Here is a 55,257-nt window from a genome sequence, read left to right on the forward strand (position 1 = left end):
TTGTTAGGACGATCCTGGCGCTGGCCAAGAGCCTGGACCTGGAGGTGGTGGCGGAGGGGGTGGAGACGACGGGGCAGCTGTCGTTCCTGAGGCTGCACGGGTGCGAGGGGTTCCAGGGGTATCTGTTTGGAAGGCCTGGGTCCGTCGAGTTGTTCGAGCGTGAGCATCTGCCGGGCCATTCAGCCCCCTCGCTGCCGACCGCTCTGCCCGCATCGCAGGAGCCGCAGCCATGAACGGTGTGGGCATCCTGTGGGTGGACATTGACACCCAGCACGCAGCGGCCGCGCGGCGGCTCATGGCAACGCGTTACCCCGACTGGAGGGTGGTCAACAGCCCCACGCCAGAAACTGCCAAGGCTCCCCTCGCAAGCCAGGCCTGGGATGCCGTGGTGCTGTGCCTCAAGCCCACCGATCAGGAACTGCCCGGCCTGCTGGAGCTGTGCGCTGGTCGCCCGGTGCTGATGTGCATCGATGCAGCGCAAGAGGCCCTGGCTGCACGCGCCTTTCGCTGCGGGCTGGGCGACTATGTGCTGCGCGAGGCCGATGGCGTAGCGCACCTGAGCGAGCTGCTCAACCGCCTGGTCGCGCTGGTGCAAGGCGCCAAGGGGCAGGGCCAGCCCGTGCGCATGGTGGATGCCCGCATCTGGCAAGAGGCTCTGACCATGCTGCAGGAGCAGCGCTCGGCCCTGCAGGCCACGCTGGCCAGCATGAGCCAGGGCATCTTCAAGACCGGGCCCGATGGCCGCATCACCGTCTACAACGAGCGCGTGCTGGAGCTGCTGAACTTGCCCGAGTCGCTGATGGCCACCCGCCCCACGCTGGCTGACCTGACGCGCGTGCAGGCCGAGCGCGGTGACTTTGGCGAGGGCCACAGCCTGGTGGACCGGCGCGGGCACGACTACGTGGCCCAGGGCGCAGTGGCTCCGGCCCCGGCCTTGTACTGGCGCACCACACGAGATGGCCGTACGTTCGAGGTCCGCACCACCACGCTGGCCGATGGCAGCCTGGTGCGTACGTTTGCCGATGTGAGCGACTACGTGCGTGTGGAGAACGAGCTGCGCGAGAGCGAGGCGCGCTTCCGGTCCCTGAGCGACCTGTCGTCCGACTGGTACTGGGAGCACGATGCCGAGGGCCGCTTTGTGCAACTGGCGGGCGACCTGAGCGTGAACGGCATCCCGCTGTCGGACGTGATGGGGCGCACGCGCTGGGAGATCGGCGCCCTGAACATGACCGACGCTGATTGGGCCGCGCACCGCGCATTGCTGGCGGCGCAACAGCCATTCCGTGACCTGGAGCTGCAACGTCGGCGTGCGGACGGCAGCATGCACTGGATCTCGGTCAGCGGCGTGCCTGTGTTCGATGCCAATGGTGCCCTGCGCGGCTACCGGGGCGTGGGCCGCGACATCACCGAGCGCAAGCAGGTCGAGAGCCAGATCGAACGCCTGGCGTTCTATGACTCGCTGACCGGTCTGCCCAACCGCCGCTTGCTGGTGGACCGGCTGCAACACGCCACGCTGGCGGTCGCGCGCTCTGACACCCAGGGCGCGCTGCTGTTCATTGACCTCGACAACTTCAAGGACCTAAACGACACGCTGGGCCATGACACCGGCGACCAATTGCTGCTGCAGGTGGCGCAGCGCCTGAAGGGCTGCGTTCGGGAGTCCGACACCGTGGCCCGTTTTGGTGGCGACGAGTTCGTGGTGCTGGTGGAGGGCCTCAGCCCCGACCCCGCCCACGCAAGCGCCGAGGCTGCGCTGGTGGCCAGCCACATCATCACCACGCTGGGCAAGCCCTATGCGCTGGGCGATGCCAGCCACCACAGCACACCCAGCATAGGCATCGCGCTGTTTGGCCAGCAGACCGTGAGCGTGGATGAGCTGCTCAAACATGCCGACCTGGCCATGTACCAGGCCAAGGCGGCGGGGCGCAACACCCAGCGCTTTTTCGACCCCGACATGCAGGCGGCCGTGAGCAACCGCTCGGCCCTGGAGGCCGACCTGCGTCGGGGCCTGCAAGACAAGGAGCTGGTGCTTTACTACCAGCCAGTGGTGGACGGCAAGGGGCGCCTGCAGGGAGCCGAGGCCCTGGTGCGCTGGCGCCACCCGCGCCGGGGCATGGTGTCGCCTGCCGAGTTCATTCCGCTGGCAGAGCAGACCGGGCTCATCCTGCCCCTGGGCCAATGGGTGATGGAGGCCGCGTGCGCACAGCTGGTGGCCTGGCAGCGCAGCTCACTCACGCGACAGTTCTTTCTGTCGGTGAACGTGAGCGTGCGGCAGTTCCGCCAGCCCGACTTTGTGGAGCAGGTGCTGGGCGTGCTCGATGCCACGGGTGCCAACCCGGAACGCCTGAAACTCGAACTCACCGAGAGCCTGTTGATGGCCGATGTCGAGGACGTGATTGCGCGCATGGAACACCTGCGCCGCTACGGCGTGGGCTTCTCGCTGGACGACTTTGGCACGGGCTATTCCAGCTTGAGTTACCTCAAGCGCTTGCCGCTCGACCAGCTCAAGATCGATCAGGGCTTTGTGCGCGACCTGCAGACCGACCCGAACGACGCCGCTATTGTGCGCACCATCCTGGCGCTGGCGGACAGCCTGGACCTGGCGGTGGTGGCCGAGGGCGTGGAGACCACGGGTCAGCTGGAGTTTTTGCAGCGCTATGGCTGCAAGGCCTTTCAGGGCTACCTGTTTGGCCGGCCCATGCCCGCCGAAGTGCTGGAGCGTGCGCTGCGGCCTGCGCTATGACCTGCGCTAAGGCAAAGGTCCGCCGGCGCGCGCAGTTCACAATCGCGGCATGAAAAAACAGGTGTTGGTCGCCGGTGGCGGCATTGGCGGCTTGGCTGCTGCGTTGGGCGCATCCCGGGCCGGGTGGGAGGTGCGGCTGTACGAGCGCGCTGCTGCGTTCAGCGAAGTGGGTGCGGGCGTGCAGATCGGGCCCAACGTGGTGCGCCGCCTGCAGGCCTGGGGTCTGCAGCAGCCGCTGCAGGCGGTGGCTGCCTTCCCCAGCCGGTTGCAGGTGCGCAACGCCGTCAGCGGCAAAGAACTGGCCGTGTTGCCCCTGGGGCCCACGGCGGTGGAGCGCTATGGCGCGGCCTACGCCACCATTCACCGTGCGGACCTGCATGGCCTGTTGCTGTCCGCCGTGACGAAATACACCGACACACAACTGCATCTGGAGCATGCGATTGACAGCTTTTCCGATGCCGACGGCGTGGTCACCGTGCGCACCAGCCGGGGCAAGCAGGTAGAGGGCGATGCTCTGATCGGTGCCGATGGCCTGTGGAGCCGCACCCGCACCCAGCTTATGGGCGCGGTACCGCCACGCGTGACGGGGCACCTGGCCTACCGCGCGCTGGTGCCGCAGCATGCGCTGCCCGACGCCTTGCGCACGGCCCAGGTCACCGCGTGGCTGGGCCCGCGCCTGCATGCGGTGCAGTACCCCGTGCGCCGGGGCGAGCTGCAAAACCTGGTGGTCATCGTGCAAGGCCCCGCGCCGCAAGACCTGGAGAACTGGGACCATGCTGCCAACGTTGCAGGCCTGGAGCACGCGCTGCAAGGCACCTGCACCGCGCTGCAGGACGTGGTGCGCAGCGTGAGTGCCGTAGGTGGAGCGGGCTGGCGCCTGTGGCCCTTGTGTGACCGCCCGCCCGTGCGCAGCGCCGACGAGATGGCGCAAGGTCTGGTGGGCCTGCTGGGCGATGCTGCGCACCCCATGCGACCGTACCTGGCCCAGGGCGCGGGCATGGCGATTGAAGACGCGGCCGAGCTGCAGCGTGCATTGGCCATGCACGACCTCGATGTGCCGCTGCGCCTGCGCCGCTACGCGCTGAACCGCTGGCAGCGCAACGCGCGCGTGCAGGCCCGGTCCACGCGCAACGGCCGCATCTTCCACGCCACGGGGCTGGTGCGCTGGGGGCGTGACCTGTCGCTGCACCTGCTGGGCGAGCGTGTGCTGGATGTGCCCTGGCTGTACCGGGGCGATGGCTCCAGCGCCAGTTCTTTGTGATGGGGAGTGTGCAGGTGGCGTCCTGCAAATAAGCCCTTGGCGCAAGGCCCATGCACGGGCGTCAACTTGACTTCCCGGTTGTCAGGACATTCCCTATTCGGGGCAACCCGTGCCAGCGTTTTGCGGGGTGAACTTCGCGCAGTGTGCCACGCTCTATCGCTGTGTGTGCAACGCCCAGAAAAGGCCAACCATGCGTCCATGAATTCGCTGTTCAAGCGCAGGTCGTGGTGCTACAAAGGGCCAAGCCGGTAGCGATTGCCAATGCAACACCGTGGTACCACCTGAGCCCGCCAGGGGTGCCGCCACAGGAGGTCGTATGGATGCCATCAGCAACTTCGCCGCGCGCTATGCCCGTAGCCGCGAAGAGGAAATGTCGATCGACGAGTACCTCGCCGAGTGCAAGCGTGACCCCATGGCCTACGCCACATCGGCCCAGCGCATGCTGGCAGCGATTGGCGAGCCCGAGATGGTGGACACGCGCAATGACCCGCGCCTGTCGCGGCTCTTTGCCAACAAGGTCATCAAGCGCTACCCCGCATTCACCGAGTTCTACGGCATGGAAGAGTCCATCGAGCAGGTGGTGAGCTTCTTTCGCCATGCCGCGCAGGGGTTGGAGGAGCGCAAGCAGATCCTCTACCTGCTGGGCCCTGTGGGCGGTGGCAAAAGCTCCATTGCAGAGCGCCTCAAGTCGCTGATGCAGAAGGTGCCGTTCTATGCGCTCAAGGGCTCGCCGGTCAACGAATCACCGCTGGGTCTGTTCGACGCCGCAGAAGACGGCCCGGTGCTGGAGGAGCAGTTCGGCATTCCGCGCCGCTACCTGCAGCGTGTGCTGTCGCCGTGGGCGGTGAAGCGGCTGGAAGAGTACGGCGGCGACATCCGCCAGTTCCGTGTGGTCAAGCGCTACCCCAGCGTGCTCAAGCAGGTGGGCATTGCCAAGACCGAGCCGGGCGACGAGAACAACCAGGACATCTCCAGCCTGGTGGGCAAGGTGGACATCCGCAAGCTCGAAACCTTTGCACAGGACGACACAGACGCCTACAGCTACAGCGGCGGCTTGTGTCTGGCCAACCAGGGGCTGCTCGAATTCGTGGAAATGTTCAAGGCGCCCATCAAGGTGCTGCACCCGTTGCTCACGGCCACGCAGGAGGGCAACTACAAGGGCACCGAAGGTTTTGGGGCGATTCCGTTTGACGGCGTGGTGCTGGCCCACAGCAACGAAAGCGAGTGGAAGGCGTTTCGCAACAACAAGAACAACGAGGCGTTTCTTGACCGTATCTACATCGTCAAGGTGCCGTACTGCCTGCGCGTGAGCGAGGAGATCCGCATCTACGAAAAGCTCATCCGCGAATCGTCGCTGGGCAACGCCGTGTGTGCGCCCGGTACGCTCAAGATGATGGCGCAGTTTGCCATCCTCACGCGGCTGAAAGAGCCTGAGAACTCCAGCATCTTCAGCAAGATGCAGGTGTACGACGGCGAGAGCCTGAAGGACACCGACCCCCGCGCCAAGAGCTACCAGGAGTATCGCGACTACGCCGGCGTGGACGAGGGCATGACGGGTATATCGACCCGCTTTGCGTTCAAGATTTTGTCCAAGGTGTTCAACTTCGACAGTGCCGAGGTGGCCGCCAACCCCGTGCACCTGATGTATGTGCTGGAGCAGCAGATCGAGCGCGAGCAGTTCCCTGCCGAGCTGGAGACCAAGTACACCGGCTACATCAAGGAGTTTCTGTCGCCGCGCTATGCCGAGTTCATTGGCAAGGAGATCCAGACGGCCTACCTGGAAAGCTACAGCGAATATGGCCAGAACATCTTCGACCGCTACGTCACCTACGCCGACTACTGGATCCAGGACAACGAGTACCGCGACACTGACACCGGCGAGGTGTTCGACCGCAGCGCGCTCAACGCCGAGCTGGAGAAGATCGAGAAGCCCGCAGGCATCGCCAACCCCAAGGACTTCCGCAACGAGATCGTCAACTTCGTGCTGCGGGCGCGCGCCAATAACCAGGGCAACAACCCGAGCTGGACCAGCTACGAAAAGCTGCGCTTGGTGATCGAGAAGAAGATGTTCTCGAACACCGAAGAGCTGCTGCCGGTGATCAGCTTCAACGCCAAGGCCAGTGCCGAAGAGGCCCGCAAGCACGAGGACTTTGTCACCCGCATGGTGAACAAGGGCTACACGCCCAAGCAGGTTCGGCTGCTGTGCGAGTGGTACCTGCGCGTGCGCAAGAGTAGCTAGGGTCGGTGCCTGGGCCACAGGCCCTGCATGGGGAACGGGAGCAACGGATGGCATTGCAAATCATCGACCGCAGGCTCGCTGGCAAGAACAAGTCGGTGGGCAACCGCGAGCGATTTGTTCGCCGATACAAGGAACAGATCGCGGATGCGGTGCGCCGTGCCGTCTCGCAACGCGGCATCCGCGACATGGAGCAGGCCGAGAGCATCACCATCCCGCGCAAGGACATCAGCGAGCCCGTCTTCCACCACGGCCAGGGCGGCATCCGCGACACCGTGCACCCCGGCAATGCAGAGCATGTGCGTGGCGACCGCATCGAGCGGCCCCAGGGCGGGGCGGGTGGGCGCGGGTCGCAGGCCAGCGACAGCGGCGAGGGCGAAGACGACTTCACCTTCACGCTGACCAAGGAAGAGTTCATGCAGCTCTTTTTTGAAGACCTGGCGCTGCCGCACCTGCTGCGGACCCACATTGGCGAGAACCCGCAGTGGAAGTCGCGCCGCGCGGGCTACAGCCAGGACGGTATCCCCAACAACCTGGCCGTGCTGCGCACCATGCGCGGCGCTTTGGGCCGGCGCATTGCACTGGGCAAGTCGGCGCACCGCGAGCTGCTGGCGCTGCAGGCCGAACTGGACGCCCTGCTGGCGCAGGACGACGGCACCAGCGAGGCGGTGGCTGAGTTGCAGCGCCGCATCGATGCGCTCACGGCGCGCATTGGCAAGATCCCGTACCTCGACCCCATTGACCTGCGCTTTCGTGCGCGCACGCCGGTGCCCTTGCCCAGCAGCCAGGCGGTGATGTTCTGCGTGATGGATGTGTCGGGTTCCATGGACGAGACGCGCAAGGACCTGGCCAAGCGGTTCTTCATTCTGCTGTACCTGTTTCTCACGCGGCACTACGAGACCATCGACATCGTGTTCATCCGCCACCACACCCAGGCGGCCGAGGTGAGCGAGGAGCAGTTCTTCCATTCCACCGAAAGCGGCGGCACGGTGGTGAGCAGCGCGTTGGTGCTGCTCGACCAGATCATCCGTGCGCGCTACCCTCAGGGCGACTGGAACATCTACGTGGCGCAGGCCAGCGATGGCGACAACTTCACCAACGACAGCGGCGTCTGCCGCAACCTGCTGGTGGACAAGATCCTGCCGCTGGTGCGCTACTTTGCCTATGTGCAGGTGGCCGAGGAAGAGCAGAACCTGTGGGACGAGTACAGCCAGTTGATGCCGCTGTACTCCCACTTTGCGATGCGCAAGGTCTCCGCACCCGGTGACATCTACCCGGTGTTCCGCGATCTCTTCAAGAAAGAGGGGGTGGCCGCATGAACAACGTTGTGCAGTATCCCGTGCTGGAGCGCCGCCTCAGCGACAACCCCTGGAAGGCCGCTGCCGTGGGCGAGCGCCGCCACCGTGCCGTGCCCGGCCAGCCCCTGCCTGCAGGCGCGCGGCCGGCCGAGCCGTTGCCCGACCCGAGCGACTGGACGTTCGAACTGATCGAGCGCTACCACGCGGCCATTGCCGCCACGGCCGAGCGCTTTGGTCTCGACACCTACCCCAACCAGCTGGAGATCATCACCGCCGAACAGATGATGGACGCCTACTCCAGCGTGGGCATGCCGGTGAACTACCGGCACTGGAGCTACGGCAAGGAGTTTCTGGCCACCGAACGGCGCTACCGGCGCGGGCACATGGGCCTGGCGTACGAGATCGTCATCAACTCCAACCCCTGCATCAGCTACCTGATGGAGGAGAACACCACCGCCATGCAGGCGCTGGTGATTGCGCATGCCGCCTATGGCCACAACAGCTTCTTCAAGGGCAACTACCTGTTTCGCATGTGGACCGATGCGTCCAGCATCATCGACTACCTGGTGTATGCCAAGGACTATGTGGCCCAGTGTGAGGAGCGCTACGGCACGGGCGAAGTGGAGCGCCTGCTCGACTCCTGCCATGCCCTGGCCAACTTTGGCGTGGACCGCTACCGCCGCCCGTCCAAGAAGAACCTGGCGCGCGAGCGGCTTGAACGCGCGCAGCGCGAGGCCTACGCCCAGCAGCAGGTGAACGAGCTGTGGCGCACCCTGCCCACGCGCCCCGGCAAGGAAGGTGCGGCGCAAGAGGCCGACCGCTTCCCCAGGGAGCCGCAAGAGAACATCCTGTACTTCATCGAAAAAAACGCGCCCCTGCTGGAGCCCTGGCAGCGCGAAATCGTGCGCATCGTGCGCAAGATCGCCCAATATTTCTACCCCCAGCGCCAGACCCAGGTCATGAACGAAGGCTGGGCCACGTTCTGGCACTACACGCTGCTCAACACGCTGTACGACGAGGGTTACCTGAGCGACGGCGTGATGATCGAATGGCTGGGCTCGCACACCAACGTGGTCTACCAGCCACCCGTGGGGCACCGTGCCTATAGCGGCATCAACCCCTACGCGCTGGGGTTTGCCATGTACCGCGACATTCAGCGCATCTGCCAGCACCCCACCGAGGAGGACCGGCACTGGTTCCCCGATATTGCTGGCACCCCCTGGCTGCCTGCGCTCGACCATGCCATGCGCAACTTCAAGGACGAGAGCTTCATCGGCCAGTACCTCAGCCCGCACCTGATGCGCGAGATGCGCCTGTTTGCGCTGCATGACGACGCTGGCGAGCGCGATCTGGTGGTCAGCGAGATCCACGACGAAAACGGCTACCGCAGCCTTCGCCAGATGCTGTCGCAGCAGTACGACCTGGGCACGCGCGAGCCCAACATCCAGGTGTGGAACGTGAACCTGCGCGGTGACCGCAGCCTGACCCTGCGCCACACCCAGTACCAGGGCCGCCCGCTGGCCGACGACACGCAGGAGGTGCTCAGGCACGTGGCGCGGCTGTGGGGCTTTGGGGTGCAGATCGAGAGTGCGGACGCCGATGGCAACCACCCGGTGCTGCTGCACCAGGTGCCCGCCTCAGCCACCTGACCGGGCTGCGCTGGCACCTGCGCGGCGGTTGAAGGAAGATTGCTCTGTTTTTGATAGCTGCCAGCGCATGATGTACTAGCGCTACCGCCCGATTTGGCTCAAAAAGCGGGCGAAGAGGCCTTGGCCCGTGGCACCCGGGCCTGCAGCGGGCAGTCGGTGGCCACACGCTCGGCCAACGTCTGGCGCAGGGCCTGCAGGGCGGCAATGCGGTCGTCAATCTCCTGCAGCTTGGCGGCCAGCACCTGCGCCAATGCGGGGCCGGGCTCGGCGGCGTCCCAGATGGCGGGCAGCCGGTCTCCGATCTCTGCCAGAGTAAAGCCCAGCTGCTGCGCGGTGCGGATGTATTGCACCAGCGTCACCACCTCGGGCGGGTAGTCCCGGTAACCGTTGTCCAGGCGCCGCGCGCGAATCAGGCCCTGCTGTTCATAAAAGCGCAGCGCTTCGCGGCTCAGGCCCGAGGCCGTGGCCAATTCACCGATCAGCATGATCCCGTTCCCCTCACAAAGTGCTTGACCCTGAAGCGTACTTCAAGGTGGAAGCTCGGGGCCTCATTGATTGATTCACAGAGGTTTCTTGTCATGCACATCCCTGCTTTCGCTTCCGGCCGTTATCTGCGCATCGTCCGCGCCAGCGGCTGGTACGACCTGCTCGTCACCTGGCCGTTTGCCTTGCCCTGGACCTTCGCCTGGCTCTACACCCAGCTGAACCTGCTGGCCCAGGCGCTCGCATTGCCTGGCACCTTGCACCCCTTGGACACCACGCACATGCTGCTGGCCAACCTGCTGGGCTCGGTGGTGGTGGTGTGGTCAGTGGCGCGCATCGTGGCGCCCACGGTGCTGCTGGGGCGGCTGGATGGCGTGGCGCGGTTTCTGTTTGCGGCCTGGCAGATCTACGCGGTGGCAAACGGCGCCAATGCCATCGTGCTGGGTTTCACCGCCTTCGAGTTGTTGTTCGGCGTGCTGCAATGGTGGCGTGTAGCAGGTGCCAGTGAGGCGCTGTGCCCGCCTGACCCCGCGCGGGTGAATGAGCTGGTCAATGGGCGGGCGCGGGCAGCAGCCTGAAGGCCAGTGCACCCACCACCAGCATGGCCGCAATGGTCAGCATCACCGCCACGTACGGGTCTGCACCCTGTGCGGCGGCGAGGGAGGCCGCCACGCCCGTCACCCACTGCATCAGCGCCACGCCCAGGAACAGCGCCATGGTGAACACCGCCATGGCCCGCCCCGTGACCGCAGGGGCGTAGGCCGAGCGCACGTCCGAATACTGCAGCACCATGTAGCCCGACAGCAGGCCCACAGCCACGGAGCCGCCCACGTCCAGCCATTCGGCATGCAAAAAGCCCATGGCTGCGAACAGCGCCGCCAGCAGGACGGTAAAGCCCAGCAGCCAGCGTCTGCGCCGCGCGGGGCCAGGGTCCAGCCGGCCAAAAAAGGCCGGGCTGAACAGCGACACCAGCGACGACAGCATGGCCACATTACCGCTGGCCACCAGCGAATAGCCGTGCCGCTCGATCAGCAGCGGCCCCAGCCACAGCCCGCGCAGCGTGAGGAACGAGGCGTACGTCATCAGCGCCAGCAGCATGATGCCGGCGGTGTGCGGCAGCAGGAACAGCGCGCCAAAGCCGCGCACCGCCTGCAGCGCCGATTCGCGCGGAGCGGCCTTGTCGATGGGTTGTGCGGGTTCATGCACCTTCCAGAAGATCAGCAGCCAGGCCAGCGCCGCCAGGCCCGCCAGCACCCCAAACCCCATGCGCCAGGACGACTGCTGCACCAGCCAGGCCAGCGGCGTGCCGGTGAACAGCATGCCCAGCCCGCCCACCCCCATGGCCACGCCTGACACCATGGCAAACCGCGACGCGGGAAAGTAGCGTGCGATGAACACGGTGCACACCAAAAATGCGGGCGCGCAGCCCACACCGATCAGCACCTGCCCCAGCAGCACCGCGCCATAGCCCGGCGCCAGTGCCGACAGCACCGCGCCTGCAATGGACAGCGGAAACGCCACCAGCAGCGTGCGCCGCACGCCATACAGGTCGATGCCAATGCCCATGAACAGCTGCATGGTGCCAAAGGCAAACGCAAACGCCCCGGCAAACAGCCCCAGCGCCTGCGCCGACAGACCGAACTCGGCCCGCAAGCCCGTCGCCATGATGGCCGTGATGGTGCGAAACGCCTGGCTCAGCGCAAAGCCCGCCACCAGCGCCAGCAGCATGGCCCAGGCAGTGCGGGGGGCGAGGAGGGGAGCAGCAGACAAAGGGGTGGGCACGGGGGGGGCTCCAGAGCGGATGGCATGGGCTGTCGAGAGGGGTTTTCCATCAGCGACTGGTCCCCAGGAGGTTATCCGCTGAGCACGGGCGCTGCTGTCACCCATGGACGGCGGAGAGCAGGCTGAGGGATCCGAGGGGTGTCTCCGGTGGACTCTTAGGGTATGTCCCAGTCCCTTTCGTCATAACCCACCGAACGCATCGGATGTTGTGGTTTTTGCGATGACTGTGCCTGTAATCAGATGTTTGTGTTGTTGATTGGGCTCTCTGATGCATCCAATCCGACCCGGCCTGCAGGCGGTTGTGGTCGTCATGCGGGCGCCACAGTGCGCGGCCAGACTTTAGAGGAGGCTCTCGATGTGGGGATCACCCCAATGACGGTGCCGGGGGCCTGGGGCACTCTTGTGTCCATGTGCTGCACCGGGTGTTGGTCACGGCTCTGGAATCGCAGGTTTCGGTCTCTCGCAATCAGGATGGTGCAGGCAGTGGTGAGTGGCAAGGTTTGTGCTTGGGTGATCACTACGGGGCTTTGAATGGGTCCCGGTGGCCGGTGGCCACAAGCCGTTGGATGGAAGTTGTCGGGCGCCGTCAGGCGGTGCCGCGATGTCAGGAGTGACCGATGAAGACGATGGTTTTGCTGGGTTCGGGTGCGTTGGCTACCCTCTTGTTGTCGGGCTGCGCAAGCCAGCCCCCCGCGATGCAGGCGTTCAGCGCCCCCGCCGACGGCAGCAGCATGCAATACGCCTGCGGCAATGGTGAAAAGGTCGAGATGCAGTTCTACCCCGAGCAAGGCCGCAGCGTGATGCGCCGCAGCGGCTGGACGGTGGAGCTGCCCAAGCAGGCTGCCGACAGCGGCTACGCCTACAGCAACGGCCCCACCACGGTGCTGGGCAAGGGCAATGAGCTGACGATTCAGATTGGACACCTGGCACCGATCTGGTGCCGCAGCAACCGCGGCATGATGGTGGCGGGCGTCCAGTAACCGAAACACACCCAGCAATCTACGGCCTCGTGGTTGCCAGCGCTGGCGGCCAGAGCGCCCCCAGTTTTGTCCATGGTTTCCGCCAAGCCGGTGCAGGGCTGCTTGGCAGCCGCTGTGGTCTGCGCTCAAAGATCGGTGCGCAGCTTCCAGATCTCCGGGAACAACACCACGTCCAGCATCTTGCGCAGGTAGCTCACACCGCCCGTGCCACCCGTTCCGCGCTTGAAGCCGATCACACGCTCCACCGTGGTCACGTGGCGGAAGCGCCAGAGGCGGAAGGCGTCTTCCAGGTCGGTCAGCTCCTCGCCCAGCTGGTACAGGTCCCAGTGCTTTTCGGGGTTGCGGTACACGGTAAGCCAGGCTTGCTCCACCGCATCGTTTTCCACATACGGCTGCGTCCAGTCGCGCTCGGTGTGGCTGGCGGGCACGGCCAGGCCACGCCGTGCCAGCAGGCGCAGCGCTTCGTCGTACAGCGATGGAGCCTCGTACGCGGCCTGCACCAGGGCCAGCAGGTCGGCGCGGTGCTCGTGGGGCTTGAGCATGGCGCGGTTCTTGTTGCCCATCGAAAACTCGATGCAGCGGTACTGATAGCTCTGGAAGCCGCTGGACTGGCCCAGGTACGGCCGCATGGCGCTGTACTCGGGCGGTGTCATGGTGGCCAGCACGTCCCACGCATGCACCAGCTGCTCCATGATCTTGCTGACCCGCGCGAGCATCTTGAAGGCGGGCGGCAGTTCGTCGCGCGCAATGTGGCCGATAGCTGCGCGCAGCTCGTGCAGCATGAGCTTCATCCACAGCTCGCTGGTCTGGTGCTGCACGATGAACAGCATCTCGTCGTGCGCGGGCGACAGCGGCTTTTGCGCGGTGAGGATGGCGTCGAGCTGCAGGTAGTCGCCGTAGCTCATGCTCTTGCTGAAGTCGAGCTGGGCGCGCTCTTCGTGCACGATGGATTCGGGCAGGGCAGCAGACGCCGCGCTGTTTTCACCTGCAGGGGTTTGCGAGAAAGGGCACATGGTGGTTTGCCTTTTCGATCAGGTGACGGCGTGCGTCTGGTTGAACTCGGCCTTCTGCCACTCGCCGCTCTCCAGCACCTGGCGCAGGTGCTCCACGGCATTCCAAACATCTTCAAAGCCCAGGTACAGCGGCGTGAAGCCAAACCGCAGGATGTCCTTGTGGCGGCCCGTGCCGCCATCGCCTTTGCGGAAGTCGCCAATCACGCCCCGTGCAATCAGCGCCTGCACTATGGCATAGGCACCGCTGCCCTGGCCGTTCACGCCCGCACCTTCGTCGCGCGTCAGGCACACCTGCGAGCCGCGCTGGGCATGCTCGCGCGGCGTGGCCAGGCCCAGGCCGTGGCCTGCGCAGCGTTCTTTCACCAGCTTGATGAACAGGTCGGTGAGCGCCAGCGACTTGGCGCGCAGTGCGGCCATGCCGCCCAGGCTTTGCGCGGCGGTGAACACATCCAGCCCGCATTGCAAGGCCGAGAGGCTGATGATGGGCTGCGTGCCGCACAGGTAGCGTGTGATACCCGGGGCGGGCTGGTAGTCGGGCGTGAAAGCAAACGGTGCGGCATGGCCCCACCAGCCAGACAGCGGCTGCCAGAAGCGGCTGGCATGGCGCGGGTTGGCCCACACAAAGGCCGGGGCGCCGGGGCCGCCGTTCAAATACTTGTAGCCGCAGCCAATCGAAAAATCTGCGCCTGCGCCGTTCAGATCGACCGGCACCGCACCCGCGCTGTGCGCCAGGTCCCATACGCACAGGATGCCCTGGGCGTGCGCCGCAGCCGTGATGGCGGCCATGTCGTGCATGGCGCCGGTGCGGTAGTTCACGTGCGTGAGCATCAGCACGGCCACGTCATTGATGAGCGCTGCGGTGATCTCTTCGGGCTCCACCAGCACCAGCTCCAGGCCGCGCTCCTTGCACAGGCCTTCGGCAATGTAGAGGTCGGTGGGGAAGTTGCTGCGCTCGCTCACGATGCGCGTGCGCGCGGGGCTGTCTTCGCGCGCGATGTTCAGCGCCGCGCTCAGCACCTTGTAGAGGTTGATGGAGGTGCTGTCGGTGCACACCACTTCGTCCTGGCCCGCGCCGATCAGCGGGGCGAGCTGGTTGCCCAGGCGCTGGGGCAGGTCGAACCAGCTGGCGGTGTTCCACGATTTGATGAGATCTGTGCCCCATTCGCGGGTGACTACATCGGCCACGCGCGCGGCGGCGGCCTTGGGGGCCACGCCCAGCGAGTTGCCGTCCAGGTAGATCACGCCGGGTGGCAGGGCAAAGTGGTCGCGCAACGAGCGCAGCGGGTCTTGCGCGTCGAGCGCGCGGCAGTCTTGAAGGGTGATGGACATGGGAGTTGGGTAGATAGTTGCTATGTTATTGATAGCTGCCGGCGCATGTTGTACTAGCGCTTCCAGCCAAAAATGCTTGAAATTCTGTGTGTTGTGCTATTCCAGCGCCCGCAGCACGGCGCGCACGGGCGATGCGTCGGCCGTGGTCAGCTTGAGCGGCAGGGCGATAAGTTCGTAGTCGCCCTCGGGCACGGCGTCGAGCACCAGGTTTTCGAGCACGCGCAGGCCCCGGCGGCGGATGACCTGGTGGCTCTCCAGTGTCTTGCTGTCGGCCGGGTCGATGCTGGCGGTGTCGATGCCCACCAGCAACACGCCCAGGTCAGCCAGGCGTTCGATGGTGCCGGGCGCATAGGCGGCCAGCTGGCCGTCCCAGCGGTCCACGGGCATGTGTTCGTAGGTGCGCACCAGCACGCGCTGGGGCAGGGGGCTGTTCACCGCGTGGGCAATGTGCTCCCAGGTGATGAGCGGGCCGCAGCCGATGGCGTGGATCACGCGGCAGGGGCCCAGAAAGGCGTCGAGCGACACGTCACCGATGGTGGCGCCCTGCGCGTCATAGTGCAGCGGCGCATCGGCGTGGGCGCCGACGTGGGGCGACATCGTGATCGCGCTCACGTTGACCGGGCAGCCGGGGCCGATGGTGGCGCACCACTGCTGGCTGTAGCCCGTGTCGCCGGGGAACACGGGGCTGCCCGCATGCACGGGCGGCGAGATGTCCCAGAGCCGGCGGGCGGTGGGGGAGGAAGGCGTTGACATGGGACAAAGTTTGCATGTCCCGAAAAAGCCATGGTGTCGGTTATTTCCAACACCTGGTCGATTTTTTGTTGAAGCCTAAACTATTTTGATGCGGCAGTAGCCCGGCTGCTGGAGCGTGTCACCTCACCAGATGGCGCCTTCCGCCAGCGGCGCCAGCCCGTGCCGCACACGCGCCTTGTGGCAGGCGTAGTCGCCCGCCGAGAACTCGCGGCAGGGCGCGGGGCGCAGTTCGTAGATGCTGCAGGCCACCTGCTGGCCCACCTGGCCGGTGAGCGCAACGCAGCGGATGGGTACCTGCTCCGTGCCCCGCATGCGGCAGGTGCTGCCGTTCACATCCAGGGCCAGACCGTCGGGCACCGTGCCACCCATTGCCTGCATCTCGTACACGGCAAAGTCCACGCGAAAGCTGGCGCAGCAGGCGCCGCAGCTCAGGCACGGGTGGGCGGAATCGGTGATGGAGGAATCGGACATGCGGGGTGACACACTGCACTTGGGCCCTGGCGGCGGGGCCGTCAGGCGCTGTGGGGGAGTGGAATGCTAACGAAAAAGCCCACGCCTCGGTCGTTCAGGCCCGCACCAACCTGCACCTGCCCACCCATGCGCAGCAACGCCTGCCGCACGATGGCCAGCCCCAGGCCCGAGCCGTTGGCGGCATGGCCCAGGCCCCGGTAGAAGCGCTCAAACACCCGCTGGTGTTCCGTGGCCGGAATGCCTGGCCCGTCGTCCTGCACCGACAGTTGCAGCGCCGCGCCCCCGCGCCGCAGCGTCACCGCCACGTTGCCGCCATCGGGCGTGTAGCGCAGCGCGTTGTCGATGAGGTTGTGGGCGATGGATTCGAACGCAGGCTGGTCGAGCCGCGCGGGCAAGGTGTCGGGCGCGTCCAGCGACAGTTCGATCTGCCGCGCCATGGCCTGCGGCGCAGCCTGCGCCAGTGCGCCGCGCAGCCATTGCGCCACATCCAGGTCGCGCGGTGCGGGGCGCTGTGCGTCGTCCAGCGCGGCCAGGTCCAGCAGTTGCTGGGCCAGGTGCGAGGTGCGGGCGATGGCCTGCTCCAGGTGGGCCTGCGCCTGGGTACGTTCTTCTTCGCTGGGCGAGCGGGCCATCACATGGGCCTGGGCGGTGATCACGGCCAGCGGCGTGCGGATCTCGTGTGCGGCGTCCTGCACAAAGGCGCGCTCGCGCTCCACCTTGTGCCGCAGCTGGGCGAAGAGGTGGTCCAGCGACTGCTCCAGGGGCTTGAGTTCGCCGTGGCGGGCGTTGAAACCCACCGATTGGAGGTCGTCCTGCCCGCGCTGCGCAATGCGGCTGGCCAGTTGCTGCAGCGGCCGCAGGCCGTGGCGTACCGAGAGCCACACCGCCAGCAGCACAAAGGGTGACGCCAGCAGCAGGTACGGCAGCAGGGCGCGGCCGTTGTACTGCAGGAAGTTGGAGTCCGTGCGCTTGGTCTCGAACACCCGCAGTACCCAGCGCGCATTGCGACCGGTGTAGATGCGGAACGACCGGCCCTGCAGGGCGGCTTCCTCTATGAATGGCTCTGCGCGGGGCGTGGCGGGCGGCAAGGCTACGTTCTGCAGCCCCGGCGAGGCAAACACACGCTGGCCCGATGCCGCATCGAGCAGCTCGTGCATCTGCACCCCGGGCAGCAGCCCGATCTGGCGGCGGCGGACGTTGGTCCAGTGGTCGGTGGCCGCCACAGCCGTGGCGGCGTGTGCAGGATCGGTAACCTGGGCCAGCGAGTCCAGCACCGCGTCGCCGTACTTCATCAGGCCCGGGTCGCGGGTGATGGTGTGTTTGTAGTTGACGAAGTTGTAGCCCAGCAGCACCGCCCACACCACCACAAACGCCACCAGCACCGAGGCCACGCTGCGGCGCATCAGCGTGGGTTCGGCCAGCCATGCCCATGCGCTGCGCAACGCGTGCTTCATCGTGGTCATGCTTGCAACAGGTAGCCTACGCCACGCACTGTGCGGATCAGCTCCGCCCCGATCTTGCGCCGCAGGTTGGACACATGCACTTCGATGGCAGCAAAGTCCATGGGCTCGCCCAGCGGGTCCAGCCGCTGCGACAACACGCTTTTGGACACCACCACGCCGGGCTCGCGCGCCAGCTCCAGCAGCAGCTGAAACTCGCGCGGCGACAGCTCCAGCGGAAGCCCGGCGCGCTGCACGGCATGACGCCGGGGCTCGATCACCAGCTCGCCCAGCACCCAGCGCTCGCTGGCCTGGCGCGCGCTGCGGCGCAGCACGGCGCGGATGCGCGACATCAGTTCGGCCGTGGCAAAGGGCTTGATCACAAAGTCGTCCGCCCCGCCGTCCAGGCCCGCCAGCCGGTCCTCCACGGCCGAGCGCGCCGTGATCACGATGACGGGCACCTGCCCGCTGTGCCCGCTCTGGTTGCGCCAGCGCGCCAGCAGGTCAAAGCCACTGCCATCGGGCAGTGTCAGGTCCAGCAGCACACAGTCCACCGTTGTGGCGTCGACCGTGGCGGGCGCATCCACCGCGCGGCGCAGCCACTCGCTGGTCAGCCCCTCCACCTTCAGCGCGGACTGCAGCGCGCGGCCCAGGTCCAGGTCGTCTTCGATGAGCAGGATGTGCATGGGGTGATTGTGGCGGGAGCGATGGCCGTTGCGCAGTGCCGCAGCCGCCACCTTTGGCTGGCCTTAAGGCGAGACTTTGCACAATGGGCGCATTCAATGGCTCAACACGTGGGGAGAAAACGATGGCATCGACAACCAAACAGGCGAGGGTGCGGCGATGGTCGGGCAGCGCAGCGCTTGCTGCTGCACTGGCCTTGGTGGGCTGTGCCTCCGGGCCTACGCACCCTTCGCTGGCTGGGGCGCAATTGCCTGACCTGGTGCCCGTGCGCGACTTTGTGGCCAGCCGGCAGTCCACCGGGGGTTATCGCGTGTCACCGGATGGAAAGCGCATCGCCTGGTTTGGCACCGACGGCGTGGTGCCCGCAATCTGGGTGCAGTCCATCGATGGGGGCGACGCCAAGGCGTTTCGCATCCGTGCGCGCGCCATCCGCTTCAGTGCCGACAGCCGCTGGCTCGGCATCACGGCCGACCCCACGGGCGATGAAAACACCCGCATCTATGCGGGCCTGGCCGACGGCCCCAGTACAGAGTTGAGCGAGCTGATGCCGGCGCCGCGTTCGGTGGCGCATTTTGCGGAGGCGGTGGATGCGTCGTCCGACTTCATCGTCACCTCCAACCAGCGCGACAAGAAAGTATTTGACCTGTACCGCGTGACCCCCGCAGGCGGCGCGCCGGTGCTCATGGCCACCAACCCCGGCAACGTGAGCTGGTGGGGCGTGGACACCACGGGCCAGCTGCGCGCCCGAGCGCAGATCCAGGGTGAGCAGGTGCTGCTGGAGCGGCCTGGTAAAGAACCGGGCAGCTGGGTGACCGTGGCAGAACGCAGCCGCTGGGACACGCTGAACATCTTTGGCCTGCATGACGAGGGTCGCAAGGCCTGGGCTCTGTCAAACCGTGGGCGCGACAAGCTGTCGCTGGTGCGGCTGGACCTGACCACAGGTGGCGAAGAGGAGTGGTTTGCCTCGCCCGACGTGGACCTGGACAACGTGACGCTCAGCCGCCGCACCCGCGAGCCGCTGCTGGCGCACTTCATGCCGGGCTACCCGGCGCGCAAGGTGTTCGACCCCGCGCTGGATGCCCGGCTGTCTGCCCTGGCTGGTGACAAGCCTGCAGAGGTGCTGGTGACCAGCCTGGATCAGACGGACAAGGTGCTTACGGTGGCGGTGGCCACCGACCGTGGCACCCGCAACTACCTGCTGCGCGATGGGCACGAACCCCGCTTTCTGGGCGAGAACCGGCTGAGCCTGATTTCCAAGGACCTGGCCCCCACCGCGCCCATCACCTACACCGCGCGCGATGGTCTCACCATCCACGGCTACCTCACGCTGCCCGTGGGGGCGGCGCCGCAGCGGCTGCCCACCGTGCTGCTGGTGCATGGCGGTCCCTGGGCGCGTGACCGCTGGGGCGACGGCGCCACCAGCCGCGCCATGCAGCAGTTTCTGGCCAACCGGGGCTATGCGGTGCTGCAGGTCAACTACCGGGGCTCCAGCGGCTATGGCCGCAACCACATGGAGAAGGCCCGTGGCGAGTTCGCAGGCCGCATGCACGACGACCTGGTGGACGGCGTGCGCTGGGCGGTGGAGCGCGGCGTGGCCGACCCGCAGCGCGTGGCAATCTATGGCGCCAGCTACGGCGGCTATTCGGCTCTGGTGGGCGCCACCTTCACGCCCGAAGTCTTTGCGTGTGCCGTGGATGTGGTGGGCGTGACGGACATCGCACGCCTGCTGGAAGCTGCTCCGCCCTATTGGGAGCTGGGCCTGCCCTGGTGGCACCGCTATGTGGGCAACCCGGCCGTGCCGGAAGACCGTGCGCGCATGGATGCGAAGTCCCCCCTGTACCGGGCTGAGCATGCGCAAAAGCCCATCCTCATCATGCACGGCGTGAACGACCCGCGCGTGAAGCTGGAGCAGTCCGAATGGATGGTGGCTGCCCTGCGCAAGGCGGGCAAGCAGGTGGACTACATCACCTTCACGGGTGACGGCCACGGCAACCAGCGCTGGCCCAACAACCTTACGATGTACCGCAAGACCGAGGACTTCCTGGCGCAATGCCTGGGTGGCCGTAGCAGCGGTTTTGACTACTACCAGCTGGGCGCGTGGGCGTTCTGATGGGGCAGGCCGTAGCTTCGCAGGCTGGACGTCCCAGTCGGCTCGGCTGCAGGCTGGTTCTCGCTCTGGGCCTGGCTGCAGTGTGTGGTGCCGCAGGCGCCCAGCCAGTCGCTCCAGCGGGCGGGGCCTGGGTACAGCTGGGGGATGCAGCGCCCTCGGAAGCTCCGGTCTACATGAGGGCCCGGCTGGTTTCTGTGAAGGCGGACGCGGGCGGCAACACCGCGTATGTACGGTTGAAGCTGCTGCCCCGCGCCAAGTTGCCGTTCACCATCCAGACCTTCAAGGTGGCCGATCGCGCGTTACTGGACGGTATTGGGCAGGGGGCCTGGGTGCAGTTCACCGCCCGGCACATTGACGGCGAAAACACGCTCACATCCATCCGCATGACCGCCGAATGCAAGCGGTTTGAGCCGTGTGACTGACCACCCACGCAAGGCGGTGGTCGCGGCAGCTTGCGCTGCATCAAGCAGGGAGCGCAATGGGTAACAGGGGAGATGTAGATATTGCTAAAATGAGAATCACTATTATTTGTATCGAGGCCAGTCACCATGAAAACCATGGACGATGGCGCTGCGGCGCGGTTGCATCTTCCTACGCAGCAGAACCTGTCCTCGCGGCTGGACAAATTGCCGCGCCGTGCCTCGGGCCGGGTCACGGGCCTGTTGCCCGCACAGGACGCGCAAGAGCACAGCATGCTGCTGCGCTTGCTGGAGATTGGCTTCCTGCCCGGTGAAACCGTGCAAGTGGTCGCACGCGGCTGCTGGGGCGGCGATCCCATCGCGGTGCGGGTGGGGCAGGCCACGTTTGCGCTGCGCCGCCAGGAGGCCTCCATGGTGCAGGTGCAGCTGCTGGATGACACCAGCCTGTCTGCCAAGGAGCTGGCATGAACGCCCAGGCTAATGTGCAACCCACCGCCGCCGATGCGCCCCTGCGCGTGGCGCTGCTGGGCAACCCCAACTGCGGCAAGACCGCGCTGTTCAACCTGCTCACCGGCGCACGCCAGAAGGTGGCCAACTACGCCGGCGTGACGGTGGAGCGCAAGGAAGGCCTGCTGCAGACCGCCGCCGGCCGCCGCGTGCGCGTGCTGGACCTGCCGGGTGCCTACAGCCTGCATGCACACAGCGTGGACGAGGCCATCACCCGCGACATCGTGCGCGGGCGCCGCGCGGGCGAGCCCGTGCCCGATGTGCTGGTGTGTGTGACCGACGCTACCCACCTGCGCCTGAACCTGCGCCTGGTGCTGGAGGCGCGCGCCCTGGGCCTGCCCATGGTGATGGTGCTCAACATGATGGACGTGGCCGAGCGCCAAGGCATCGCCATCGACCGCGAGGCGCTGTCGCGCGAGCTGGGCATGCCCGTGCTGGCCACCGTGGGCGTGCGCGGCAACGGCGCCCAGGAGCTGGTGCAGTGGCTGGATGGCGCCAACCTGCAGCAGCTGCAGCGCCCGGTGGTGGCGCCCGATGCGGCGGCGCGCCTGGATGCGAGCGACCTGGAGGCGCAGAACGACGTCATTCGCACCCACCAGGAGGTGCGGCGCATTCTGGACCGGGCCGTGCGCGTGCCGGTGGTCAGCCTGCGGACCGACGACCGCATCGATGCGGTGGTGCTGCACCCGGTGTGGGGCCTGCTGATCCTGGCCGCCACACTGTTCCTGATGTTCCAGGCGGTGTTCAGCTGGGCCGAGCTGCCCAAGTCATGGATTGAAGATGGCGTGGGCTGGCTGGCAGCCCTGGTCAACAGCCACATGGCCGACGGTCCCTTGCGCAGCCTGCTGACCGACGGAGTGCTGGCGGGTGCGGGCGGAGTGCTGGTGTTTTTGCCCCAGATCCTGTTCTTGTTCCTGTTCATCCTGGCGCTGGAGGACTCGGGCTACCTGCCGCGCGCGGCGTTCTTGCTGGACCGCGTGATGGGCACGGTGGGTCTGTCGGGCCGCTCGTTCATCCCGCTGCTGTCGAGCTTTGCGTGTGCCGTGCCGGGCGTGATGGCCACGCGCTCCATCACCCACTGGCGCGACCGGCTGGTGACCATCATGATCGCGCCGCTCATGACCTGCTCGGCGCGCCTGCCGGTGTATGCGCTGCTGATCGCAGCGTTCATCCCCGAGCGCACGGTGGCGGGGGTGTTCAACCTGCAGGGTGTGGTGCTGTTTGCGTTGTATGTGGCCGGCATCGTCAGTGCCATGGCCGTGGCGGCGGTGGCCAAGCTGGCCCGCAGCGACACGCGCGCCACGCCGCTGATGATGGAGCTGCCCGCGTACCGCTGGCCCAGCGTGCGCGGCCTGGCCTACGGCCTGTACGAGCGGGCGGTGATTTTCATCAAGCGGGTGGGCGGCATCATCCTGGCCGTCACGGTGTTGTTGTGGTTTCTGTCCACCTACCCCGGTGCGCCGGAAGGCGCCACGCAGCCTGCCATCACCTACAGCCTGGCCGGCCAGCTGGGCCGCCTGCTCGAGGTCATCGTCGCGCCCATTGGCTTCAACTGGCAGATTGCCATCGCTCTGGTGCCCGGCATGGCGGCGCGCGAGGTGGCGGTGAGCGCACTGGGCACGGTGTACGCGCTGTCTGCCACCGGCGACGAGGTGGCCAACCAGCTGGGGTCGCTGATTGCGGGCTCGTGGTCCCTGGCTACCGCGCTGTCGCTGATGGCCTGGTATGTGTTTGCGCCCCAGTGCATCTCCACCATCGCCGCCGTGCGGCGCGAGACCAACGGCTGGCGCTACCCGCTGCTCATGGTGGGGTACCTGTTTGCCATGGCGTATGCCGCCAGCTTTGTGACCTACCGCGTGGCGCTGGCGCTGGGCGGCGGCTGAGGGGAAACGTTGTGATGGTCCAGCAACTCGTCGTCGGTCTGATCGTCCTTGCCGCAGCGCTCTATGTGCTCTGGCGTTATCTGCCCGGGCGCTGGCGCCAAGGGTTGGGCAAGGTCCACCCGGGGCTCGTCCAGTCGCCGGGCTGTGGGGGAGGCGATGGTGGGTGCAGCAGCTGCGGCAGTTGCGCGGTGCCATCTGAGGCGGCCGCTGAAAAGCCCGTGGCCATGCCCGTCCGTCGCGGGTCTGCTTCTCAGTAGTTGCTATATTTTATATAGCTGCTGGCGCATGATTCACTAGCGCTACAGGCCGTTTTGACTCAAATTGTCTACTGGTACAGTTGGCTTTGGCCCAGCGCGCTCAACGCCTGTTGCAGGTTGACGCGCGCCTGGGCCTCGTAGCGCTGCGCAAAGTAGGCTGTGCCATAGATGTGAGGGCGGTCCAGAAAGCCTTGCAGCACTGCGCTGCGCCCCGCCACATAACGCGGCCAGCGCACAAAAAAGTATTCACGCCGCACGTTGCGTTCGAACTGTCGGTACACCGCGTCACTCTGGCCCAGGATGGCGAGGTCGATGTCCACCACCCACAGCGTATCGCCGGTGAGCGGGCCCGGGGTGTGGCGGGTGTCCATCACATGCTGGTGCACGGTTTCGGCCAGCGTGGTGGGCAGCCCTTGGCCCAGCAGGAACTGTCGCGCCCAGCCGGCGCTGCGCGCCTCGTTGTGCCCGCTCCACGGCCAGTAGATGGCGTCGTGGTACCACAGGGCGAGGGCCACAACATGGGGGTTGTGAAGCGCTCTGGGTTGCTGGTCTTGCACCGCCTGGAGGTGCCGCAGGCAGGCCCGCAGATGCGTGGTGTCGTGGTAGGCGCGGGGCCAGTGGGCCCAGCTGCGTAGCAGGCGCCTGCCCTCGGCTCGCCAGGCGGGTGTGTCGCGCCCCAGCGCTTGGCCCAGGGCCTGCCAGTGCGCCAGCAATTCGGCGCTGTGAGCGGGCTGGCGGCGCCAGGGCATGGGGCTGTCAGGCCAGTTTGCCCAAGAGCAGATATTCCATGAGTGCCTTCTGCACGTGCATGGCGTTCTGGCTATGGCCCGCAGCCCTCAGCTGCTTCACGTCCGCTGCGCGGACATGAGCCTGCGCCGAAACAGGCTGCTGGCGCTGGCGCGCCACCGCATTGCATTTCATGCAATACGGCCGAGCAGAAGGTACTCCATGAGTGCCTTCTGCACGTGCATCCTGTTTTCCGCCTCGTCCCACACCACCGACTGCGGCCCGTCGATCACGTCGGCCTCGACCTCTTCGCCCCGGTGCGCGGGCAGGCAGTGCATGAAAAGGGCGTCGGGCTGGGCGGCGGCCATCATCTCTGCGTCCACACGCCAATCGGCAAAGGCCACCCGGCGTTCTTCGTTCTCGGCCTCGTAGCCCATGCTGGTCCACACATCGGTGGTGACCAGGTCGGCGCCACGGCAGGCTTCGAGCGGGTTGATAAAGAATTGATAGCTGTCAGCGCTTATTCCACCGGCACCTGCGGCCAATTTCTCGTCCACTTCGTAGCCGCGTGGCGTGCTCACATGCACCTTGAAGCCCAGCAGCGACGCCGCCTGCAGCCAGGTGTTGGCCATGTTGTTGCCATCGCCCACCCAGGCCACCGTCTTGCCCTGAATGGAACCACGGTGTTCGATGAAGGTGAAGATGTCCGCCAGGATCTGGCAGGGGTGGTACTCGTTGGTCAGGCCGTTGATGACGGGCACGCGCGAGTTGGCGGCAAAACGCTCGATCTTGGCCTGCTCGTAGGTGCGGATCATCACCAGGTCGGTCATGCGGCTGATGACCTTGGCGCTGTCCTCGATGGGTTCGGCGCGGCCCAGCTGGCTGTCGCCCGTGGTCAGGTGCACCACACTGCCGCCGAGCTGGTACATGCCCGCCTCAAAACTCACACGGGTACGGGTGCTGGCCTTCTCGAAGATCATGGCCAGCGTGCGGTCCACCAGCGGGTGGTGTTTTTCGTAGGCCTTGAACTTCTTCTTGATGAGCGCAGCGCGCTCGAACAGGTAGGTGTACTCGTCGGCGGTGAGGTCGGTGAACTGCAGGTAATGTTTCAGCGTCGTCATGGCAGTGTGGCTTTTCTTCATTCAGCCAGGATGGCTTTGACCAGCGGGGTCAGCTTGGCGACGATCTCGTCGGCTTCGGCGGTGGTAAGGATCAGCGGAGGCACCAGGCGGATCACGCTGTCGGCCGTGACCGACAGCAGCAGGCCTGCCTCGGCTGCGCGACCGATCAGTGCGCCGCAGGGCTTGTTCAGTTCGATACCCAGCATCAGGCCCAGGCCCCGGATCTCTTTCACACCAGGCAGGCTGCCCAGCTCGCGCTGCAGCGCTGCCTTCAGGTGCTCACCCACCGTGGTGGCGTTTTGCAGCAGGCCGTCTTCTTCCATGATGCGGATGGTCTCCACCCCCGCGCGCATGGCCAGCGGGTTGCCGCCAAAGGTGGTCCCATGGTTGCCCGGCTGCAGCACGTTGGCTGCCTTGGGGCCCGCCACCACCGCGCCAATCGGCACGCCCGAGCCCAGGCCCTTGGCCAGGGGCATCACGTCGGGCACGATGCCTGCCCACTGGTGGGCAAACCATTTGCCGGTGCGGCCCATGCCACACTGCACTTCGTCGATCATCATCAGCCAGCCGCGCTCGTCGCACAGCTTGCGCAGCTGCTGCAGGTATTCCACGCGCATGGGGTTGATGCCGCCTTCACCCTGAATGGTCTCGAAGAACACGGCCACCACGTTGGGGTTGCCTTCGGTGGCCTTCTTGATGGCCTCGATGTCGTTGAGCGGCACCCGCACAAAGCCCTCGACCAGCGGGCCGAAGCCGCTGTAGATCTTGGGGTTGCCGGTGGCCGACATGGTGGCAATCGAGCGGCCGTGGAAGGCCTTTTCGTAGACCACGATTTCTGGCTTGGCGATGCCCTTGTCCACGCCAAACTTGCGTGCGATCTTGAGTGCAGCCTCGTTGGCCTCCAGGCCCGAGTTGCAGAAGAACACGTTGGTCATGCCCGACAGCTCCACCAGCTTGGCGGCAAGCTGCTCTTGCAATGGCGAGTGGTAGTAGTTGGAGGTGTGGATCAGCTTGGTGATCTGGTCCTGCAGGGCAGGCACCAGCTTGGCGTGGTTGTGGCCCAGCGTGTTCACGGCAATGCCGCCCAGGCCGTCCAGGTATTCTTTGCCGTTCACGTCCCAGACGCGGCTGCCTTGCCCACGGGCCAGCGCGATCGGTACGCGGCCATAGGTGTTCATCACGTGGGGCGAAGCTGCCGGGATGGAAGCGGTCATGCGGAAATCTCCAGACGGTACGGTGGCGAAAAAGCGAGTCACGATTCTAGGGGGAGCAGGGGTGCGGTCTGTTGACGATTGCGCATCACTGCAATGCCGGGCCCTTACCCTCTTTGGGGTGCCTATGTGTAGCGCGGCGGAGGGATTAGGGAGCTAGCTCTTATATAAGAGTTAGAATGTCGCGCTGCGGTGCAGCATGCAGCGATCCTGCGTCTGTGCCCTCACTACCACTCCAATCCCCGATGGTTTCCCCCTCCTCCAAAGAAGTCTTCATCCAGGGCATCACCCACGACGGGAAAACCTTTCGTCCCAGCGACTGGGCCGAGCGGCTTGCCGGGGTAATGAGCAGCTTTAGACCCGGCGGAGCGCGGCCGGGCAGCCATTTGAGCTATTCGCCCTGGTGCATTCCCACCACGCTCAACGGCGTGAAATGTGTGGTCGTGCACCGCGACCTGCAGGGGCATGAGCCCATGGCCTGGGACTTCGTGATCAATTTTGCCCGCGACAACAACCTGCAGGTGGCCGAGGCCTGCCTGCTGCCTGACCCGCCAGCTGCCACGCCCTGAGCTGGCTGGCGAGTGGGCGCGGGAGGTCTGGGTGAGGCCCCGCGCAGGCTGACCAGGTAGCGGGCGTTCACATTTACAACCGCCGCAGCGCCTTGGGCCGCCTTGCACCATTTTCAAGCACCAACGAAAAAACCGCCCGAAGGCGGTTTGTTCGTTTTTTGCTGGCAGCGCACCCGTTACAAACGGCGAACGGCAGGTGCCGTTCGGGCTGTTTGCCTGAAGATCAGGCGGAAGCGAGTGCCAGGGCTTTCACCTTGGCAGACAGGCGGCTCTTGTCGCGAGCAGCCTTGTTCTTGTGGAAGATGCCCTTGTCAGCCACGGTGTCCACCACGGCTTGCATCTTGGCGAACAGTTCGGTCGCCTTGGTCTTGTCGCCAGCCAGAACAGCCTTTTCGACGTTCTTGACAGCGGTACGGTATTTGGAACGCAGCGAGGTGTTTGCAGCGTTGATCTTGACGTCCTGACGGACGCGCTTGCGGCCCGACGCCAGGCGCGGGTTCTTCTTCTTGGGTTTTGCGGATGCCATTGTTTAGTTCCTTGGGTCTGTGGATGATGCCAGCAAAGCCCGCGATTATAGCCCAGTGCCATCGTCTGCGCCATTGGGGCGAAACTTCGCACACAGTTCACGGACTTCATCTCTGCCTCACACGCACTGTCCACAGTGCCTGAATCTCCTCTGTGATGAAGGATGCTTCCTTGAAGTCTCTGCTGTCTCCCCGGTCTGTCGTGCCAGCCGCAGGTGCTCTCCCGCAAGCGCATACACTCCCGCCGGTGTCACTGTTCAAAGCCGCCTCCACCGTCTCCCTCTTGACCCTCGTCTCCCGCATCACCGGGCTGGTGCGCGAGTTGCTCATGGCCTCCGTCTTTGGGGTCAGTGCCATGACGGACGCCTTCAATGTGGCGTTCCGCATACCCAACCTGTTCCGCCGCGTGCTGGGTGAGGGCGCTTTCAGCCAGGCTTTTGTGCCGGTGCTGGCTGCTACCCGGGCCGAGGATGGCGACGACGGTGCCCGGGCACTGATCGACCATGTGGGAACCTTGCTGGCCTGGACGCTGGTGCTGCTGTGCATTGCTGGGGTGCTGGGGGCGCCCTGGATGGTGTGGGCCATGGCCAGCGGGCTTCAGCAGTCCGCCCAGGGTTTTGATGCCGCCGTCACGATGACACGCTGGATGTTCCCCTATATCGGCTTCATGTCGCTGGTGGCACTGGCGGGGGGCATTCTCAATACCTGGAAGAAGTTTGCGGTGCCCGCAGCGTCGCCAGTGCTGCTCAACATCGCACTCATCCTTTCCATCACACTGGGCGCACCCTTTTTTGCGCGCCACGGCATAGAGCCCATCTACGCCCAGGCGGCGGGCGTGATGCTGGGCGGCCTGCTGCAACTGGGCATCCAGGTGCCAGCGCTGCTGCGCCTGGGGCTGTTGCCCCGCATTGGCGTGCGCTGGTCCGCCATCCGCGCGGCCTGGGCCGACCCCACCACCCGCAAGGTGGCGCGCCTGATGCTGCCCGCCTTGCTGGGGGTGAGCGTGGCGCAGGTTTCCCTGCTCATCAACACGCAGATTGCCTCGCACCTGGCCACAGGCAGCGTGAGCTGGATCACCTATGCCGACCGCCTGATGGAGCTGCCCACCGCCCTGTTGGGCGTGGCGCTGGGCGTGGTGCTGATGCCGCAACTGGCCAGCGCCCGCGCCAAGCAGGACGACGAACGCTACTCGGCCATGCTTGACTGGGGGCTGCGGCTGGTGGTGGTGCTGTCGGTGCCCTGCATGGTGGCGCTGCTGGTGTTTGCCAAGCCTTTGGTGGCCGTGCTGTATCACTACGGCGCTTTTGCCGACCGGGACGTGCAGCAGACCACGCTGGCCCTGGCGGGCTACGGTGTCGGCATTGTGGGCATCGTGGCCATCAAGGTGCTGGCGCCGGGTTACTTTGCCAAACACGACATGCGCACGCCCATGCTGATTGCTGTAGCGGTGCTGGTGCTCACACAAATGATGAACTTTGTGCTGGTGCCCTATTTGCAGCATGCGGCGCTGACGCTGTCCATTGGCGTTGGGGCGGTCATCAACGCCACCTGGCTGCTGGTGGGTCTTCTGCGGCGCGGCAGCTACCGGCCCCTGCCCGGCTGGGGGCGGTTTGCCCTGCAGGTGGTGGCGGCCAGTGCCTTGCTGGCGGTGCTGCTGGCGTGGGGTGCCCAGCATTTCGACTGGGTGGAAATGAAGGCGCAGCGCCTGCAGCGCATTGGCCTGCTGGCCGCGATGATGGCGGCCGCTGCGGTTTTGTACTTCGGCGCCTTGTGGGCGGCCGGCCTGAAGTTGCGCCAGTTGCTGCGTCGGTGAGCGACCGCGGCAGACCTGGCCTCCGAAATACCCTGCAAAAGCCTGTTCTTCTGTGGCTTGACGCCATGGCGACGGCCCCGTACAAAGCTGTCATGTCCCTGAGCCTTACCGTGCCCACCTCGCTGGAGTACTTTGCATCGCTGGTGCAAAGCGACGACCACTTTCCGCTGCTCGAAGCCGCAGCCAGCCTCGCGCAGGACGAATACCCCGAGTTCGACGTGCAGCAATTGCTGGGCGATATGGATCAGCTGCAGGCCCGCGTCAAACGCCGCCTGCCCGCCGATGCGCCCGCGTTGCAGCGGCTGCGCACGCTCAACCAGTTCTTTTTTGCCGACCTGGGCTTTGGCGGCAACATCAACAACTACTACGACCCAGAAAACAGCTACCTCAACGCCGTGCTGCGCACCCGCCGGGGCATTCCCATCAGCCTGGCTGTGCTGTGGATGGAGCTGGCGCAAGGGCTGGGCCTGCATGCGCGGGGCATAGCGTTCCCGGGGCACTTCATGGTCAAGGTGCTGCTGCCCAAGGGGCAGGTGGTGCTGGACCCGATCTCGGGCCAGTCCTTGAGCCGCGAGGAGTTGGCAGAACGGCTGGAGCCCTACAAGCGCCGCAACGGGTTGGTGGACGACTACGACGTGCCGCTGGGCCTGTACCTGCAGGCGGCTACGCCGCGCGACATCATTGCGCGCATGCTGCGCAACCTCAAAGAGGTGCATCGCACCCAGCAGGACTGGCAACGGCTGGTCGCCGTGCTGGACCGGCTGATCGTGTTGTTGCCCCAGGCCTGGGGCGAGCGGCGCGACCGGGGACTGGCGCATGCCGAGCGTGGCAACACGGCCGAGGCTGTGGCCGACCTCGAGGCCTATCTGGCCCACAGTGAAGACGGGCTCGACATTGACCTCATTGCGGACCGGTTGAGTGCGCTGCGCAACGCCAACGGCTGATTTCCGGCGTTTCCTCCCCGCAAGCAGGTTTTAGAACGGCGTGCTGTCTGCGGGTAGCGCCGCCTGTAGTTGCGCCACCTGTCGGCGCAGCTCGGTGTTCTCCGCCGTCAGCTCTGCCACACGCAGGCGCAGGGTCTTCAACTCGTCAGTATTGGCCTCGGCGCCGGCGGCCGGTTCCGCCGTGGCTTTGTCTTCTGACGGCGCCTCGTCGCGTGGCTTGCGTTTGTTGAGTTCGCGCACGCGCTTGGCCGCCTGCTTGAGTTCATCCTTGCCAGCCACCGCTGCCGCCACCTGTTCCTCGGCGGGCAGGGTGGCCACGGCGGCTGCGGCGTTGATGGAGATGGTGCCGGACTTCACGGCCGCCACCAACTCGGGTGCCGCCTGTTTCTGGATCTTTTCGATCATCACCACCTGGCTGCTGCTCAGGCGAGCAGCCTTGGCAATCGCCTCGCGGCTGCTCAAAGGGTCGGGGGCGGGCAGAGCGGCAGTGGCTTCGGGCGCGTCAGCGGTGGGGGTGGCTGCGGCGGTCTCTGTGGATGTTGCTGCCCGGGCCTTGCGCTCGGCCATGATCTCCCGCTTGCGCAGGGCGAGCACGCCGCGCTGGAAGTCCGACACGCTGCGGCGGCCCAGGTGCTGGTCGATCATCCACAGGTGCACGTCTTCCATCGACTGAAAGCGCGGGTTCTGCACGGTCTGGAACGGAAGGCCATGCTTTTGGCAGATGCCGTAGCGGTTGTGCCCGTCCACCAGCACATCGCCCCACAGTACCAGCGCGTCGCGGCAGCCTTCTGCCAGGATGCTGCGTTCCAGCGCGTCGTGTTCGTCCTGGGTCAGGGGTTCGATATAGGCTTTGAGTTCTTCGTTGACGACGATGTTCATGGTGGCAGGGGGTCCGGGGATCTGGGCAAGGGGCGCGATTGTAGAGGCCCTGGCGCAAGGGATCCTCTGTACAAATCACCGCGCCGTGTGCATCGGCGGTCTCGGGCGGTCTGCGGCGCACACCTGGAAGCTCGATCCGTGCAGACGCTCCCCGGGGCTATGTGTCGCGCGTGCCTCGCAGGGCCAGCCAGCCCGCCACTGCCGTGAAGGCCGCCACCACGGCCACGATGATCCAGAAGCCGTGGCCGTTGTCGGCCAGCGGCACGCCGCCCACATTCATGCCAAACAGGCCTGCCAGAATGTTGATGGGCAGTGCCAGCACGGTCACCACCGTCAGCACAAACAGGCTGCGGCTGTTGGCCTCCTGCACGCTCGCGGCGATCTCTTCCTGCAGCAGCTTAATGCGCTCCTGCAGGCCCTGCATGTCCCGCAGCACCACCGAAAACTCCTCGGTCGAATCCCGCAGCTCCTGAGCATCGTCGGCGCCCATCCAGACAGGTGGGTGCTGCAGCAGGCGAAACAGCGCCGCAGGCTCGGGTGCCAGCAGCCGCTGCAGGCGCACCAGCAAGCGCCGCAATACACCGAGCCGCGCGCGTTTGTGGTCCAGGCGCCCGGCCAGCAGTGCGTCTTCCACATCGTCAATCCGTTGGGTCACGCCCCGCACGATGTCCACCAGGCCCGAGGCCTGGGTGCGCATCAGTTCGGCCAGCAGCGCCACGCTGGAGCAGGGGGCATTGCCGGTGCGCACGGCAGTGCGCAGCACGTCTACAGATCGCAGCGGGCGCGTGCGGCCGGTCACCATCAGGTGGGGCGCCACGCTGGTCCACAGGGTGGCAATGTCCGACGGCTCGAAAGCGAAATCGAAGTGCGCGTCGTTGAGCACCGCAATCAGCGTGTCATCGTCACGTTCGATGCGGGTCGAGACCGAGCGGTCCTTGAGGGCATCAAAAAAGGCTTCAGGCAGGTGAGCGTGCCGCTCCATCCAGCGCACCGCCTGCGCATGGCTCAGGTTGAAGTGCAGCCACAGGAACTGCCCTGGCCGCGCGGCACCGGCCTGCAGGCTCGCCAGCCATTGCGCAGCCTGGGCCGAATCCACCTCCTGCGGCGGGGTGTCGGTACCCAGCAGGTAGCCGCAGATCAGCCCGGCGGCATCTCCGCCGTAGTTCAGGCTGGCGTTGGGGGCGAGGGGATTTGACAAAGCGGCGGGGTGGTCTGCAGTCGGCACGGCCTCGCATGCTGGCCTCTGGGCATGACAGTGTTGTGACAGATCACGCCGGTGTCATGGCACTGTCATCGCGGCGGTCCACCATCGCGCATCTGTTTTGCACTACCGCCGGATGGTTGCCCATGTTCTACAACAACGCCCTTGACACTCAGGAGCTGATGCAACGCATCGCCAACGACCTCATTGACAGCTACGACGAAGAGCTGGAACTGGAGATCGAAGACCGCGAGGTCGATGACATCGGCGCACCCAGCCCCGGCGACAAGCTGGCGCGCCAGCAGTATTTCAAAGACCTGTTTCGCCTGCAGGGCGAGCTGGTCAAGCTGCAGGACTGGGTGCAGCACAGCCGCCAGAAGGTGGTGATCCTGTTCGAAGGGCGTGATGCAGCTGGCAAGGGCGGCGTCATCAAGCGCATCACGCAGCGCCTGAACCCCCGCGTGGCCCGTGTGGCGGCACTGCCCGCACCCAACGACCGCGAGCGCACCCAGTGGTACTTCCAGCGCTACGTGGCGCACCTGCCAGCGGCGGGCGAAATGGTGCTGTTTGACCGCAGCTGGTACAACCGCGCGGGCGTGGAACGGGTGATGGGCTTTTGCACGGACGACGAATACGAAGAGTTCTTCCGCACCGTGCCCGAGTTTGAAAAGATGCTGGTGCGTTCGGGCATCACGCTGGTCAAGTACTGGTTCTCCATCACCGATGAAGAGCAGCACCTGCGCTTTCTGGGCCGCATCCACGACCCGCTCAAGCAGTGGAAGCTCAGCCCCATGGACCTGGAAAGCCGTGTGCGCTGGGAGGCCTATACAAAGGCCAAGGAGACGATGCTGGAGCGCACCCACATCCCCGAAGCCCCCTGGTGGGTGGTGCAGGCGGTGGACAAGAAAAAGGCGCGCCTGAACTGCATTGCCCACCTGCTGTCGCAGCTGCCCTATCAAGAGGTGCCACACCCCCCCGTGGTGTTGCCCGACCGCGTGCGCAACCCGGAGTACTTGCGCCAGCCCGTGCCTGCCAGCATGTACGTGCCTGAGATCTACTAAGACATCTGGCCTGACGCGCCATCTGCGTGTCCGAGGGAGGCTATGCGCCCTTCAGCATGGCAATGGTGGCGATCACATCGCGCACCTTGAAGGGCTTGATCAGCACACGCCGCACTTGCAGTGCCTTCATCTTCACGGCGGTGGACGCGTCCACCTGTGTGGCCGTCACCGCCACGGGGACATCGGCGCTGACGGCCAGTGCGTCGCTGCGCACCTGCTCCAGCAACGCCACCGCCTCATGTTCCTCCTCGTCGATGGAGATGATCACCCCCGCAAAGTTGTGGTGGCCCAGGCGTTGCTGGGCGATGCGCACGCTGCTCACCTGCCGTACGGCAGGCAGGTTCAATTGGCGGGCCGTGGCTACGATGATGCTGCCGGTCAGCGAGCTGGGTTCGATCAGCAGGATGTCCTGGGCGCTGTGGTCGCTCATGAGGCCGGGGCTCCCTGCTGGCGCCGTACCAGCTCTTCCACCGCCAGGTCGCGCAGCGACGCCAGGATGGCCAGATCGATAGCGTCCAGCGTGCGCGGCTTGTCATCCATCAGGCACAGCGTGCCCACGTTCTGTCCTCCGGGTAGCCTGAGCGGTGCGCCGGCATAAAAGCGGATGTGGGGTTCACCCGTCACCAGCGGGTTGTCGGTGAAGCGTTCGTCCAGGTTCACATCGGGCACCACCATGATGTCGTCCTGCAGGATGGCGTGGCCACAAAACGAGATATCCCGCGAGGTCTCGCACTGGCCCATGCCCACCCGCGACTTGAACCACTGGCGGTCATCGTCGACGAGCGAAAGCAGCGCTGTGGGCACGTCAAACTCCTGCGTGGCAAAGGCCGTCAGGCGGTCAAACCGCTCTTCAGGCGGCGTGTCCAGAATCAGCAACTGGCGCAGTGCCTGCAGGCGGTCCGGCTCGTTGGCAGGGCGGGGTGGTTCTTGCATGGTGGCGACCCGGGTGGGTGGTGCGGCAAAGGGCCTGATTATCGACCGGTGCCGTGTGGTTGGTGCGGCGCGGTAAAGCCTGTGGCGCGCCTTGCGCCCTCCATCAATGGCTGCGCGCACTGCCCTGTGATGGCGTGCCGCCGCGCCCGAACTGGTGCCAGGCCCGGCGCAGCTGCGTGTCGGAGCTGAACCCCGCCATCAGCGCTGCCTGCGTCACGTTCTGGCCGGACCGCAGCGCGGCCTCGGCCGTGGCCAGGCGGATGCGGCGCAGGTATTGCAGCGGGGCGATGCCCGCATGCTCCAGAAACAGCCGTGTGAGGTGCCTTGGCGATGTGTGCGCCACCTCGGCCATCTGCGGCACACTCCAGTCGGCCTGGGGCTGCTGGCCCACGGCGTCCTGCACGCGGTGCAGGGCCGGATGCAGGTGGTTGCGGTGGTGCAGAAAGGGCGAGAACTCCGGGTCGTTGGGCCCCCGGCGCAGGGCCACCACCATGGCCTGTGCCACCTGCGCAGCCAGCGCGGGGCCGCAGGTGTCCGAGATGCGGTGCAGCAGCAGGTCGATGCCCGTGGTCACGCCCGCGCTGCTGTACACGGCACCATCGGCCACAAACACGCGGTTGGCCACCACGTCGCAGCGCGGGTCCACGGCGGCCAACTCGTCCAGATGCTGGTGGTGGGTGGTGGCGCGGCGCCCCGTCAGCAGGCCGGCATGGGCGGCCAGCACCGAGCCCGCGCACACGGTGATCAGCTCCAGCTGCCCCGCCACGGGCCGCAGCCCGCGCAGCCAGTGCAGCAGCGCGCGGGCCTCGTCGCCGTCCACCGCGATGTGTTGCCCGGCCAAGCCCACCAGCACCACCCAGGCGGGGCTGGGCAGGGTGGCGGGCAGTGGCTCCAGCTGGGTCAGCACGGCGCCGACCGACGAGACAGACTCGGGCGTGGGGCTCACAAAGTGCTGCACAAATCGCTCGGGCTGGCCTTGCTTGGCCAGGGTCTGGTTGGCAATGCGCAGCGCCTCGGCCGGGCCTGCCCAGTCCAGCACCAGGCTGCCCGGCAGCAGGGCGAAATAGACGTGGATGAGGGAGGAGGCCGGGTTCTGCATCGATGGCTTTGGGTGAGGCTAAAAGCGTGTCATGGCTGGGGGTTCCAGGGCGTGTCCATCTGGCGGGCCGTGCGCTCGGACAGCGCCGCGCCCAGCAGCCGGGTGACCAGGTGCAGGCTCATGTCGATGCCAGCGCTGATGCCGGCCGAGGTAACCAGCGCGCCCCGGTCCACCCAGCGCACATTGTCCTGCACGTCGAGCGCTGGGTACTGTGCGCGCAGATCGGCGATGTCCTCCCAGTGGGTGGTGACGGGGCCTTCGGTCAGCACACAAGCCGCCGCGAGGATGAAGGCCCCTGTGCAGACCGAGGCCGTGATCTGAGCCTGGCCTGCTGCATGGGCGACCCATGCCAGGGTGGCCGGGCAGGCCGCTGCGGCATCCACCACCCCGCCGGGCACGATGAGCACATCGGGCGCCGTGGCACTGGCAAAGTCTGCATCGGGCAACACGCGCAGACCCGCGCGGGCGCGCACGGGGTCCAGCGTACGGGCCACGCAACACACTTCGAAGGCGTCGGGCGCTCCGGGGTGCAGGCGCTGGTGCATGCGGCTGGCGGTGGTGAAGACTTCGTACGGCCCGCCCAGGTCCAGGGCCTCCACGTCGTCGAACACCAGAATGGCGATCTGCAATGGCTGGGCGCTGCTCATGCGGCCGCCCGGTCCAGCGCCTGCTGCACGGTGCACAGGGTGGCGAAGCGGCCCTGCAGCACGGTGGCCGTGCGGGTCTTGATGTCGGCGGCGGCCAGCACCTGGCCGTCGGGCTGCACCATGTCCCAGGTCAGCGTGGCGTCGGTCACGTAGTCCACGTCCCAACCCAGGTCTGAGGCATGGCGCGTGGTGGTTTCGCAGCATTGTTCGGTGCGGGCGCCGCTCACGATCAGGCGCTGGATGCCATGGCGTGTCAGCCACACGTCGAGGCCCGTGCCCACCAGCGCGCTGTGGCGCGACTTGGTGAACGCGGCTGCGGCGTCGAAGTTTGCCAAGCCCTTCAGGGGGCGCACCTGGCCCGAGGCCTGTGAGAACGGGTTCTCGGCGACTTCGGGTCCGTCGCTGTGGAACACGCGCGCCACCGGGATTCCCTGTGCGACACACCCGTCGATCAACGCGTTCTGCGCTTGCAGGTAAGCGGGCAGGTCGTGTTCGGTGAAAAAGGGGCGGTGGCGGAACGACTCCTGGACATCAATCACTATCAGACAGGTTTTCATGGTGTGCTCGCTAAGAAGGTGGCTGGGATGCGCTTATTTTTGCTGTAAAGAGGCCCGCCGTCCGAACTGGCGGAGACAGGATTCGATCAATTTCAGCCATCATTTTCTGGCGGATGGTGTGTTTGGCTGACGGGGCAGGCCATTTCAGGTGCTGCGCTCGCCCCTGGGGACGGTTTTTGAAGCCAGATCGGCGGTGTGCGCCAGTCAACATTGCTTTTGTAGCTATTAAAAATATAGCAATATCCAAGTGAAGTAGGAAGCTGTTAAGGTGGCTAGGGTTTTCCCTGATTTTTGAACATCACCCGCCAGACCACCTGCCTGCCTATGCCCCGCCGCTCCCGCCTGTTCTCGCTGTCGTCCCTGGCGCGGGCCTACCAGCGCAATCTCAAGGCTTTTGAGAAAGCCGCGAGGGCTGCGCGGACGACCACCCGGCCGGTGCGGGCCAAGGCAGCTTCCAAGCTGCGGGCAGCGCCACGGAAGTTGGCGGTTGCCAAAGCGCCCTCCACGGCCCGTACTCCGCGCGCCGAAGGCAAGCCGGTGCCGGCGCGGGGTGAGTGGATGTCTGGCATTGCGCCCGGCCCTGCGGGGGCGCGGCGGTTCCATGCGTATGTGCCCGCTGGGCTGGCCCTGCGCCAGGGCGAAAAGCTGCCGCTGCTGGTGATGCTGCACGGCTGTGGACAGACGGGGCGGGACATGGCCGCCGTGTCGCGCATGAACCGGCTGGCGGCGCGCCATCGGTTTGTGGTGCTGTACCCCGAGCAGGAACGCATGGCCAACGCCCATGGCTGCTGGAACTGGTTTGAACGCCGCAATGGCCGGGCCGAGGCCGAAGCCGCCACGCTGCTGGCCGCCGTGGACAAGGTGGCGCGCCGCCTGCCGGTGGACCTGGCGCGGGTGGCGGTGGCCGGGTTGTCGGCAGGCGCCAGCATGGCGGTGCTGATGGCGGCGCTTTACCCCGACCGATTCTGCGCGGTGGCCATGCATTCCGGCGTGGCGCCCGGCACGGCCGAATCTGCCGCCACGGCCCTGGCCGCCATGCATGGCCGCCGCGAAGCCCATTTGCCCGTGCCACCGCCAGTGGCCGCTGCGGTCAGGGCGGCGGCTCCCACGGTGCCTCCCGTCAGCGCCCCTGCGGCCTTGCCGCCGCTGCTGATCCTGCATGGCGATGCCGATGGCGTGGTGTCGGTGCGCAACGCGGCGGCCACCGCCTTGTTGTGGGCTGGTGCGCTGGGTGCGCGGGCGGGTGCCATCCGCACCCTCCAGCGTGGCCAGCGTTATCCCATGCGGGTGACCGAATTCAAGACCCGTGGCCGCACGGTGGTGGCCCTGCGCGAGGTGGTCGGGCTGGCCCATGCCTGGAGTGGCGGCGCCGCCCAGTTGCCCTACAGCGACCCGGCCGGGCCGGATGCGTCGGCGCTGCTGTGGGCCTTCGTGGCCCGGCAATTCGAAAAATAGTGACGAAAATGGCTGCAGGCGCCAGTGCTGATTGCGCTGGCTGCTATCAAAAAGTGACTGGAAGGGCCGGGTGTGCCCCCCCGGAGATCGGGGCTAAGCTGCGGTCACACCAGCCGGGCGGCCACCAGCTCCTTCTTGAGGTAGGCGTAGAACAGCGGCGCCGCCACCAGTCCGGCGGGTCCGAACACAGCCTCGGCCACGAACATCACGGAGAGCAGCTCCCACACGCCCATCTGGGTGCGGCGGCCCACCACCTTGGCGTTGATCACATATTCGGCCTTGTGGATCAGGATCAAAAACCCCAGGCAGGCGGCGGCCGCCAGCGGCGACACCGACAGCCCCACGATGGTGATCACCACGTTGCACACCAGGTTGCCCACGATGGGCACAAGCCCGGCCACGAAGGTGAAGGTGATCAGCACCGGCGTGTAAGGCAGCTGCAGCCCCCACACCGGCAGCACGAACAGCAGGAACAGGGCGGTGAGCAGGGTGTTGAACGCCGCGATCCAGAACTGCGCCGCCACGATCTGGCGGAACGCCTCGCCAAACAGCGTGATGCGCAGCTTGAGCTGCTGGGCCAGCGGGCCGCGCGCCAGCACCGGCGGGCGCACGGCGGCGAGCGCGCCGATGAGCAGGCCCACATAGGCAAACAGCACCCCGGCGAGCCAGGCCCGCCCTGCCATGGCCAGCGCACCGGCCTTGGCGCCCAGATAGCTGGCAATGATGCGCTGGATGTCGGCCACGCCCTCGGGCAGGTGGGAGGCCATGTCGGCGGGCAGCTTCAGGCGCAGCTCCAGCACCGTGCGGGCCATGTAGGTGAGCAGTTCCTGGTACTGCTGCGGTGCGCTGACCAGGTACCCACGCGAATGGGTCAGGCCCAGCGCCAGCAGCGCCAGGGGGAGCAGCATCACCAGACCAGCGGCAGTGACCTGGGCCACGCGCAGGCTGGTGGGGGATGGGGCGGCTTGGCGCTGGATCCGGCCCAGCCCCGCTGCAAACCAGCCCGTGAGCGCCCGGGTGAGCAAAAAGCCCAGGCACACACACAGCAGGCCGGGCAGCAGGCCACGCCACATCACCAGCAGCAGCGCAGCGGCCACCAGCAGATAGCTGGCCACCACGATGCCCTGGTTCAGGGCGCGCGGGGGCAGGGTGGTGGGCGTGGGCTCAGGTTGCGCTGAGGGGGGTGGAGCGGGGCGCTGCGCCATGCGCGTTGAGGGGGCGGTGTTGCTGGCCGGGTATCAGGCCACCACCACGGCAGCGCCTTCGCCACGCGCTGCGATCGTGCCAATCGCGTAGACCTGTTCACCGGCAGCTCGCAGCGTGGCAGCCGTGGCTTCGGCGTTGGCCGCATCCACTACCACCACCATGCCGATGCCGTTGTTGAAGGTGCGGTTCATCTCGATGTCGTCGATGCCTGCCGTCTTCTGCAGCCAGGCGAACAGCTCGGTCTGGGGCCAGCTGCCCTTCTTCAGGTGCGCAGCGGTGCCGTCGGGCAGCACGCGGGGGATGTTCTCCAGCAAACCACCGCCGGTGATGTGGGCCAGCGCCTTGATGGGGTGAGCGGCCAGCGCGGCCAGCACGTTCTTCACGTACAGGCGGGTGGGCTCCATGATGGCCTGCTTGAAGGGCTTGCCGTCCAGCGTGGCGGGCACGGTGCCCTGGCTTTCAGCGCGGTCAATGCACTTGCGCACCAGCGAGAAGCCATTGGAGTGCACGCCGTGGCTGGCCAGGCCCAGCACCACGTCGCCAGGGGCCACGTCCTTGCCGGTCAGGATCTTGGACTTTTCGACCGCGCCCACGGCAAAGCCGGCCAGGTCGTATTCGCCCGCCGGGTACATGCCGGGCATTTCGGCCGTTTCGCCGCCGATCAGCGCACAACCGGAGAGTTCGCAGCCCTTGGCGATGCCGCCGACCACGGCCGCAGCCGTGTCCACGTCGAGCTTGCCGCAGGCAAAGTAGTCCAGGAAGAACAGGGGCTCGGCGCCCTGCACCAGCACGTCGTTCACGCTCATGGCCACCAGGTCGATGCCCACGGTGTCGTGCATGTTCCATTCAAACGCCAGCTTGAGCTTGGTGCCCACGCCATCGGTGCCAGAGACCAGCACGGGCTCCTTGTAGCGCTTGGGCACTTCAAACAGCGCGCCAAAGCCGCCGATGCCCGCCAGCACGCCTTCGCGCATGGTCTTCTTGGCCAGCGGCTTGATGCGCTCGACCAGGGCGTCGCCCGCGTCGATGTCAACGCCGGCGTCTTTGTAGGAGATGGGGGTGGAGGGGGCAGAAGAGCTCATGGGTGGTGTGGTGCTGGTAGGCCCGCCGGGCGGGCTGGAATCCGGGGATTTTAAGGGGCACGCCCCGGCGCCCTCACTCAGCCCTGTGTGGCAGGGGGCTTTGGGGCGCGGCCGTGCCGGGCAGATTGCACCAACACACCCGCCAGCGCCAGCGTGGCAAACAGGATTCCGGCACCAAACGTGGCACCGGCGCCCAGCCGGTCCCACAGCAGGCCTGCCAGGCCGCTGGCCACCAGCAGCGCCACGCCGCTGATCAGGTTGAACATGCCAAACGCCGTGCCCCGCAGGTCGGCCGGTGCGGTGTCGGCCACCATGGTGGCCAGCAGCCCCTGCGTCATGGCCATGTGCAGGCCCCACAGCGCAATCCCCAGCCAGGCGGCGGCGCCCCGGTCGCTGAAGGCCAGCAGCGCATCGGCAGCGATCAGCGCCACCAGCCCCCAGGCCAGCAGCGTGGTGTGGCGGGTGCTGTCTGCCAGTTTGCCCAGCGGGTAGGCGCCCAGTGCAAACACCAAGTTCATCAGCACCAGCACCAGGGGCGTCCAGGCCGGTGGCAGGCCACCCTGTTGCACGCGCAGCACCAAAAATGCCTCGCTGAAGCGTGCCAGCGTGAACACGGCGCCCAGCGCCACCACCCACCAGTAGGCGCCACCCAGGCGGCGCAGGTTCTCGCGGCGGATGGGGTTGGTGCGCACGGCGCTGGCGGCGCGCTCGGGCTCGCGCACGCCCACCAGGAGCAGTGCCACGCACAGGGCGGCCGGAATCACGGCCACCCAGAACACGGCGCGGAAGTCATTGGCCCACAGCAGCATCAGCCCCATGGCCAGCAGTGGGCCCAAAAAGGCGCCCACGGTGTCCAGGGACTGCCGCAGCCCGAATGCTGCGCCCCGCATGCCGGGCGGCGCAAGGTCGGCCACCAGCGCGTCGCGCGGCGCGCCGCGTATGCCCTTGCCCACCCGGTCGATGAGGCGCGCCATGACCACCAGGCCCACGGTGGGAGCGATCGCAAACAGGGGTTTGGACAGTGCCCCGAGCCCGTAGCCGAGCACCGCCAACGGCTTGCGCCGCCCCCACCAGTCGCTCAACACCCCCGAAAACACCTTGAGTACCAGCGCTGTGGCCTCGGCCGCGCCCTCGATCAGGCCGACCGCGAGCATGCTCACGCCCAGCGTGGTGACCAGGAACACCGGCAGCAGGCTGTGGATCATCTCGGACGACACGTCCATCAACAGGCTGACGAAGCCCAGCGCCCAGATGCTGGCGGGCAGGCGCTTTGCAGGGGCGGTGGGAGGTGTCATGGTGCAAGGCAGGGGACGGTGGTGCCGGGCGGCGGCCCAGGGGGCTGGCAGCAGACTAAAATCGCGGCCATTGTCGCCCAGCCCCTGCGAGGGAGCCGGTCGGTGACCACGCGCCGTATGCCACCTTGTCGCCGCGCCTGGCCGCAGTCATCGACGGCCCGGTGCCTTCCCACCCACTTGTGATGCCGCTGCTGACCCTCTTCCTGACCGCCGCTTCCGCACCTTCCGCCACGGTTCAGCCTGTACTGTGCGGGCGCCGCGCATGACGATGAAGCAACTGGCGCTGGACATCGGCCTGGCCACCGGGCCCACCCTCGACCGTTTTTTTGCCGGGCCCAACGAGGCCGCGCTACAGCACCTGCGCCTGGCCGCCGGGGCGGGCAGCAGCGAAGCCACCCGCTCCCCGGTGCCCACCTACGTGTGGGGCGAGCCGGGCAGCGGCAAGACCCATTTGCTCCAGGCCGTGCGCCAGGCGCTGCGCGAGCAGGGCTCCAGCGTGGGCTGGCTCGACCCCTCGGTGGGCGAGCCGCCGGATTTTGATGAACGCTGGGCCGCCGTGGTCATGGACGACGTGCACCTGTACAGCACCGCCCAGCAGGCCACGGCCTTCAACTGGTTCGTCAATGCCATCAGCCCCGCCAGCGGTAGCCAGCGCTGGGTGCTGGCGGCTGGCGATCTGCCCCCCGCCGACCTGCCGCTGCGCGACGACCTGCGCAGCCGTCTGGGCTGGGGCCATGTGTTCCAGCTGCAACTGCTGGGCGAGGCCGAGCGCCGCGCCGTGCTGCGCCAGGAGGCCGATGCGCGCGGCGTGTTCCTGGGCGACGAAGTCATGGACTACATGCTCAATCGCTTTTCGCGCGACCTGGGCAGCCTGATGCAGCTGCTGGACCAGCTCGACGCCTTTGCCTTGCGCACCCAGCGTGCCATCACGATTCCGCTGCTCAAGACAATGCTCGAGTCGGAATAAAAAATGAGGGACAACCCCCTGAGCGGCTGCGCCGCTTCCCCCTTCTCTCGCTGTGCTGCGCACCGCGGGAAGGAGGACGCCGCCAGCGCGGCGGGGCGGCCCTTGCGCGGCGGCCGCTGGGTTTGGGCAGCGACAGTTTTTGCAACCGCTCGCGCAGCGCAACTTATTGAATGATTGAAATGCAAAGAAGCCGCCTTCGCTTGGCGCTGTTTGACCTGGACCACACGCTGCTGCCGCTCGACTCTGACTACGAGTGGGGCGAGTTCACCATCCGCATCGGCTGGAACGACCCGGTGGAGTTCGCGCGCCGCAACGACGAGTTCTATGCCCACTACCAGGCGGGAACGCTCGATGTACACGACTACGTGCGTTTTGCGACCGAGGCCGTGCGCCTGCGCGGGCCCGAGGCCGCAGCGGCGGCGCACCAACAGTTCATGCGCGAGGTCATCACCCCCGCCATCCGGCCCCAGGCGCTCGACCTGATCCGCCAGCACCAGGCAGCGGGCGACGAGGTGGTGATCGTCACTGCCACCAACGAGTTCGTGACCACCCCCATCGCCCAGGCGCTGGGGGTGCCGCGACTGCTGGCCGTGCAGCTGGTGCGCGACGCCAGCGGCTGGTACACCGGCGAGATTGACGGTATCCCGACCATGCGCGAAGGCAAGGTGCGCCGCATGGAACAATGGCTGGCCGAGCGGCAGCTCAGCTGGGCCGACGTGGAGAGCACCTTCTACAGCGACTCCATGAACGACGTGCCCCTGCTGGAGAAGGTGAACCATCCGGTCGCCACCAACCCCGACCCGCGCCTGCGCGCCCTGGCCCAGGAGCGCGGCTGGCGCATACTGGACCTGTTTGCCGAGCCTGCCAGCCAGACGGCCTCCTGACCCCCTGCGCTCGCAGTCCCCTGATATCTCCCTACCCATGATCAAGAAGTTCATCGACAAACTGCTGGGCAAATCGACGCCCGGGACCTCGGGCGGCAAGCCCCATTTCGGCAAGCGCGAAGAGGTGCCCGCCAGCGTGCACGGCATCAACCCCGAGCTGGTGGACCGCCGCGCCGCCGAGGTGGTGCAGACGCTCAAGGACGCCGGCTTCGAGGCCTACATCGTGGGTGGCGCTGTGCGCGACCTGCTGCTGGGCCTGCGCCCCAAGGACTTCGACGTGGCCACCAACGCCACGCCCGAGCAGGTCAAGGGCCTTTTTCGCCGCGCGTTCATCATCGGCAAGCGCTTTCGCATCGTGCATGTGGTGCACGGCCGGGGCCGCGAGCACGAGGTGATCGAGGTCTCCACCTTCCGCGCCTACCTCGACAATGCCGCAGCGGGTCAGGTGGCTGGCAACGAAAAGACCAGCAAGGCGCAGCTGTCGGGCATGCAGCATGCCGTGGACGCCAGCGGCCGCGTGCTGCGCGACAACGTTTGGGGCCCGCAGGACGAAGACGCCACGCGCCGCGACTTCACCGTGAACGCCATGTACTACGACCCGGTCAGCCAGATCGTGGTGGACTACCATAAGGGTTTGCAGGACGCGAAGAAGAAGACGCTGCGCATGATTGGCGACCCCGCCACGCGCTACCGCGAAGACCCGGTGCGCATCATCCGCGCCGTGCGTTTTGCGGCCAAGCTCAGCCCGCTGGGCTTCAGCATCGATGCCAAGTCGGCCGCGCCGCTGGTGCAGTCGCAGGCCCTGCTGGCCGAGGTCCCCCAAAGCCGCATGTTTGACGAAATGCTCAAGCTGTTGCAGACCGGGCACGCCATCGCCACCATCGAGCAGCTGCGCAAGCTGGGCATGTCCAAGGGCATCTACCCGCTGCTGGACGTGGCCGTGGAGCGCGCCGACACGCCTTTTGTGAAGGCGGCCCTGGTGGACACCGACCGCCGCGTGAACGAAGGCAAGCCTGTGGCCCCTAGCTTCTTGCTGGCCTGCGTGCTGTGGGAAGACGTGCGCAATGGCTGGCAGGAGCGCCTGAACCAGCGCCAACACCCGCTGCCCGCGCTGCAAGAGGCCATCGACGAGGTGTTCGACAAACGCATTGGCGACGTGTCGGGCCGCGGCAAGCTGGCCGCCGACATGCGTGAGATCTGGGTGATGCAGCCGCGTTTTGAAAAGCGAGTGGGTAACACTCCGTTCGGCATGGTCATGCAGCCGCGCTTTCGCGCCGGGTTCGACTTCATGCGCCTGCGCGCCGATGTGGGCGAAGTCGAGGAAGCCCTGGCTGAGTGGTGGCAAGACTTCCAGACGGCGGACGATGAGCGCCGCGACGACCTGATGGACCAGGCCAAGGAAGAGCAGAAGGCCCGCCAGAAAGCGCAGCCTGTGGTCAAGCGTGTGCCTCGCAGTGCACCTGCTGCAGCACCACGTGCCCCTGGTACCGTCCAAGACACTGACCATGCGGGCGGCGAGACCGAATGGGCCGCCGAAAGTGGCGCGCCCAAGAAGCGCCGCCGTCGTCGCCGCAAGCCCGGTGGTGGTGGCGGCGAAGGTGCAGCACCTGCTGCCGCTGGCGAGTGAGTTTGCCGGACGTGGGGGAGCAGGCTGAGCGGCCCTCTCGGGTCTATGTGGGCCTGGGGGCCAATCTGGGAGAGCGGCAAGCCGCCTTGCGCAAGGCTTTGGCCGCCATCGATGAGTTGCCCAGCACCCGGGTCATGCGTGTATCGCCGCTCTATGGCAGCGCACCGGTCGATGCCGGTGGCCCGGACTACCTCAACGCCGTGGCCGAGCTGACAACGACCCTGGCACCTGAGGCCCTGCTGGGTGCCTTGCAAGCCATCGAGCTATCTGCCGGCCGCGAGCGCCCCTACCGCAACGCGCCGCGCACACTGGACCTCGACATTCTGTGGTTTGGCGACCAGGTGATCGACACCCCCATGCTCACCGTGCCCCACCCCCGCATGGCCGAGCGCGCGTTTGTGCTGCGCCCCCTGGCCGATCTGGTGCCGGAGCGGGTGGATGCGGCGGTGTTGCAGGCCGTGGCGTCGCAGGACATTCACCAGTTGGAAGGCTCAGGGTGGGCGGACGCTGTGGTGGGTGGGTAATTTGCTCCTGAAAAAGGAGCGTCTAGTGCTTGAAGCATAAGCACTAGAGGTCAAAAACACTGAAAAATTTCATTCCGCGGCAGTTTCACCCGTACGGGATGAAACCTGGGTTGAAACTTGCGCAACACCTACGCCAGTGCCACCGTGGAACCGGCTCCGCAGGGCCGCGGGTGGCGTACCCCATAGCGGGCCTTTTCCGGGTCAATCCACCTTTGCCCCGGACGCCTTCACCACCTGCTGGTATTTGGCTCGCTCGCTGGCCATGAAGCCGTCGAACTGCTGTGGCGTGGTGGCCACGGGCTCTGCCAGCAGCGCGGCAAAACGGGTCTTGGTTTCGGGCGCGTTCAGTGCGGCCACGAAGGCCTTGTTCAGCTTGTCGATGATGGGCTTGGGCGTGGCGGCGGGGGCGACCAAGCCCCACCAGGTGTCGATGGAAAAGCCCTTGAACGTGGCCGAGGTCGCCGCGAGGGGCGGCACGCCCGGCAGCGAGGCCGAGGCGTCGAGCGAGGTCACGGCCAGGGCCTTGAGCTTGCCCGCGCGGATGTTGGGTGCAGCGGCGGCCAGGTTGTCGATGTTGAAGTCCACCTCGCCCGCCAGCAGCGCCAGCTGGGCCGGGTTGGCACCCCGGTAGGGGATGTGCAGTGCGTAGATGCCCGCGCGCTGCTTGAACATTTCGCCTGCCAGGTGGCCCGCGCTGCCGTTGCCGCCACTGCCGTAGTTGAGCTTGGCGGGGTTGGCCTTGGCGTAGGCGATCAGGTCGGCCACCGAGTGGATCTTGAGCTGCTCGGCCTTGGCGGCGTTCATGACGAGCACGTTGGGCACGCGCACCATCTGCGTGATGCCGGCAAAGTCCTTGCCCGCGTCATAGGGCATGCGTGCATACAGCCAGGGGTTGACCGCATGGGTGGCGGTGGCTGCGATGCCGATGGTCAGGCCGTCGGGCGCGGCCTTGGCAATCGCGTCGGCGCCGATGTTGCCGCCCGCGCCACCCTTGTTGTCGATGATGACCGTGCCCAGCGAATCGCGCACTCGCTCGGCCAGCGCGCGGGCTGTAACGTCGATGGGGCCGCCCGGGGCGTACGGCACGATCAAGCGGATGGGCTGGCCCGCATCCTGTGCCCACGCGGCGGAGGACGAAAAAACCGTTGCGGTGGCAGCGGCGCTGGCGAGGAGGATCAGGTTTCTGCGGTTCATGGGCGCCATTGTGCAAAAAAATCGTAAGAAAGCTTATGAAGCCCTGAGGCGGTGATGGTCAGGCCGTGATCGTCATGCCGTGCGGGGTGTGTTGAGCGCCACGCCCAAGCCTTCTACCAACATGCCCAGTTCGTGCGACGAGCGGATGTCCAGCTTCAGGAAGATGGCGGACCGGTGTGTGTCCACAGTGCGCGGGTCGATGGGGCGCTCTGGGTCACGCTGGGCCAGCGCGCGGGCGGCTTCCTTGCTGCTGATGCCGGTGGCAAGCAGCTGGGCGACCTCCTGCTGGCGCGGGCTCAGGGCGTTCCAGCGATCGCGCTGCTGCTGCTGCCGCTGCACCTGTCGTGCTTGCGCCTGAGACAGAGTGGAGGCTTTTTCGACGGCGGCCAGCAGGGTGGATTCGCTGCACGGTTTTTCGAGCCAGTCCACCGCCCCTTGCTTGACAGCCGCCACGGCGGAAGACAGCTCGCCATGGGCCGACAGGAACACGGTCTTGAGTACGCTGTGGCGTTGGCCGAGTTCGTGGAACACCTGCAGCCCGCTCAGGCCCTCCATGCGCAGGTCCAGCAGAACGCAGCCAGGCTGGTCCAGCGTGGCCTCTGCCAGAAAGGCCTCCCCGCCCGCGAAGGTGTGCACCTGGTGTCCGCGTGCGATCAGCAGTGCGGCCAGCGATTGGCGCACGCCTTCGTCGTCGTCCACGATGTAGACCACGGTGGGGTCCGGCGAGTCAGCGGCGATGGGGGCAGTGTCGTAGGTCATGGCGCGGTGGCATTCGCGGTGGCGGGGGTGCAGGGCAGGCGGATCTCGAAGACCGCGCCGCCGCCATCGCGGTTGCGGGCCTGCAGCTGGCCGCCCATGCTCTCAATGATGGAGCGGCAGATGTTGAGACCGAGGCCCAGCCCGTCGGAACGGGTGGTGAAAAAGGGCTCGAACAGGCGCTCCGCGATGCCGGGCGGCAGGCCCGGGCCCCGGTCAAGCACCTGTACCAGCGCGTGTCCATCGTCTGCTGCCATGCGCAGCCGCAGCTCTTGGCTTCCGGTTGGAGGCTGGTGGGTCTGCATGGCCTGCAGGGCGTTCAGACCCAGGTTGATCACCACCTGTTCAAGCAGCACGCGGTCAGCGTTTACCTGCAACGGGGCTCCGGCCTGTTCCACGCGCACGGGAATTCCCTGGCGGCGGGCCTCAGCGCGCAGCAGCAACTCCAGCGACTGCTCCACGATGGCCGAGAGGTCGCAAGGCTCGCGGGCTTCAGGGTGCTGGCGTACCCAGCGACGAATACGGCCCACGATGTCTGCGGCCCGCAGCGCCTGGGTCGACAGGGCCTCCAGGCTGTCGTGGAGGGGGCCGGTCTTGCCCTGGGCTGCCAGCGCCCTTGCAGCGGCTGCGTAGTTGACCAGGGCGGCCAGCGGCTGGTTGAGCTCGTGGGCCAGGGTGGACGCCATCTCGCCCACCGTGATGACGCGCTGCACCCGTTGCAGCTGGGTCTCGCGCTGCTGCTGCTGTTCCTCGGCCCGCTTCTGCGCGGTGATGTTGACCACCGAACTCATCCAGCCGATGTGCTGGCCACTGCCGTCAATGAGGCGCGTGGTGTAGAACATGGTGTATACGTCCGACCCGTCCCGGTGCCTCAGCCGGTTCTCTCGCCCCTGGGGAAACGCGTTGCCGGCCAGCACGGTGTCGCTGTCATTCCAGTGGCGGTCCAGTTCGTCAGGGTGCCAGTAGGGGTAGGGCGGGAGCTGGCCGATGAGTTCGTCGGCCCGGTAGCCCACCATGTCGCACATGGCGGCATTGACATACACGATGCGGCCTTCGAGGTCGCGGGCGCGCATGCCCACCAGCAACGAGTCCTCCATGGACTGGCGGAACGCCTGGGCCTGCTGCAGCGCATGGGTACGCTCCTGCACGCGCTGCTCCAGTTCGATGCGGGCCAGCCGGTTTTCGGCGAGGCGCCGCTCGCGCAACTGCCAGTACAGCGCACCCAGCACCAGCAGGCCCGACGCCAGCGTGGCCAGCGCCCAGGCCTGTTGCCGCGCCAGGGCCACCACGCGGCTGTCGGCGGTGACGGTGAGGGTCCAGCCCAGGTCGGGCAGCTTCTCTTCGAACGCCAGGTAGCTTTTGCCGCCCGTGCCGTCCATGCGCAGTTCGGCACCGGGTGGGTCTTCCTGCTGGCGCAGGGTCCAGGGCACGGCGCGCGGGGTCCATCCCGTGCCGTACTGTTCGTTGTGCTGCAGCTGCTGCACCAGTGGGGCGGGCAAGGGCTGGCTGGTGCGGTAGAGCCAGCCGGGCACCGAGCCGAGAAAGACGATGCCCCGCTCGTCCGTCACGAACACTGGATCGCGCAGCTGGGCCCATGGGTCCGAGATGGGTTCCATGCGCACCTTGACCGCCACCACGCCGATCACGCGGCCCGCATCGACCACCGGTGCAGAGACAAACAGGCCCGGCTCGCCCGTGGTTTTGCCCACGCCATAAAAGCGGCCCGTCTGGCCCGCCAGGGCGTCGCGAAAGTACGGGCGGTTGCCGTAGTTCTGGTGGACAAAGCTGTTGGGGGTGTCCCAGTTGCTGGACGCGAGCGTGAGGCCCTCTGGATCCATCACGTACAGCATGTCGGAGCCCGCATGCTGGTTCACCGCCTGCAGGTAGGCGTTGGCGGCGTCGCGCACGGCCTGCGATGCGGGCCGCTGCAGAAGCTGCCGCACCAGTGGGTGCTGTGCGGCCGTGAAGGGCAGGTAGTTGTATCGCGTGGCCACGCCACGCAGCGCCAGGGCTTGCACCTCACCCAGGCGGCGCAGGTTGTCCCACTGGGCGTCGCGTTCGCTCTGCTCGGCCCATTCGCCCGCACCCCACACCAGCAGGGCAGCCAGGCACAGCAGCGTGGCAATGAAGCCCCCGCGCCGGGCTTGGGGCCAGCGGCGCGGCGTGCCCTGCGGGGCTGGCTGGGCAGGCACTGCGCGCACGGTCAGTGTGGAGCCAGGTGCAGTGTAGAGGCTGGGTCAGCCGCCGTGCTTGTCGGCTTCCGACGTGAACGCGTCGGCAAAAAACTCCTCGGGCGGCAGGCCGCGCTGGGCGCTGTAGGCATCGCGGGCAGATTCGACCACGATGGGCGCGCCGCAGGCATAGACCTGGTGGCCCGACAGGTCAGCAAAGTCGTCCAGCACCGCCTGGTGCACAAAGCCGGTGCGGCCGGTCCAGTCGTCTTCGGGCAGGGCGTTGGAGACGACCGGTACATAGCGCAACCACGGCAGTTCGGCCACACGGGCCTGCACCCAGTCGGCCAGGTACAGGTCGCCAGGTCGGCGGCCACCCCAGTACAACACGGTGGGGCGGCTGATGCCCTTGAACTGCAGGTGCTCGATCAACGCCTTGATGGGGGCAAAACCGGTGCCCGAGGCCAGCAGCACGATGGGCTTGTCGGAGTCCTCGCGCAGAAAGAAGCTGCCGAACGGGCCCTCGACGCGCAGGATTTCCTTTTCTTTCATCGAACCAAACACATGGTCGGTGAATTTGCCACCCGCCATGTGGCGGATGTGCAGCTCCACGCCCGGCGCCTCGGCCTGGGTGTGCGGCGCGTTGGCCATCGAGTAGGCGCGGCGGGCGCCATCGCGCAGGATGAATTCGATGTACTGGCCCGCGTGGTAGCGGAAGGTATCTGCGGCAGGCAGTTGCAGGCGCACCTGCATCACGTCGTGCGACTTCTTGTCGAGCGATGCCACGCGCACCGGCATCTTCTTGATGGGGTAGGCGCTTTCGTCGGTGACCTGGCGCGATTCCAGCACCACGTCGGACAGCGGCTGGGCGCAGCAGGTCAGGACCAGACCCGCAGCCTCTTCATCGGCCGTCAGGGCCTTGGACTGGTGGGCGCTGTGCTGCACGGTGCCGCTGAGTTTTTTGCACTTGCACGAGCCACACGCGCCGTCCTTGCAGCCATAGGGCAGGCCCACGCCGCTGCGGATGGCGGCGGCCAGGATGGCTTCGCCCGCATTGGCACTGAAAGCGCGGCCACTGGGCTGCACGGTGATCTGGAACGCTGCGGTGGTGGCAGCCTCGGCGCTGGTCATGTGTGGGTATCCTTGGAGTCGTCTCTAGCTAAGCAAACGGACCCGATTTTGCCCTCAAACCAGAACCCCCTCGGCGCGCTGCCAGCGCGCTTTCGTCGCGAACGCCTGCTCATCGTGGGCTGTGGTGATGTAGGTCAACGGGTACTGCGCAATTTGCAGACCGGCCCCGGTGCCGGGCGCATGCAGGTGCTGGCGCTGACCTCCAGCGCGGGGCGGGTGGCGGGGCTGCGCGCACAAGGGGCCCGGCCTCTGGTGGGTAATCTGGACGATGTGGGCACGTTGCGCAGGCTGTCTGGCCTGGCTACGCGGGTGCTGCATCTGGCGCCCCCGCCGGGGGAAGGGGCCGGGGGCGATGCCTGGTGGCGTGACCCGCGTACCGTAGCGCTGACCCGTGCGCTGAGGCTGCGCAGCTTGCCAATGTCATTGGCCTATGCGTCTACCAGCGGTGTGTATGGCGATTGTCAGGGGGCCCTGGTGGCAGAGACCCGGGCAGTGGCCCCCGGCACCCCGCGCGCCCAGCGCCGCGTGAACGCCGAGCGCGCCGTGCGTCATCTGGGCCGCGCGGGAGTGCGGGCCACCGTGCTGCGCATTCCAGGCATCTACGCCCCCGACCGCGAGGGCGGCACGCCCGAGGCCCGCTTGCGCCGGGGCACGCCCGTGCTCGTGGCCGAGGACGATGTGTTCACTAACCACATCCACGCCGACGACCTGGCGCGCGCCTGCATGGCCGCGGTATGGAAAGGGCGCCCGCAGCGTGCCTACAACGTGAGTGATTCCACCCACATGAAGATGGGCGACTACTTTGACCTGGCGGCCGACCTGTACGGCCTGCCGCGCCCCCCGCGCGTGCCGCGCAGCACGGCTCAGGAACAGCTGTCGCTGATGCTGTTGAGTTTCATGAGCGAATCACGCCGGCTGGATAACCAGCGCATGCTGCGCGAGCTGGGTCTGCGGTTGCGCTACCCCAGTGTGGCCGAAGGGTTGCGAGCCTGAGAAGCTGGAGAAGCCCGTACTTTCCTCATCCTGCCCACATGGGCGCCAGATCAGCGGGGGTAGCTATTGCCCTGGGCGTCGTAGCAGCGAAACACATTGCATTGCGTGAATTTTTTGGGGGCGGGGGTGGGTGCCGGTGGTTGCACGGGCGTGGGCCGCACCGGGTAATACGGTGGGGGCACGACGACTACCGGCGTCGTGGTGCTACTTGACCGGGGGCGGGACTTCTCCACCTCTGCATAGCCCTGAGGGCCCAGGCAGTCCAAGTCGACCTGCCGCTGCGCCGCCTCCACCCGCAGGCTTTGCTCGTAGCCACCGCCGGTGACACTGCTCAACACCACATCCAGGTTGCGGCGTGAGCGGGCGCACTCGGGAGAGCGTGCATAGTCTGTGGTTTTGGCCGGGGCTGTCTGGTCGCGCTGCGCATTGCGCCGTGATTCAGTCTCTGCGGCGGTGGCCTCGGCCTGCAGGCGCTGCTGTTTGCGTGCCAGCGCCTCGGCAGCCTCTTCGCGTTCCTGCTGAATCTCTTGCGGAGTCTTGCGGGCCTCCACCTCGCGCACGGCGGTGCCGCTGGCGCATGTGCCGTCGGTGTAGGTGACTTTGCCCGTGGCAGCGTCAGTGCAGCGTACGACCTGCGCCTGGGCGCTCACGGGGGGTAGTGCGCCCAGGAAGACCACGCACAGGCCGGCGATGAGGGAGTGGGTACGTGGCTTCATGGTGGCTAGAGAGTTGTGGGTGCAGCGGGGTCAGCGCCAGGCCATCACGGCTTTTCCGGGCTGTTGGACTGCTGGCGCGAGCGCCAGTCGTACGGGCTCGGGGTGTAGCTGTCGGGTGCCAGCCGGCCGGGGCGGTTTTCGCGGTTGCGGCGGTCTTCGGCAGCGCGGCGATCCCGCTCTGCCTGTTCCCGGCGGGCCTGGTCCTGTTCACGGGCCCGGCGATCCAGTTCGCGGGCCTGCTGGTCGCGGCGTTCGCGTTCGCGGGCGGCCCGGTCGCGCTCAGCGCGGTCACGGTCTCGCTCTCTTTCGCGCCAGTCATTGCGGTTGCGGTCGTTGTCCCAGCGGTTGTCGTCGCGGTCACGTCCGCCGTAGTAGATGGCGGGTGGTGGCGGCGGAGCCGAATAGATCACGCCAGGCGCACGGTACACAGGCGGGGCCTGGTACACCGGCGGCGGGGCGCTGTAGATGTAGCCTGGCTGCTCATACACCGGGTAGCGCGGGGAGTCGTAGTAAGGATCGCCCGGCACAGTGGCGCACCCCGTCACCAGGGCCCCCAGGACCGTGGCGGAGAGGATGCGGGTGATGGTGTAGGTCATGGTGTTCAGACTCCGGCCGGGTGGGCGCGTTCCGCCTTGTCCGTAAAGCCCATGAAAAGCGCTCCGGTGGAGCGTTACAAATTTCAGGGGCCTGGCACAGGGGTGCCAGTCACTTTAGCGCGTGGGGGCGGGCTTTGGTTGAAGTGGCGCCCGAACAGGTGCCGGCTGAGGCTGTAACAACCCGTGAATAAGGGACTCGCCTGCAGCTTTATTCTTTCGAAATTGATAGCTGTCATGCCATATTCGACCGGCGCTATCAGCTGTTTTGACTGAGAATCAAGCCCGAAAAAAATAAAACGGCCCCGCAAGGCCGTTGTGCCGCACCGGGTCGGGCACAGATTTACTTGGGCAGCACGCGGCGGATGGTTTCGGCCAGGTCTTCCGCCACAAACTTGGCCACGTAGCCGTCGGCCCCGACGCTGCGCACATGGTCTTCGTTGGCCGAGCCCGACAGCGAGGAGTGGATGACCACCGGCAGCCCATGAAAGCGGGCGTCCTGCTTGATGTTACGCGTCAGCGTGAAGCCGTCCATTTCGGGCATTTCCAGGTCGGTCAGCACCATGGACACGCGGTCGAGCACGGTCTTGCCTTCGGCCTCTGCACTCTTGGCGATGGCGTTGAGCCGGTCCCAGGCCTCCTTGCCCGACTTCACCATTTCATAGGGCGCGTTGAGCACCTTGAGTTCCTGCTCGATGAGCGAGCGGGCCACGAACGAGTCGTCGGCTGCCAGGATGATGGTGCCGGGTCTGAGTTTCAGCTTGGCACCCACCTTCTCTTCGGTAACTTCATGGCCGTCAGATGGCGACACCATCTGCAGGATGGCTTCCACATCCAGCACCTGTGCCAGGCGGGACTCGTCGGTGTTGCCGTCCAGGCGGGCAATGCTGGTCACGAGCTTGCCAGCGGCGCCGCTGGTTTCTGCCGACAGCACCTGCTTCCAGTCCAGGCGCACGATGTCTTCCACCGACTCGACCGCAAACGCCTGGGTGGTGCGCGCGTATTCGGTCACCAGCATGATGTTCAGACCCGTCTGGGGCTTGCAGCCCACAATGGAGGGCAGGTCCAGCACCGGAATCACCTGTCCGCGCAGGTTGACCACCCCCAACGAATGGGCCGTCGTACCCGCGATCGGTGTGATGCTGGGCATGGCCACAATCTCGCGGATCTTGAAGACGTTGATGCCGAACAGCTCGGACTTGCCCAAGGCGCTGTCAATGCCCAGGCGAAACAGCAACAGCTCAAACTTGTTGGTGCTGGTGAGGTTGGTCCGCTCGTCGATGTCCTGCTGGATGGCTTTCATTTTTCGATCCTTCGCGCAAAAGATACGCGTGTTTACAAATTCTAGAAGTAGACGTCGCGACTGTCCGCAATTTTTGCACCTGCAGCAGACATTCCCTGGGCCTCACGAACCCCATTAGGGTTTGCATAGGCGTTGCATCTTTCGCAACGTTGCTTGTGTGCACCGGATTCCCGGTCTGCACCAGCATTTGTGTGGAAATGTATCATATTTATCAAAATAATCAATATTTTCCATGCGAGCCCGTTTCCTGTGTCTCAAATGGCAGGTGTTGATCGAAGGGCGATGGAGGAAGCTGGGGCTCCAAAGTGGAGCACGGTGGGAAACGGATCGTAGAAATGGTGCAAAAGACGTTTCCAGTCCTGGTATTGCGGCGATTGGCGAAAGCCCACCTCGTGGTCTTCCAGTGTGGCCCAACGCACCAGCAACACGTACTCCTGAGGGCGTTCAAGGCAATGACCTAGTTCATGGGCCAAATAGCCGGGCATGGATGCAATGGTGGTCTGCGCTTTGGCAAAGGCCTCTTCAAAGGCTGCGTTCTGCCCAACGCGAACGGTGAGGTGGGCGATTTCAAGGATCATGACGAGGCGATTCGGCTGCAATTCCGTTTTGTACCCTAGTGCCCCATCAAAATGGGCCGCCTCGCGGCAGCAGCGTCCATGCACCGCAGTCGGATCGGGCTCTCAGCGGTATATGCCAGGCAATTGGCGCAAGTAGAGGTCCAGCGCTGCAATCGCCTGACGCACCTTGGCGGGCTGGGCATCGCGCTGGGGCGTAACGG

The 55,257-nt window shown here is 66.3% G+C and carries 53 protein-coding genes (1 of these 53 only partly in view); 22 read left to right on the forward strand and 31 right to left on the reverse strand.

Annotated features, from left to right (window positions below):
- From AC1Q64_RS22205 to AC1Q64_RS22230, 6 genes are all read left to right on the forward strand, one after another.
- Positions 1–233: EAL domain-containing protein (locus tag AC1Q64_RS22205; RefSeq protein WP_492252859.1), on the forward strand; the 233-nt coding region annotated here is incomplete at its 5' end.
- Positions 230–2,743 (forward strand): putative bifunctional diguanylate cyclase/phosphodiesterase, encoded by a 2,514-nt coding sequence (locus AC1Q64_RS22210; RefSeq protein WP_492252860.1) that lies wholly within the window; start codon positions 230–232, stop codon positions 2,741–2,743. The genes AC1Q64_RS22205 and AC1Q64_RS22210, both read left to right, overlap by 4 nt.
- A gap of 49 nt (positions 2,744–2,792) precedes the next feature.
- Entirely contained in the window at positions 2,793–4,004 is a 1,212-nt protein-coding gene (locus AC1Q64_RS22215) for an FAD-dependent monooxygenase (protein ID WP_492252861.1), read from the forward strand.
- Positions 4,005–4,320: 316 nt separating this feature from the next.
- A complete protein-coding gene (locus tag AC1Q64_RS22220) occupies positions 4,321–6,243 on the forward strand; it encodes a PrkA family serine protein kinase (protein ID WP_492252862.1) in 1,923 nt (640 codons plus the stop codon).
- A 47-nt stretch (positions 6,244–6,290) separates the two neighbouring features.
- The gene (locus AC1Q64_RS22225) at positions 6,291–7,559 is read left to right on the forward strand and encodes a YeaH/YhbH family protein (protein WP_291438951.1); all 1,269 of its coding nucleotides are present in this window, start codon (positions 6,291–6,293) and stop codon (positions 7,557–7,559) included.
- Positions 7,556–9,187: a SpoVR family protein gene (locus AC1Q64_RS22230; RefSeq protein WP_291438953.1), complete on the forward strand. Its 1,632-nt coding sequence runs from the start codon at positions 7,556–7,558 to the stop codon at positions 9,185–9,187. The genes AC1Q64_RS22225 and AC1Q64_RS22230 overlap by 4 nt, the downstream gene beginning before the upstream one ends.
- A gap of 98 nt (positions 9,188–9,285) precedes the next feature.
- Here the strand turns inward: AC1Q64_RS22230 and AC1Q64_RS22235 are convergent, their stop codons facing one another.
- Entirely contained in the window at positions 9,286–9,672 is a 387-nt protein-coding gene (locus AC1Q64_RS22235) for a MerR family transcriptional regulator (protein ID WP_343736579.1), read from the reverse strand.
- A gap of 93 nt (positions 9,673–9,765) precedes the next feature.
- Between AC1Q64_RS22235 and AC1Q64_RS22240 the strand changes: the two genes are divergently transcribed.
- A complete protein-coding gene (locus AC1Q64_RS22240) occupies positions 9,766–10,248 on the forward strand; it encodes a hypothetical protein (protein ID WP_492252863.1) in 483 nt (160 codons plus the stop codon).
- Here AC1Q64_RS22240 and AC1Q64_RS22245 read toward each other — a convergent pair.
- Positions 10,220–11,398 (reverse strand): MFS transporter, encoded by a 1,179-nt coding sequence (locus tag AC1Q64_RS22245; protein ID WP_492252908.1) that lies wholly within the window; start codon positions 11,396–11,398, stop codon positions 10,220–10,222. The two genes, AC1Q64_RS22240 and AC1Q64_RS22245, sit on opposite strands and share 29 nt — an antisense overlap.
- A 671-nt stretch (positions 11,399–12,069) precedes the next feature.
- On the opposite strand from AC1Q64_RS22245, the gene AC1Q64_RS22250 reads away from it, so the two are divergent.
- Complete coding sequence (locus tag AC1Q64_RS22250) at positions 12,070–12,432, forward strand: MliC family protein (RefSeq protein WP_291437366.1); 363 nt, start codon at positions 12,070–12,072, stop codon at positions 12,430–12,432.
- A 125-nt stretch (positions 12,433–12,557) separates the two neighbouring features.
- Here AC1Q64_RS22250 and kynA read toward each other — a convergent pair whose 3' ends face one another.
- From kynA to AC1Q64_RS22280, 6 genes are all read right to left on the reverse strand, one after another.
- Positions 12,558–13,445 carry a tryptophan 2,3-dioxygenase gene (gene kynA / locus AC1Q64_RS22255; protein ID WP_291437368.1) on the reverse strand — a complete coding sequence of 296 codons (888 nt, stop codon included), beginning with the start codon at positions 13,443–13,445 and terminating at the stop codon, positions 12,558–12,560.
- 18 nt (positions 13,446–13,463) lie between these two features.
- The gene (gene kynU, locus AC1Q64_RS22260; RefSeq protein WP_492252864.1) at positions 13,464–14,774 is read right to left on the reverse strand and encodes a kynureninase; all 1,311 of its coding nucleotides are present in this window, start codon (positions 14,772–14,774) and stop codon (positions 13,464–13,466) included.
- A gap of 96 nt (positions 14,775–14,870) precedes the next feature.
- Positions 14,871–15,527: an arylformamidase gene (gene kynB / locus AC1Q64_RS22265; protein ID WP_492252865.1), complete on the reverse strand. Its 657-nt coding sequence runs from the start codon at positions 15,525–15,527 to the stop codon at positions 14,871–14,873.
- Positions 15,528–15,650: 123 nt separating this feature from the next.
- On the reverse strand, positions 15,651–15,998 hold the full coding sequence (locus AC1Q64_RS22270) for a YkgJ family cysteine cluster protein (protein WP_492252866.1): 348 nt from the start codon (positions 15,996–15,998) through the stop codon (positions 15,651–15,653).
- A 41-nt stretch (positions 15,999–16,039) separates the two neighbouring features.
- Positions 16,040–17,461 carry a sensor histidine kinase gene (locus AC1Q64_RS22275; protein ID WP_492252867.1) on the reverse strand — a complete coding sequence of 474 codons (1,422 nt, stop codon included), beginning with the start codon at positions 17,459–17,461 and terminating at the stop codon, positions 16,040–16,042.
- Complete coding sequence (locus tag AC1Q64_RS22280) at positions 17,458–18,123, reverse strand: response regulator (RefSeq protein ID WP_056067070.1); 666 nt, start codon at positions 18,121–18,123, stop codon at positions 17,458–17,460. The genes AC1Q64_RS22275 and AC1Q64_RS22280 overlap by 4 nt, the downstream gene beginning before the upstream one ends.
- Positions 18,124–18,245: 122 nt before the next feature.
- Between AC1Q64_RS22280 and AC1Q64_RS22285 the strand changes: the two genes are divergently transcribed.
- The 4 genes from AC1Q64_RS22285 to feoB all read left to right on the forward strand — a co-directional run bounded on the left by AC1Q64_RS22285 (position 18,246) and on the right by feoB (position 23,040).
- Positions 18,246–20,231 carry a S9 family peptidase gene (locus AC1Q64_RS22285; protein WP_492252868.1) on the forward strand — a complete coding sequence of 662 codons (1,986 nt, stop codon included), beginning with the start codon at positions 18,246–18,248 and terminating at the stop codon, positions 20,229–20,231.
- Positions 20,232–20,404: 173 nt separating this feature from the next.
- On the forward strand, positions 20,405–20,653 hold the full coding sequence (locus tag AC1Q64_RS22290; protein ID WP_492252869.1) for a hypothetical protein: 249 nt from the start codon (positions 20,405–20,407) through the stop codon (positions 20,651–20,653).
- 135 nt (positions 20,654–20,788) lie between these two features.
- A complete protein-coding gene (locus AC1Q64_RS22295) occupies positions 20,789–21,118 on the forward strand; it encodes a FeoA family protein (protein WP_492252909.1) in 330 nt (109 codons plus the stop codon).
- Complete coding sequence (gene feoB / locus AC1Q64_RS22300; RefSeq protein ID WP_492252870.1) at positions 21,115–23,040, forward strand: ferrous iron transporter B; 1,926 nt, start codon at positions 21,115–21,117, stop codon at positions 23,038–23,040. The genes AC1Q64_RS22295 and feoB overlap by 4 nt, the downstream gene beginning before the upstream one ends.
- A gap of 325 nt (positions 23,041–23,365) precedes the next feature.
- Here feoB and AC1Q64_RS22305 read toward each other — a convergent pair whose 3' ends face one another.
- From AC1Q64_RS22305 to AC1Q64_RS22315, 3 genes are all read right to left on the reverse strand, one after another.
- Positions 23,366–24,046 (reverse strand): HD domain-containing protein, encoded by a 681-nt coding sequence (locus AC1Q64_RS22305; protein ID WP_492252871.1) that lies wholly within the window; start codon positions 24,044–24,046, stop codon positions 23,366–23,368.
- Between the two features lie 168 nt (positions 24,047–24,214).
- A complete protein-coding gene (argF, locus tag AC1Q64_RS22310; RefSeq protein ID WP_492252872.1) occupies positions 24,215–25,144 on the reverse strand; it encodes an ornithine carbamoyltransferase in 930 nt (309 codons plus the stop codon).
- A 17-nt stretch (positions 25,145–25,161) separates the two neighbouring features.
- Positions 25,162–26,358: an aspartate aminotransferase family protein gene (locus AC1Q64_RS22315; protein ID WP_492252873.1), complete on the reverse strand. Its 1,197-nt coding sequence runs from the start codon at positions 26,356–26,358 to the stop codon at positions 25,162–25,164.
- Between the two features lie 242 nt (positions 26,359–26,600).
- Here AC1Q64_RS22315 and AC1Q64_RS22320 point away from each other — a divergent pair, with 242 nt between their 5' ends.
- Entirely contained in the window at positions 26,601–26,924 is a 324-nt protein-coding gene (locus tag AC1Q64_RS22320; RefSeq protein ID WP_291437392.1) for a DUF3579 domain-containing protein, read from the forward strand.
- A 223-nt stretch (positions 26,925–27,147) separates the two neighbouring features.
- On the opposite strand, the gene rpsT is transcribed toward AC1Q64_RS22320, so the two are convergent.
- Positions 27,148–27,450, reverse strand: a complete 303-nt coding sequence (rpsT, locus tag AC1Q64_RS22325) for a 30S ribosomal protein S20 (protein ID WP_124511256.1) — start codon at positions 27,448–27,450, stop codon at positions 27,148–27,150.
- 245 nt (positions 27,451–27,695) lie between these two features.
- Between rpsT and murJ the strand changes: the two genes are divergently transcribed.
- Both murJ and AC1Q64_RS22335 read left to right on the forward strand, forming a co-directional pair.
- Positions 27,696–29,261 (forward strand): murein biosynthesis integral membrane protein MurJ, encoded by a 1,566-nt coding sequence (gene murJ, locus AC1Q64_RS22330; RefSeq protein WP_291437395.1) that lies wholly within the window; start codon positions 27,696–27,698, stop codon positions 29,259–29,261.
- A 92-nt stretch (positions 29,262–29,353) separates the two neighbouring features.
- Positions 29,354–30,205 carry a SirB1 family protein gene (locus AC1Q64_RS22335; protein ID WP_291437397.1) on the forward strand — a complete coding sequence of 284 codons (852 nt, stop codon included), beginning with the start codon at positions 29,354–29,356 and terminating at the stop codon, positions 30,203–30,205.
- Positions 30,206–30,235: 30 nt separating this feature from the next.
- Here the strand turns inward: AC1Q64_RS22335 and AC1Q64_RS22340 are convergent, their stop codons facing one another.
- Together AC1Q64_RS22340 and AC1Q64_RS22345 are read right to left on the reverse strand one after the other, a co-directional pair.
- Positions 30,236–31,084 carry a ParB N-terminal domain-containing protein gene (locus AC1Q64_RS22340; protein WP_492252874.1) on the reverse strand — a complete coding sequence of 283 codons (849 nt, stop codon included), beginning with the start codon at positions 31,082–31,084 and terminating at the stop codon, positions 30,236–30,238.
- 157 nt (positions 31,085–31,241) lie between these two features.
- Complete coding sequence (locus tag AC1Q64_RS22345) at positions 31,242–32,282, reverse strand: transporter (RefSeq protein ID WP_492252875.1); 1,041 nt, start codon at positions 32,280–32,282, stop codon at positions 31,242–31,244.
- Between the two features lie 149 nt (positions 32,283–32,431).
- Here AC1Q64_RS22345 and ppk2 point away from each other — a divergent pair, with 149 nt between their 5' ends.
- A complete protein-coding gene (gene ppk2, locus AC1Q64_RS22350) occupies positions 32,432–33,346 on the forward strand; it encodes a polyphosphate kinase 2 (protein ID WP_056067080.1) in 915 nt (304 codons plus the stop codon).
- 40 nt (positions 33,347–33,386) lie between these two features.
- On the opposite strand, the gene AC1Q64_RS22355 is transcribed toward ppk2, so the two are convergent.
- The 5 genes from AC1Q64_RS22355 to AC1Q64_RS22375 all read right to left on the reverse strand — a co-directional run bounded on the left by AC1Q64_RS22355 (position 33,387) and on the right by AC1Q64_RS22375 (position 36,582).
- On the reverse strand, positions 33,387–33,776 hold the full coding sequence (locus AC1Q64_RS22355) for a histidine kinase (RefSeq protein WP_492252876.1): 390 nt from the start codon (positions 33,774–33,776) through the stop codon (positions 33,387–33,389).
- The gene (locus AC1Q64_RS22360) at positions 33,773–34,279 is read right to left on the reverse strand and encodes a GAF domain-containing protein (protein ID WP_492252877.1); all 507 of its coding nucleotides are present in this window, start codon (positions 34,277–34,279) and stop codon (positions 33,773–33,775) included. Before AC1Q64_RS22360 ends, AC1Q64_RS22355 begins: the two co-directional genes overlap by 4 nt.
- 103 nt (positions 34,280–34,382) lie before the next feature.
- Complete coding sequence (locus AC1Q64_RS22365) at positions 34,383–35,378, reverse strand: GlxA family transcriptional regulator (protein WP_492252878.1); 996 nt, start codon at positions 35,376–35,378, stop codon at positions 34,383–34,385.
- A gap of 29 nt (positions 35,379–35,407) precedes the next feature.
- Positions 35,408–36,025, reverse strand: coding sequence for a DJ-1/PfpI family protein (locus tag AC1Q64_RS22370; protein ID WP_492252879.1), 618 nt, complete (start codon positions 36,023–36,025; stop codon positions 35,408–35,410).
- Positions 36,022–36,582 carry an isochorismatase family protein gene (locus AC1Q64_RS22375; RefSeq protein ID WP_492252880.1) on the reverse strand — a complete coding sequence of 187 codons (561 nt, stop codon included), beginning with the start codon at positions 36,580–36,582 and terminating at the stop codon, positions 36,022–36,024. Before AC1Q64_RS22375 ends, AC1Q64_RS22370 begins: the two co-directional genes overlap by 4 nt.
- A 324-nt stretch (positions 36,583–36,906) precedes the next feature.
- Between AC1Q64_RS22375 and AC1Q64_RS22380 the strand changes: the two genes are divergently transcribed.
- A complete protein-coding gene (locus tag AC1Q64_RS22380) occupies positions 36,907–38,037 on the forward strand; it encodes an extracellular catalytic domain type 1 short-chain-length polyhydroxyalkanoate depolymerase (protein ID WP_492252881.1) in 1,131 nt (376 codons plus the stop codon).
- Between the two features lie 104 nt (positions 38,038–38,141).
- On the opposite strand, the gene AC1Q64_RS22385 is transcribed toward AC1Q64_RS22380, so the two are convergent.
- The 3 genes from AC1Q64_RS22385 to AC1Q64_RS22395 form a co-directional block, all read right to left on the reverse strand.
- Positions 38,142–39,242: an AI-2E family transporter gene (locus tag AC1Q64_RS22385; RefSeq protein WP_056066692.1), complete on the reverse strand. Its 1,101-nt coding sequence runs from the start codon at positions 39,240–39,242 to the stop codon at positions 38,142–38,144.
- 33 nt (positions 39,243–39,275) lie between these two features.
- Positions 39,276–40,325 (reverse strand): phosphoribosylformylglycinamidine cyclo-ligase, encoded by a 1,050-nt coding sequence (gene purM / locus AC1Q64_RS22390; protein WP_056066695.1) that lies wholly within the window; start codon positions 40,323–40,325, stop codon positions 39,276–39,278.
- Positions 40,326–40,402: 77 nt separating this feature from the next.
- Positions 40,403–41,620: an MFS transporter gene (locus AC1Q64_RS22395; protein ID WP_492252882.1), complete on the reverse strand. Its 1,218-nt coding sequence runs from the start codon at positions 41,618–41,620 to the stop codon at positions 40,403–40,405.
- Positions 41,621–41,888: 268 nt separating this feature from the next.
- On the opposite strand from AC1Q64_RS22395, the gene hda reads away from it, so the two are divergent.
- From hda to folK, 4 genes are all read left to right on the forward strand, one after another.
- The gene (gene hda / locus AC1Q64_RS22400; protein ID WP_492252910.1) at positions 41,889–42,587 is read left to right on the forward strand and encodes a DnaA regulatory inactivator Hda; all 699 of its coding nucleotides are present in this window, start codon (positions 41,889–41,891) and stop codon (positions 42,585–42,587) included.
- Positions 42,588–42,766: 179 nt separating this feature from the next.
- Positions 42,767–43,471, forward strand: a complete 705-nt coding sequence (locus tag AC1Q64_RS22405; RefSeq protein ID WP_492252883.1) for a histidinol-phosphatase — start codon at positions 42,767–42,769, stop codon at positions 43,469–43,471.
- A 37-nt stretch (positions 43,472–43,508) separates the two neighbouring features.
- Positions 43,509–45,098: a polynucleotide adenylyltransferase PcnB gene (gene pcnB / locus AC1Q64_RS22410; protein WP_492252884.1), complete on the forward strand. Its 1,590-nt coding sequence runs from the start codon at positions 43,509–43,511 to the stop codon at positions 45,096–45,098.
- Positions 45,095–45,622: a 2-amino-4-hydroxy-6-hydroxymethyldihydropteridine diphosphokinase gene (folK, locus tag AC1Q64_RS22415; RefSeq protein ID WP_492252885.1), complete on the forward strand. Its 528-nt coding sequence runs from the start codon at positions 45,095–45,097 to the stop codon at positions 45,620–45,622. The genes pcnB and folK overlap by 4 nt, the downstream gene beginning before the upstream one ends.
- A 201-nt stretch (positions 45,623–45,823) precedes the next feature.
- Here the strand turns inward: folK and AC1Q64_RS22420 are convergent, their stop codons facing one another.
- The 4 genes from AC1Q64_RS22420 to AC1Q64_RS22435 all read right to left on the reverse strand — a co-directional run bounded on the left by AC1Q64_RS22420 (position 45,824) and on the right by AC1Q64_RS22435 (position 50,874).
- A complete protein-coding gene (locus tag AC1Q64_RS22420) occupies positions 45,824–46,816 on the reverse strand; it encodes a tripartite tricarboxylate transporter substrate binding protein (protein WP_291438301.1) in 993 nt (330 codons plus the stop codon).
- Between the two features lie 72 nt (positions 46,817–46,888).
- Positions 46,889–47,575 carry a response regulator transcription factor gene (locus AC1Q64_RS22425; protein WP_492252886.1) on the reverse strand — a complete coding sequence of 229 codons (687 nt, stop codon included), beginning with the start codon at positions 47,573–47,575 and terminating at the stop codon, positions 46,889–46,891.
- Positions 47,572–49,773, reverse strand: a complete 2,202-nt coding sequence (locus AC1Q64_RS22430) for an ATP-binding protein (RefSeq protein WP_291438299.1) — start codon at positions 49,771–49,773, stop codon at positions 47,572–47,574. The genes AC1Q64_RS22425 and AC1Q64_RS22430 overlap by 4 nt, the downstream gene beginning before the upstream one ends.
- 36 nt (positions 49,774–49,809) lie before the next feature.
- The gene (locus AC1Q64_RS22435; protein ID WP_291438298.1) at positions 49,810–50,874 is read right to left on the reverse strand and encodes a CDP-6-deoxy-delta-3,4-glucoseen reductase; all 1,065 of its coding nucleotides are present in this window, start codon (positions 50,872–50,874) and stop codon (positions 49,810–49,812) included.
- A 48-nt stretch (positions 50,875–50,922) separates the two neighbouring features.
- On the opposite strand from AC1Q64_RS22435, the gene AC1Q64_RS22440 reads away from it, so the two are divergent.
- Positions 50,923–51,867, forward strand: coding sequence for an SDR family oxidoreductase (locus AC1Q64_RS22440; RefSeq protein WP_291438297.1), 945 nt, complete (start codon positions 50,923–50,925; stop codon positions 51,865–51,867).
- A gap of 50 nt (positions 51,868–51,917) precedes the next feature.
- Here AC1Q64_RS22440 and AC1Q64_RS22445 read toward each other — a convergent pair whose 3' ends face one another.
- The 5 genes from AC1Q64_RS22445 to AC1Q64_RS22465 form a co-directional block, all read right to left on the reverse strand.
- Positions 51,918–52,583 carry a DUF4124 domain-containing protein gene (locus AC1Q64_RS22445; RefSeq protein WP_492252887.1) on the reverse strand — a complete coding sequence of 222 codons (666 nt, stop codon included), beginning with the start codon at positions 52,581–52,583 and terminating at the stop codon, positions 51,918–51,920.
- 44 nt (positions 52,584–52,627) lie between these two features.
- Positions 52,628–53,179: a hypothetical protein gene (locus AC1Q64_RS22450; RefSeq protein ID WP_291438295.1), complete on the reverse strand. Its 552-nt coding sequence runs from the start codon at positions 53,177–53,179 to the stop codon at positions 52,628–52,630.
- Positions 53,180–53,519: 340 nt separating this feature from the next.
- A complete protein-coding gene (locus AC1Q64_RS22455) occupies positions 53,520–54,479 on the reverse strand; it encodes a chemotaxis protein (protein WP_291438294.1) in 960 nt (319 codons plus the stop codon).
- Between the two features lie 254 nt (positions 54,480–54,733).
- Positions 54,734–55,057 carry an antibiotic biosynthesis monooxygenase family protein gene (locus AC1Q64_RS22460; RefSeq protein WP_492252888.1) on the reverse strand — a complete coding sequence of 108 codons (324 nt, stop codon included), beginning with the start codon at positions 55,055–55,057 and terminating at the stop codon, positions 54,734–54,736.
- Between the two features lie 102 nt (positions 55,058–55,159).
- Positions 55,160–55,257: the 3' end of a LysR family transcriptional regulator gene (locus AC1Q64_RS22465; protein WP_291438292.1), read on the reverse strand. Its footprint extends 805 nt past the window's final position; the window shows 98 of its 903 coding nt (coding positions 806–903); the start codon falls outside the window, past its right edge; it ends in the stop codon at positions 55,160–55,162.

This window comes from Acidovorax sp. GW835-FHT14G06, assembly GCF_058793595.1.

What these genes read in the sequence shown, in the direction of transcription:
- AC1Q64_RS22340 (WP_492252874.1), bottom strand. Translation starts at nt 31,084, where the DNA reads ATGAACATCGTCGTCAACGAAGAACTCAAAGCCTATATCGAACCCCTG.
- AC1Q64_RS22455 (WP_291438294.1), bottom strand. Translation starts at nt 54,479, where the DNA reads ATGAAAGCCATCCAGCAGGACATCGACGAGCGGACCAACCTCACCAGC.
- AC1Q64_RS22355 (WP_492252876.1), bottom strand. Translation starts at nt 33,776, where the DNA reads ATGAGCGACCACAGCGCCCAGGACATCCTGCTGATCGAACCCAGCTCG.
- AC1Q64_RS22450 (WP_291438295.1), bottom strand. Translation starts at nt 53,179, where the DNA reads ATGACCTACACCATCACCCGCATCCTCTCCGCCACGGTCCTGGGGGCC.
- AC1Q64_RS22240 (WP_492252863.1), top strand. Translation starts at nt 9,766, where the DNA reads ATGCACATCCCTGCTTTCGCTTCCGGCCGTTATCTGCGCATCGTCCGC.
- AC1Q64_RS22405 (WP_492252883.1), top strand. Translation starts at nt 42,767, where the DNA reads ATGCAAAGAAGCCGCCTTCGCTTGGCGCTGTTTGACCTGGACCACACG.
- AC1Q64_RS22290 (WP_492252869.1), top strand. Translation starts at nt 20,405, where the DNA reads ATGAGGGCCCGGCTGGTTTCTGTGAAGGCGGACGCGGGCGGCAACACC.
- AC1Q64_RS22335 (WP_291437397.1), top strand. Translation starts at nt 29,354, where the DNA reads ATGTCCCTGAGCCTTACCGTGCCCACCTCGCTGGAGTACTTTGCATCG.
- AC1Q64_RS22395 (WP_492252882.1), bottom strand. Translation starts at nt 41,620, where the DNA reads ATGACACCTCCCACCGCCCCTGCAAAGCGCCTGCCCGCCAGCATCTGG.
- AC1Q64_RS22210 (WP_492252860.1), top strand. Translation starts at nt 230, where the DNA reads ATGAACGGTGTGGGCATCCTGTGGGTGGACATTGACACCCAGCACGCA.
- AC1Q64_RS22365 (WP_492252878.1), bottom strand. Translation starts at nt 35,378, where the DNA reads ATGCAGAACCCGGCCTCCTCCCTCATCCACGTCTATTTCGCCCTGCTG.
- AC1Q64_RS22245 (WP_492252908.1), bottom strand. Translation starts at nt 11,398, where the DNA reads ATGCTGCTGGCGCTGGTGGCGGGCTTTGCGCTGAGCCAGGCGTTTCGC.
- AC1Q64_RS22320 (WP_291437392.1), top strand. Translation starts at nt 26,601, where the DNA reads ATGGTTTCCCCCTCCTCCAAAGAAGTCTTCATCCAGGGCATCACCCAC.
- AC1Q64_RS22215 (WP_492252861.1), top strand. Translation starts at nt 2,793, where the DNA reads ATGAAAAAACAGGTGTTGGTCGCCGGTGGCGGCATTGGCGGCTTGGCT.
- AC1Q64_RS22460 (WP_492252888.1), bottom strand. Translation starts at nt 55,057, where the DNA reads ATGATCCTTGAAATCGCCCACCTCACCGTTCGCGTTGGGCAGAACGCA.
- AC1Q64_RS22420 (WP_291438301.1), bottom strand. Translation starts at nt 46,816, where the DNA reads ATGAACCGCAGAAACCTGATCCTCCTCGCCAGCGCCGCTGCCACCGCA.
- kynU (WP_492252864.1), bottom strand. Translation starts at nt 14,774, where the DNA reads ATGTCCATCACCCTTCAAGACTGCCGCGCGCTCGACGCGCAAGACCCG.
- AC1Q64_RS22220 (WP_492252862.1), top strand. Translation starts at nt 4,321, where the DNA reads ATGGATGCCATCAGCAACTTCGCCGCGCGCTATGCCCGTAGCCGCGAA.
- AC1Q64_RS22285 (WP_492252868.1), top strand. Translation starts at nt 18,246, where the DNA reads ATGGCATCGACAACCAAACAGGCGAGGGTGCGGCGATGGTCGGGCAGC.
- AC1Q64_RS22435 (WP_291438298.1), bottom strand. Translation starts at nt 50,874, where the DNA reads ATGACCAGCGCCGAGGCTGCCACCACCGCAGCGTTCCAGATCACCGTG.
- AC1Q64_RS22380 (WP_492252881.1), top strand. Translation starts at nt 36,907, where the DNA reads ATGCCCCGCCGCTCCCGCCTGTTCTCGCTGTCGTCCCTGGCGCGGGCC.
- kynB (WP_492252865.1), bottom strand. Translation starts at nt 15,527, where the DNA reads ATGTCAACGCCTTCCTCCCCCACCGCCCGCCGGCTCTGGGACATCTCG.
- AC1Q64_RS22275 (WP_492252867.1), bottom strand. Translation starts at nt 17,461, where the DNA reads ATGACCACGATGAAGCACGCGTTGCGCAGCGCATGGGCATGGCTGGCC.
- AC1Q64_RS22445 (WP_492252887.1), bottom strand. Translation starts at nt 52,583, where the DNA reads ATGAAGCCACGTACCCACTCCCTCATCGCCGGCCTGTGCGTGGTCTTC.
- purM (WP_056066695.1), bottom strand. Translation starts at nt 40,325, where the DNA reads ATGAGCTCTTCTGCCCCCTCCACCCCCATCTCCTACAAAGACGCCGGC.
- AC1Q64_RS22370 (WP_492252879.1), bottom strand. Translation starts at nt 36,025, where the DNA reads ATGAGCAGCGCCCAGCCATTGCAGATCGCCATTCTGGTGTTCGACGAC.
- feoB (WP_492252870.1), top strand. Translation starts at nt 21,115, where the DNA reads ATGAACGCCCAGGCTAATGTGCAACCCACCGCCGCCGATGCGCCCCTG.
- AC1Q64_RS22250 (WP_291437366.1), top strand. Translation starts at nt 12,070, where the DNA reads ATGAAGACGATGGTTTTGCTGGGTTCGGGTGCGTTGGCTACCCTCTTG.
- AC1Q64_RS22280 (WP_056067070.1), bottom strand. Translation starts at nt 18,123, where the DNA reads ATGCACATCCTGCTCATCGAAGACGACCTGGACCTGGGCCGCGCGCTG.
- AC1Q64_RS22425 (WP_492252886.1), bottom strand. Translation starts at nt 47,575, where the DNA reads ATGACCTACGACACTGCCCCCATCGCCGCTGACTCGCCGGACCCCACC.
- AC1Q64_RS22270 (WP_492252866.1), bottom strand. Translation starts at nt 15,998, where the DNA reads ATGTCCGATTCCTCCATCACCGATTCCGCCCACCCGTGCCTGAGCTGC.
- AC1Q64_RS22315 (WP_492252873.1), bottom strand. Translation starts at nt 26,358, where the DNA reads ATGACCGCTTCCATCCCGGCAGCTTCGCCCCACGTGATGAACACCTAT.
- AC1Q64_RS22235 (WP_343736579.1), bottom strand. Translation starts at nt 9,672, where the DNA reads ATGCTGATCGGTGAATTGGCCACGGCCTCGGGCCTGAGCCGCGAAGCG.
- pcnB (WP_492252884.1), top strand. Translation starts at nt 43,509, where the DNA reads ATGATCAAGAAGTTCATCGACAAACTGCTGGGCAAATCGACGCCCGGG.
- hda (WP_492252910.1), top strand. Translation starts at nt 41,889, where the DNA reads ATGAAGCAACTGGCGCTGGACATCGGCCTGGCCACCGGGCCCACCCTC.
- AC1Q64_RS22295 (WP_492252909.1), top strand. Translation starts at nt 20,789, where the DNA reads ATGGACGATGGCGCTGCGGCGCGGTTGCATCTTCCTACGCAGCAGAAC.
- AC1Q64_RS22225 (WP_291438951.1), top strand. Translation starts at nt 6,291, where the DNA reads ATGGCATTGCAAATCATCGACCGCAGGCTCGCTGGCAAGAACAAGTCG.
- AC1Q64_RS22230 (WP_291438953.1), top strand. Translation starts at nt 7,556, where the DNA reads ATGAACAACGTTGTGCAGTATCCCGTGCTGGAGCGCCGCCTCAGCGAC.
- rpsT (WP_124511256.1), bottom strand. Translation starts at nt 27,450, where the DNA reads ATGGCATCCGCAAAACCCAAGAAGAAGAACCCGCGCCTGGCGTCGGGC.
- AC1Q64_RS22385 (WP_056066692.1), bottom strand. Translation starts at nt 39,242, where the DNA reads ATGGCGCAGCGCCCCGCTCCACCCCCCTCAGCGCAACCTGAGCCCACG.
- kynA (WP_291437368.1), bottom strand. Translation starts at nt 13,445, where the DNA reads ATGTGCCCTTTCTCGCAAACCCCTGCAGGTGAAAACAGCGCGGCGTCT.
- AC1Q64_RS22375 (WP_492252880.1), bottom strand. Translation starts at nt 36,582, where the DNA reads ATGAAAACCTGTCTGATAGTGATTGATGTCCAGGAGTCGTTCCGCCAC.
- AC1Q64_RS22360 (WP_492252877.1), bottom strand. Translation starts at nt 34,279, where the DNA reads ATGCAAGAACCACCCCGCCCTGCCAACGAGCCGGACCGCCTGCAGGCA.
- argF (WP_492252872.1), bottom strand. Translation starts at nt 25,144, where the DNA reads ATGACGACGCTGAAACATTACCTGCAGTTCACCGACCTCACCGCCGAC.
- ppk2 (WP_056067080.1), top strand. Translation starts at nt 32,432, where the DNA reads ATGTTCTACAACAACGCCCTTGACACTCAGGAGCTGATGCAACGCATC.
- AC1Q64_RS22305 (WP_492252871.1), bottom strand. Translation starts at nt 24,046, where the DNA reads ATGCCCTGGCGCCGCCAGCCCGCTCACAGCGCCGAATTGCTGGCGCAC.